The following is a 46621-nucleotide window of genomic DNA, read 5'->3' on the forward strand; positions in this document are numbered from 1 at the left end:
CGGGTAACCCGCTTCGCTGCGGCTTCATCACGCTGATGCGAGTGATCTGGCAGCAGGAGACCGGGAACGCGCTCGCGGGTCGACAAAGCATCGGGAGGGCCCTGAACCAGACCGCCCTGCGCGGCAACGAACTGCTAGGCCTGTTTCAACAGATGCATCAGCCACTGGTTCAGAATCAACAGAGCGAACGGCAGCCATGAAGGCCAGTGGCTATTTCCCGCAACCACGGGTGGCGCTGTTGTTCGCATTGCCGCAATTATTGGCGCTCGGTTTGTTTTTCTATTGGCCGGCACTTCAGGCCATCTGGTGGTCGTTCCACCTGGTATTGCCGTTTGGCGGGCACGAGGTGTTCGTAGGCCTGAGCAATTACTGGCGCGTGCTGAGAGATCCGGGCGTGCTCGCCTCTCTCGGCTCGACCCTGATATTCAGCCTGTCGAGCGTCGCGCTCTCAATGCTCATCGCCCTGACACTGGCGCTGTGCCTCGAACTGAAACTGCGCGGCAACGCGGTGTTTCGCAACCTGCTGATCTGGCCTTACGCGGTGTCCGGCGCCACCATCGGCATCGTCTTTCATGTGCTGGCCAACCCGGTCATGGGGATTCTGGCCTGGCTCAACGCGGTGGTGCCCGGAACCTGGGCGCCTTACGCCAACCCGCTGCAAGGCATGCTGCTGTTGATCGTGGCGTATGCCTGGTGTCTGGTGCCGTTCAACTTCGTCATGCTGGTGGCGAGCCTGAAATCCGTTCCGGACGATTACCTCGCAGCGGCAGCGTTGGACGGCGCAGGCCCTTGGCGGCGCATGATCGACATGCAACTGCCGTTGATTGCACCCTATCTGCTGTTCGTCTTCATCATCGACCTGCTGGAAAGCCTCTCCAACAGCTTCGGACTGATCGACACCCTCACCCAGGGCGGCCCCGGCGACACGACCCAAGTGCTGGCCTACAAGATTTACACCGACGGCTTTCGCGGACTGGATCTGGCAGGTTCTTCAACGTTGTCAGTGCTCATGCTGTCGGCAGTCGTGCTGCTGAGCATCGCGCAATTCAAGCTCATGTCGCGACTCAAACGACGTGGGGTGAAGGCATGATCCAGCACAACCGACTGCTCAATATCGGCGCTTACCTGCTGCTGACCCTGGGGCTGATTTTCGCGCTGGGCCCGCTCTATATCGCGGTCTGCTCGGCCACCGTGGACAATCCGCAACTGCTGGAACATGGCCTGGCAGTGGTCCCGGGCAATCAGCTGCTGGTGAACCTGCAGAAGGTTACTCAGCGTCTCGACCTGTTGCGCCTGTTGGGCAACAGCCTGATGGTTGCAATCATGGTGGTCATCGGCAAGCTCGCGCTCTCGGCGCTGACGGCTTTTGCGGTGGTGTACTTTCGCAGTCGCTACACCACCTGGATTTTCTTCGCGGTGCTGGGCGCGCTGTTGTTGCCGCTGGAGGTGCGCATCATCCCGACCTATGCCGTGGCGAGCGACCTGCTCGGCCCGCTGCGTGCGTTACTGCGCTGGCTGGGCATCGAGCGTGTGCCGGTGCCGACCCTCAATCTGCTCGACAGTTATACCGGCCTTGCCCTGCCACTGATTGCCTCGGCCACCGGCACGTTCCTGTTCAGACAGTTCTACCAGACGCTGCCCGCCGAACTGGTCGAAGCAGCGCGCATGGACGGTGCCGGGCCTTGGCGCTTCTTCATCGACATTCTGGTGCCGCTGTCGAAAACCAATTTCGCGGCGCTGGGCACGCTGGTGTTCATCGGCGCCTGGAAAGACTACTTGTGGCCACTGGTTGCGACCAACCGTGAAGACATGCGCACGCTGGTGCTGGGCGTCGCCAGCTTTCTGCCCACCGATGCCAGCCAGCTTCCCGAATGGAACCTGCTGATGGCCGCCGCCGTTGTCAGCATGCTGCCCCCCATCCTCGTCATTGCGCTCATGCAGCGATGGTTCGTCAAAGGCCTGATTGGAGTCGGCAAATGAACGCGCTTCTTCCTTTTACCGATTTCCCGGCTGCGCGTTCACCGCAGATAACCCTCAGGAATCTGCACAAGACACAGAGCTCGGGGCCACTTTTTCAAAGTCTGGATCTGGTGTTCAAGGCCGGTGAGCTGAACGTGATTCTGGGGCCGTCAGGCTGCGGAAAATCTACCCTGTTGCGCATGATCGCCGGGCTGGAGGACGTCACTCAGGGGCAGATTCTGATGGGCGAGCGTGACGTCACAAAGCTGCCGCCCAAGGAGCGCGGCTGCGCCATGGTGTTCCAGAACTATGCGCTCTACCCGCACATGAGCGTTGCCGACAATATTGGCTATCCGCTCAAGATGGAAGGCATCGCCTACAAACAGCGCGTGCTGCAAATCAAGGAGTGCGCCACCTCGCTGGGGCTGGAAACGCTTCTGGAGCGCAAGCCGGGCGAGCTGTCCGGAGGTCAGCGCCAGCGTGTCGCCATAGGGCGGGCGTTGATCCGCAAACCACCCGTGCTGCTGTTCGACGAACCGCTATGCAATCTGGACAGCGCGCTGCGCCATGAAATGCGTCTGCTGATCCGTCGCCTGCATCAACAGACCGGTGCAACGATTCTGTACGTCACCCACGATCAGACCGAGGCCATGACGCTTGCCGAGCACGTCGTGATCCTCAATCAGGGTCGCGTCGAACAGATCGGCACGCCGAGCGACATTTATGACCGGCCTGCCAGCACATTCGTCGCGGGTTTTATCGGCACACCGCCCATGAACCTGCTGCCGGTATATTGCCTGGAAGACAAGATCCTGACGCTGGCCGACGGTCAACGGCTCCCCCTCAAAGTGCATCTGTCTGGCAACAGCCCGGGCAAATGGCTCATGGGGTTGAGGCCCGAAGCGTTCAGCCTCAGCCAGGAAGGTGTCCGCGCTGTGGTGGAGTCCTCGGAAAATCTCGGCAGCCACAGCCTGCTCTACTGCCAGCTGGCCGGCATCCGTTGCGTTGTCAACCTTGCCGGCCGCCATCTGCTCGCCCCCGGCACTCAGGTCCGGCTGGCCCTCGGCCAACCGGCACTGCTGTTCGACCCCGAAAGCGGCCGCCATCAGCCCGCTTCTTTCTCCAACCCTGTGTAAGTGATCCCTGACATGTCCAACCGTGCTCCGCTCGTTCGCTCATCGCTGATTGCCCATCGCGGCGCTAAAGCCTATGTACCGGAAAACACCCTGCTCGCCCTGGAAACCGCCGCGCAGCATGGTGCCAAATGGGTTGAAATCGACGTGAAGCTGACCCGCGACGGTCGGCCCATCGTCATCCACGACGACCTGCTGGACCGCACCACCAACGGAAAAGGCGCGGTCGTGCTGCACACCTTTGAAGACATCCGCAAACTGGACGCCGGGAGCTGGTTCTCCCCCACATTCGCCGGTCTGCAGGTGCCGACCTTCGAAGAAGTGGTGGCCTGTGCCTTGCGTCTGAACCTCGGCTTGCAGGTCGAGCTCAAACCCACCATAGGCGACGATGTCGAAACCGCCGAGATCGTCATCCCAATCCTCAAGAGAATGTGGCCGGCCGGGTTGGGAGGCCTGTTTGTCTCGAGTTTCTCGGTACGTTCGCTTGTCCGCGCGCGCCAGTTATGGCCAGAAGTGCCACTGGCGATGGCGTCGCTGGTCGCCCCCGCCGACCCGGCTGCGTTGCTGGCCGAATATGGCTGCCGGATTCTGCATGTGCTGGACGACATGCTCGACGACCACCACCTTGAACGCCTGCGCCACAGCGGGGTCGAGTTCGCCGTGGCGACCATCAACAACCCCTACAGAGCGCGTTACCTGCTGGCGCGGGGGGCACAATCGATTCTCAGTGACTACCCTGACCTGCTCGACAAGCCCGACGAAGAGGATCTGCAATGAATGACCGGTTGAGCATTGCCCTGCGCTGTGTCGAACAGGCAAGCGCACTGGCCCTGGAGCACTTCAATAACCGCCACACACTGGACATCGCCACCAAAAGCCCTCAGGACCTGGTGTCCCAGGCGGACCTTGAAGTCGAACATCTGATACGGGCCAGGCTGAACGAGTACTTTCCGGATGAGCCGGTACTGGGCGAGGAACTGGGTGGCGAAGTCATTATCGATGGCTGGGCGCTGGACCCCATCGACGGCACCGGCAACTTCCTGCGCGGCTCGCCTTTGTGGGGCATCTCCCTCGCCTATCTTTCAGCGGGGCAGCCCGTGATCGGCGTCATCGCCTACCCGGCACTGGAGTACACCCTGTCAGCCAAGTCCGGCGAAGGTATTTGGCTGAATGGCGCCCCGTTTGCCCGCCCCGAACCGCCACAGAACCTGCGCATCGTAGGCATTGGTTCCAGTAACAACTGGGCTGCGGAGTCTCTGGGGCAACTGGAACTGAACCTGCGCCATAAAGGCTGGGGACTGGCAGGCTACCGCTGCGCCACCATTGGCCTGGGCTTCGCGGCGCTCGGGCAGATCGATGGTTACCTCGAACGGTTTACCAATTTGTGGGACATCGCTGCGGGCGCCGTCATCTGCCGAGAAGCCGGTTTGCTGTGCAGGATCGAGGGCAAACAAATACCGGCCGCCATGAGCGTAGCCGTGGGGAGCGAAGAGCTGATGGCAATCTTTGCAAGTTCACGCAGCGTTTGAACATCAGGGAAACGCATCCGTCATTGCGACGGATGCGTAACCGGCATCAGGCCGTGGCTTGGACCAGCGTCGGGTAATCGGTATACCCCTCTGCCCCGCCGCCATAGATTGTGGCCGGATTCATCGGCGTCAACGGTGCGCCCGTCTTCAAGCGTTCGGTCAGATCCGGGTTGCTGATGAAGGGACGACCGAACGCCACCAGATCAACACTGCCATCGACCAGCCGCGAAGTGGCCAGATCAAGGTCATAGCCGTTATTGGCCAGATAGGTCTGATGGAAGCGTTTGCGCAATTGCCCGTAATCGAATGGCACCGCATCACGCGGCCCACCGGTCGCCCCTTCGACGACATGCAGGTAAACGACGCCCAGCACATCCAGTTCTTCAACGATGTAGTTGTACTGCGGCTGAGGATCGCTGCTGCTGATCGCGCCAGCAGGAGATGCAGGTGAAATACGCACACCGGTGCGCTCGGCACCAATCTCGGCAACCACTGCAGCCGTCACTTCCAGCAACAGACGCGCACGATTCTCGACAGAGCCACCGTAATCGTCAGTCCTGGTGTTCGCACCGTCCTTGATGAACTGCTCCAGCAGATAGCCGTTCGCGCCATGCACTTCCACACCGTCAAAACCGGCCGCAATGGCATTCGCCGCCGCCTGACGGAAATCATTCACGATGCCAGGCAATTCACTCAGCTCCAGCGCCCGCGGCTCGGAAACATCGTGGAAACCATTGTTCACGAACGTCTTGGTTTCAGCACGAATCGCCGAAGGCGCAACCGGCGCAGCGCCACCCGGCTGCAAATCCACATGAGAAATACGCCCCACGTGCCACAACTGCACAAAAATACGCCCGCCTCTGGCATGCACCTCATCCGTCACCTTGCGCCAGCCATCGATCTGCGCCTGAGTGTAAATACCCGGTGTGTCCTGATACCCCTGCGCCTGCGGGGACACCTGAGTGGCCTCGGTGATCAGCAAACCGGCAGAAGCACGCTGACCGTAATAGGTCGCAGCCAACTCACTCGGCACCAGCCCCGCGCCAGCACGGTTGCGGGTCAACGGAGCCATGACGATACGATTGGAGAGAATGAGATTGCCGAGGCGATACGTGTCGAAGAGGTTTTTTTCAGTCATTTCAGGGCCTGTGATCTGAAGGGCTTTGGTCATCAGGATGAGCCTTGGACGCGAACCGGAGAACGCTCAGGGACATCGCGGGTGTAGAAGATGGAGTTATGATGATGAACAAAATCTAAATCGTCAACGACTTTGATGCTGAGTAACATCTATAGCGTGATGGCGTTATGCAGGCATAAAAAAAGCGAAGCCAGGTGAGTGGCTTCGCTTTGGGTGGTGCGGTTCTGAGGGAGATGCGATCAGAACGGAATATCGTCATCAAAACTATCAAAGTCGGCAGCCGGCTGCGGCGCTTGCTGCTGTGGCGCAGGGCGGGATTCGCGTTGCTGTGGAGGCTGCTGGTTGTAGTTCTGCTGTGGCGGAGCCGACTGCTGCGGGCGCGACTGCTGTGGACGAGGGGCGGACTGGTTGTAGTTGCCGCCACCCTGGCCTTGTTGTGCGTCGCCCTGTGGACGGCCGCCCAGCAATTGCATGGTGCCTTGCATGTCGACGACGATTTCGGTGGTGTAACGCTTGATACCGTCTTTTTCCCATTCGCGGGTCTGCAACTTGCCCTCGATGTAGACCTGTGAACCCTTGCGCAGGTATTCGCCAGCGATTTCGGCAACCTTGCCGAACATCGAAACACGGTGCCACTCGGTCTTCTCGACCTTCTGACCGGTCTGCTTGTCAGTCCACTGTTCGCTGGTTGCCAGACTCAGGTTGGTCACGGCGTTACCGTTAGGCAAGTAGCGAACTTCGGGATCCTGGCCGCATGTACCGACCAATATGACTTTGTTAACCCCACGGGCCATAACGTTCTCCTAGGCTTCGCACGCTTCTGATGCTGGATTGATCAGCTTTTCGAGAGAGGCACGATCCAATAATTTTGTATCCAGTTTGATATAGATGGCTGCCTCCTCGGCAACCACCACTGCATCCGTTACGCCGGTTACGGACTTTAAACGCTCTGCCAGGCCTGCATCACGCTGTGCCTCTGGCGACAACGGCAGACGTAGGCTTGTCACGTAAGGCGGTTCACGCATGGTCATTGCAAACGCAAGCCAGACGGCGGCCATGGCTGCACCGCCAAGGAACACCACATCGAGCCCGCCGTGCTGGAACAACCAGCCGCCCAGTATCCCACCTGCGGCCGATCCAAGAAACTGGCTGGTGGAATAAACCCCCATTGCCGTCCCTTTTCCGCCAGCCGGTGACACCTTGCTGATCAACGACGGCAAAGACGCCTCCAGCAGGTTGAACGCGGTGAAGAATACCACTGTCCCTATGACCAGTGTCCGCAACGTGTTACCAAATGCCCAGAAGTAAAGTTCGGACACCATCAGCACGGTCACGGCGCCGAGCAGAACGCGCTTCATCTGGCGCTTCTTCTCACCGTATATGATGAACGGGATCATCGCAAAGAACGAAATCAGCAGTGCGGTCAGGTAGACCCACCAGTGTTGTTCCTTGGGCAGACCGGCTTTTTCGACCAGCGCCAGCGGCAGTGCCACGAAGCTGGACATGAGCATGGCGTGCAATACGAAGATACCCAGATCCAGACGCAGCAGGTCCGGGTGACGCAGCGTCTGCCCAAGCGCCTGTTTGGCGACGCCAGACTCACGATGCAGCAGCGGGCCGTTCGCCTTGGGCACGATGAACGCGATGATCAGGATCCCCAACAGGGCCATGCCGCCAGTGGCCAGAAACAGCCCCGACAACCCGAACACGCCGGTGATGATCGGACCGACCACCATCGCGACCGCAAACGACAAACCGATGGTCATGCCGATCATGGCCATGGCCTTGGTGCGGTGTTGTTCACGGGTCAGGTCCGAGAGCAGCGCCATGACGGCGGCGGAAATCGCACCGGCACCCTGCAGGATGCGGCCGGCGATAATGCCCCAGATCGAATCGGCATTCGCCGCCACGACACTGCCGATGGCGAAGATGATCAGCCCCAGGTAGATGACGGGACGCCGACCGATGCGGTCGGAAATGATCCCGAACGGGATCTGCAGCACAGCCTGGGTCAGGCCGTATGCGCCGATGGCCAGGCCGATCAGCGCGGGGCTGGCGCCCGCCAGGTCCATGCCGTAAGTGGCCAGAACCGGAAGCACCATGAACATACCGAGCATGCGAAACGCGAAGACCAGCGCAAGACCGCCTGCGGCACGTGTCTCGCCGCTGCTCATTCGTTCGCTGTGGGGATCGTGCATGGAGAAACCTCGTGTGAACCGGCGGCGATTCTACCAGTCCCATCGATTGACGGGGTATATCGCGACGCTTTGACGCGTTTACATGACAGAGTATTCATCTCTGTCTGTAAAGCCGGTGGATAGTGTGTATCCATCCAGTATTTATCCGTATACTCCCATGTTTTCGACGCCCGCCGTGCGAGGCCATTTTGGACAAGATCCTGATTCGTGGGGCTCGAACCCACAACCTGAAAAATATTGACCTGACCCTTCCACGCGACAAGCTGATCGTTATCACCGGACTGTCCGGCTCTGGCAAATCATCCTTGGCTTTCGACACGCTCTACGCCGAAGGGCAGCGGCGTTATGTCGAGTCGCTGTCGGCCTACGCCCGGCAGTTCCTGTCGATGATGGAAAAGCCCGACGTCGATACCATCGAAGGTCTGTCGCCTGCGATTTCCATCGAACAGAAATCGACGTCTCACAACCCGCGCTCGACCGTGGGCACCATCACCGAAATCTACGACTACCTGCGCCTGCTGTATGCGCGAGTCGGCCAGCCTCGCTGCCCGGACCATGATATTCCGCTTGAAGCCCAGACTGTCAGCCAGATGGTCGACCTGGTCCTGGCTCAGCCGGAAGGCAGCAAGCTGATGTTGCTGGCACCGGTCATTCGCGAGCGAAAGGGCGAACACCTGTCGGTCTTCGAAGAGCTGCGTGCCCAGGGCTTCGTGCGTGCACGGGTCAACGGCAAGCTGTGCGAGCTGGATGAACTGCCGAAGCTCGACAAACAGAAGAAGCATTCCATCGATGTGGTCGTGGACCGCTTCAAGGTACGTGCGGACCTGCAACAGCGTCTGGCTGAATCCTTCGAAACGGCGCTCAAACTGGCAGACGGCATTGCGCTGGTTGCGCCAATGGACGATGAGCCGGGTGAAGAGACAATCTTCTCTGCGCGCTTCGCCTGCCCGATCTGTGGCCATGCGATCAGCGAGCTGGAGCCCAAGCTGTTCTCCTTCAACAACCCGGCTGGCGCCTGCCCGACCTGCGATGGCCTGGGTGTGAAGCAGTTCTTCGACATCAAGCGACTGGTGAATGCCGAACTGACGCTGGCGGAAGGCGCGATACGAGGCTGGGACAGACGAAACGTCTATTACTTCCAGATGCTCGGTTCGCTGTCCAAGCACTACGGCTTCAGTCTGGAAGTACCGTTCAAGGCATTGCCTGCCGATCAGCAAAAGATCCTGCTCAACGGCAGCGGCTCGCAGAACGTTGACTTCCGCTACCTGAATGACCGTGGCGACATCGTCAAACGCGCTCACCCGTTCGAAGGCATCGTGCCGAACCTGGAGCGTCGCTATCGCGAAACCGAATCGGCAACCGTCCGCGAAGAGCTGGCCAAGTTCCTCGGTACCCAACCCTGCCCCGACTGCCGCGGCACGCGTCTGCGTCGCGAAGCGCGTCATGTCTGGGTGGGCGAGAAAACGCTGCCAGCAGTGACCAATCTGCCGATTGGCGATGCCACTCACTACTTCGACACCCTGAAGCTGACGGGTCGCCGTGGCGAAATTGCTGACAAGATTCTCAAGGAAATCCGTGAGCGCCTGCAGTTTCTGGTGAACGTGGGTCTGGATTACCTGACGCTGGATCGCAGTGCGGACACTCTTTCCGGCGGCGAGGCGCAGCGTATTCGTCTGGCCAGCCAGATCGGTGCCGGCCTGGTCGGGGTGATGTACATCCTCGACGAACCGTCCATTGGCCTGCACCAGCGTGACAACGACCGCCTGCTAGGCACGCTCAAGCACCTGCGCGACATCGGCAACACGGTGATCGTGGTCGAGCATGACGAAGATGCAATTCGTCTGGCCGACTACGTGGTGGACATCGGCCCGGGAGCGGGTGTGCATGGCGGACATATCGTCGCCGAAGGCACACCAGATCAGGTCATGTCGCACCCCGACTCGCTGACAGGCAAGTACCTGTCAGGGCGCGTCAAGATCGAAGTCCCGGCCAAGCGCACGCCTCGCAACAAGAAGCTTTCGCTGACGCTCAAAGGCGCTCGCGGCAATAACCTGCAGAACGTGAACCTTGAGATCCCGATTGGTCTGCTGACCTGCGTGACGGGTGTTTCGGGATCGGGCAAATCGACACTGATCAACAACACGCTGTTCCCGCTCAGCGCCACTGCACTGAACGGCGCAACGACGCTGGAAGCCGCCACGCATGACAGCATCAACGGCCTGCAGCACCTGGACAAGGTCGTGGATATCGACCAGAGCCCGATCGGTCGCACACCCCGCTCCAACCCTGCGACCTACACCGGGCTGTTCACTCCCATCCGTGAACTGTTTGCCGGTGTGCCAGAGTCGCGCTCGCGTGGCTACGGGCCGGGCCGGTTCTCGTTCAACGTCAAGGGCGGACGCTGCGAAGCCTGTCAGGGCGATGGTCTGATCAAGGTGGAGATGCACTTTCTGCCGGACATCTACGTGCCGTGCGATGTGTGCAAGAGCAAGCGCTACAACCGCGAGACGCTGGAGATCAAGTACAAGGGCAAGAGCATCCACGAGGTGCTGGAGATGACCATCGAAGAGGCGCGTGAATTCTTCGATGCTGTTCCGGCCCTGGCGCGCAAGCTGCAGACCCTGATGGATGTGGGGCTTTCCTACATCAAGCTGGGTCAGTCGGCGACAACGTTGTCGGGTGGCGAGGCTCAGCGGGTCAAGCTGTCCCGCGAACTGTCCAAGCGTGACACCGGCAAGACGCTGTACATCCTCGACGAGCCGACGACAGGTCTGCACTTCGCGGATATTCAGCAACTGCTCGACGTCCTGCACCGCCTGCGCGATCACGGCAACACCGTGGTGGTGATCGAGCACAACCTGGACGTCATCAAGACGGCGGACTGGCTGGTCGATCTGGGTCCCGAAGGCGGTTCGCGCGGCGGACAGATTATCGCCACTGGCACGCCGGAACAGGTTGCCGAGATGAAGCAGTCTTACACCGGGCATTACCTCAAGCCGTTGTTGATACGCGACAAAGCCTGACGGGGATTAACCTGCCGGGTCCGGCTTCGGCCGGATCCGCTCAGGTCCATACCTTATGGTTGAATCGAAGACGAAAAAAAGCTCCTGTCACGCAAGTGCAGGAGCTTTTTTCGTTACAGCCGTCGCTGAATCAGAACTGCGATTGCAGGTAGTTCTGCAAACCGATGGACTTGATCAGCCCCATTTGCTGTTCCAGCCAATAGGTGTGGTCTTCCTCAGTATCAGCCAGTTGAACGCGAAGAATGTCACGGCTGATGTAATCCTTGTGCAGCTCGCAGAGCGCGATGCCCTTGCAGAGCGCAGCGCGGACCTTGTACTCGAGACGAAGATCGCTGGCGAGCATCTCGGGCACTGTGGTGCCGATGTCCAGATCGTCGGGACGCATGCGCGGCGTGCCTTCGAGCATCAGGATACGACGCATCAGCGCATCGGCGTGTTGCGCCTCTTCTTCCATCTCGTGATTGATGCGCTCGTAGAGCTTGGCGAAACCCCAATCTTCGTACATGCGCGAATGAATGAAATATTGGTCACGAGCCGCCAGTTCGCCAGTGAGCAATGTGTTCAGATAATCGATTACTTCTGGATGGCCTTGCATCGCACCAGATCTCCTGCTTCAAAGGCGATAGTTTGAACCAAGCGCCGCCGGAGGTCACTCGGAAAAACGCAATAATCCGATAAAAAGCGTCGAATTTACGCCATTCAGAAGCGAAAAACCGCCCAAATGAGGGCGGTTCTGTTTCTCACTTCGACTCAGCCCAGTTTCACACCCAGCGCATTGGCGATGCCTTCCCCATAAGCAACGTCAGCTTTGTAGAAGTGCTGCAACTGACGCTGCACGACATCACTGGATACGCCGCCCATTGCGCCGGCAATGTTATTGATCAACAACGCTTTCTGATCGGCGCTCATCAGGTTGAACAACTTCCCCGCCTGGCTGTAGTAATCATCATCCACACGATGATCATAACGATCGGCATTGCCGCTCAACGCGAGCGCGGGCTCGGCATAGCGAGGATTCTGCCTGGGCGCGTCCGAGTAGCTGTTTGGCTCATAGTTCGGCGCAGCACCACCGTTGGAGCCAAACGCCATCGAGCCGTCACGCTGGTAGCTGTAAACCGGGTTCTTCGGCGCGTTGATCGGCAGCTGCTGGTGATTGGTGCCGACGCGATAGCGATGAGCATCTGCATAGGCGAACACACGACCCTGCAGCATGCGGTCCGGAGAAAGCCCTACACCCGGCACCATATTGCTGGGGCCAAACGCCGCCTGCTCGACTTCAGCAAAGTAGTTCAGCGGATTGCGATTCAGCTCCATCTCGCCGACTTCAATCAATGGGTACTCTTTCTGCGACCAGGTTTTGGTGACGTCGAAAGGGTTTTCGTGATGGTTGTTGGCCTGAGCTTCGGTCATCAACTGAATGCAAACCTGCCACTTCGGGAAGTCGCCTTTTTCGATAGCAGTAAACAGATCGCGTTGAGCGTAATCAGGATCAGTCCCGGCGATGCGTGCGGCATCCTCGGGCGTGAGGTTCCTGATGCCCTGTCTGCTCTTGTAGTGCCACTTCACCCAGTGACGCTCGCCATTGGCGCTAATCAGGCTGTAGGTGTGGCTGCCGAAGCCGTGCATGTGGCGGTAGCCATCAGGAATACCGCGATCCGAAAACAGGATGGTGACCTGATGCAACGCTTCTGGCGAGTGCGACCAGAAATCCCACATCATTTGCGAGCTTTTGAGATTGGTCTGCGGCAAACGCTTCTGCGTATGAATGAAGTCAGGAAATTTCAGCGGGTCACGGATAAAGAACACCGGCGTGTTATTGCCCACGATGTCCCAGTTACCTTCCTGGGTGTAAAACTTCACCGCGAAACCACGCGGATCGCGTTCGGTATCAGCCGAGCCGCGCTCGCCACCTACTGTGGAAAACCGAATGAAGATGGGCGTCTGCTTACCCACAGCATTGAACAGGTCGGCGCTGGTGTATTGCGAGATGTCTTTGGTCACTGTGAATGTACCGTGAGCACCCGAGCCCTTGGCATGTACACGGCGCTCTGGAATGTTCTCGCGGTTGAAGTGGGCGAGCTTCTCGATCAGGTGGAAGTCGTCCAGAAGCAAAGGACCCCGTGGGCCTGCCGAGCGGGAATTCTGGTTATCGGCGACCGGCGCACCACTGGCGGTCGTAAGCGTCTTCAGGGTCATGCAATGTCTTCCTCAGGCTCTATAGAGCCGGCTAATCAGCTTGAGCGAGATTATTATTCGAAAGCATCACACGAGGAAATTTATTAATTGTTAAATGTTGATAGCTTTTATTAATTTAGGGCAACAAAAAACCGGGCACAGGGCCCGGTTTCTTGTTCAAACTGATGCCTTATTCAGCAGCTTCTACAGAGCCGCCGACAGGACGATCAACCAACTCGACGTACGCCATAGGCGCGTTGTCGCCAGCGCGGAAACCGCACTTGAGGATGCGCAGGTAGCCGCCCTGACGGGTTGCATAGCGCTTGCCCAGATCGTTGAACAGCTTGCCGACGATTTCTTTCGAACGAGTACGGTCGAAAGCCAGACGACGGTTAGCAACGCTGTCTTCCTTGGCCAGGGTGATCAGCGGCTCGGCAACGCGGCGCAGTTCCTTGGCTTTCGGCAGGGTAGTCTTGATCAGCTCGTGCTCGAACAGCGACACCGCCATGTTTTGAAACATGGCTTTGCGGTGAGAGCTGGTACGGCTCAGGTGACGTCCACTTTTACGATGACGCATGGTTCATTCCTTACCAAACTCGCGTTCGGTGATTACGACGATCAGGCCGTAGCCTTGTCGTCCTTCTTAAGACTTGCCGGCGGCCAGTTGTCGAGGCGCATGCCGAGGGACAGACCACGGGAGGCCAGAACATCTTTGATCTCAGTCAAAGACTTCTTCCCAAGGTTCGGAGTTTTCAACAGTTCTACTTCGGTGCGCTGAATCAGGTCACCAATGTAGTAAATGTTCTCCGCCTTAAGGCAGTTAGCCGAACGTACAGTCAGTTCCAAATCGTCAACCGGACGGAGCAGGATCGGATCGATCTCGTCTTCCTGTTCGATTACCACAGGTTCGCTGTCGCCTTTGAGGTCGACGAACGCAGCCAACTGCTGTTGCAGAATGGTTGCAGCGCGGCGGATAGCCTCTTCAGGATCCAGCGTACCATTGGTTTCCAGATCAATAACCAGCTTGTCCAGGTTGGTACGCTGTTCGACACGGGCGTTTTCCACCACGTATGCGATACGGCGAACCGGGCTGAACGAAGAGTCGAGCTGCAAGCGACCAATGCTGCGGCTTTCGTCTTCATCGCTTTGACGCGAGTCTGCCGGCTCATAACCACGACCACGAGCTACGGTGAGCTTCATGTTCAAGGCGCCGTTAGACGCCAGGTTAGCGATTACGTGATCGGGGTTAACGATCTCGACATCATGATCCAGCTGAATATCGGCAGCGGTAACCACCCCCGAACCCTTCTTCGACAAGGTCAGCGTAACTTCGTCTCGACCGTGCAGCTTGATAGCCAGACCTTTAAGGTTCAACAGGATTTCAATGACGTCTTCCTGTACACCTTCGATGGCGCTGTACTCATGGAGTACACCGTCAATCTCGGCCTCGACTACTGCACAGCCGGGCATGGAGGACAACAAAATGCGGCGAAGCGCGTTGCCCAGGGTATGGCCAAAACCACGCTCGAGAGGCTCGAGAGTGATCTTGGCGCGGGTTGGACTGACAACCTGCACATCAATATGGCGGGGTGTCAGGAACTCATTTACCGAAATCTGCATGGATGCACCTATTTTCTAGCCCTTACTTGGAGTAGAGCTCGACAATCAGGCTTTCGTTGATGTCGGCGGATAGATCACTGCGAGCTGGTACGTTCTTGAAAACGCCCGATTTCTTCTCAGTGTCTACTTCTACCCATTCTACGCGGCCACGTTGGGCACACAGATCGAGAGCCTGGACAATACGCAGTTGGTTCTTAGCCTTTTCGCGGATAGCAACAACGTCGCCAGCACGAACCTGATAAGAAGGAACGTTAACGGTTTTGCCGTTGACGCTAACAGACTTGTGCGAAACCAATTGACGGGATTCGGCACGAGTCGAGCCGAAGCCCATGCGGTATACAACGTTGTCCAGACGGCATTCGAGCAGCTGCAGCAGGTTCTCACCTGTTGCGCCTTTCTTGCCGGCGGCTTCTTTGTAGTAGCCGCTGAACTGACGCTCGAGAACGCCGTAGATACGACGGACTTTTTGCTTTTCACGCAGCTGAGTACCGTAATCGGACTGGCGACCGCGGCGCTGGCCGTGGATGCCTGGAGCTGCTTCGATGTTGCACTTGGATTCGATAGCGCGAACGCCGCTCTTCAGAAAGAGATCGGTGCCTTCACGACGAGCAAGTTTGCATTTTGGACCAATGTAACGAGCCATTTCTTACAGTCTCCTGGATTACACGCGGCGCTTCTTCGGCGGACGGCACCCGTTGTGCGGGATTGGCGTCACGTCGGTGATGCTGGCGATCTTATAGCCACAGCCGTTCAATGCACGGACAGCGGATTCACGACCTGGGCCTGGACCCTTGACATTGACGTCGAGGTTCTTCAGACCGTATTCCAGCGCAGCTTGACCAGCACGTTCAGCAGCTACCTGAGCAGCGAACGGCGTGGACTTGCGGGAACCACGGAAACCCGAACCGCCGGAGGTAGCCCACGAAAGAGCGTTACCTTGACGATCGGTAATGGTGACGATTGTGTTGTTAAACGACGCGTGGATGTGGGCGATGCCATCAACCACTGTCTTTTTAACTTTTTTACGAGGACGAGCAGCAGGTTTTGCCATGACTAAATTCCTGTCGTTGCGCTGGAGCGATTACTTGCGGATCGGCTTACGCGGACCTTTGCGAGTACGCGCGTTGGTCTTGGTACGCTGACCGCGTACTGGAAGACCACGACGATGACGCAGACCGCGATAGCAGCCCAGGTCCATCAAGCGCTTGATTTTCATGTTGATTTCGCGACGCAGGTCACCTTCAGTGGTGAACTTCGCCACTTCGCCACGCAGCTGTTCAATCTGCTCGTCGCTCAGATCTTTGATCTTCGCCGCCGGGTTAACCCCGGTGGTTGCACAAATTTTCTGTGCAGTGGTGCGACCAACACCATAGATGTAGGTCAGCGAGATAACAGTATGCTTGTTATCTGGAATGTTAACGCCTGCAATACGGGCCATTCAGTGGGACTCCAATTGACAGCTACCTACGCCCCGGAAGCCAAGAAATAGGGCGCGAGATAATATCGCTGTAGTAACAAATAATCAACCCAGCAGCGCACTAGCTGCTGGGCTTAAGCACAAATCACAATCAGCCTTGGCGCTGCTTATGACGTGGTTCCGCGCTGCAAATTACTCGAACAACACCTTCGCGGCGAATAATCTTGCAGTTACGGCACAGCTTTTTCACCGATGCACGAACTTTCATCACCAACTCCTCGAACCTTAGGGGTGCTTCAGCGCAGCATACCGCCGCTGCCACCGTAGCCCTTCAGGTTGGCTTTCTTCATCAGGGATTCATACTGGTGCGAAACGAGGTGAGATTGCACTTGGGACATGAAGTCCATCACAACCACGACCACGATCAGCAACGAGGTCCCGCCAAGGTAGAACGGTACGTTTGCCGCAACCACCAGAAACTGGGGGAGCAGACACACGGCCGTCATATAAAGAGCACCGAACATGGTCAAACGAGTCAAAACGCCATCAATGTAGCGCGCTGACTGCTCGCCTGGACGAATACCCGGAATAAAGGCACCGGACTTCTTCAGGTTTTCCGCTACGTCTTTCGGATTGAACATCAACGCCGTATAGAAGAAGCAGAAGAAAATAATCCCTGCACTAAACAGCAGAATATTCAACGGCTGACCAGGAGCGATCGACTGCGAGATGTCCTGCAGCCAGCCCAGACCTTCAGACTGACCAAACCAGGAACCCAGCGAAGCCGGGAACAGCAAAATGCTGCTCGCAAAAATGGCCGGAATCACACCAGCCATGTTCACTTTCAGCGGCAAGTGGCTTGTCTGCGCAGCGAAGACCTTGCGGCCCTGCTGACGCTTGGCGTAGTGAACAGCGATACGACGCTGACCACGCTCAATGAAGACCACGAAACCGATGATCGCTACTGCCAGCAAACCGATTGCGACCAGAGCGAAGATATTGATATCACCCTGACGTGCAGACTCGAAAGACTGCCCTATCGCTCTCGGAAGACCGGCGACGATACCTGCGAAAATCAACATCGAGATACCGTTGCCGACACCGCGCTCGGTAATCTGCTCGCCCAGCCACATCATGAACATCGCACCTGCCACGAAGGTGGTTACGGCCACAAAATGGAAACCCAGGTCCCCAGAAAACGCTACGCCCTGACTGGCCAGACCGACGGACATGCCGACAGCTTGAACCAGAGCCAGGACTACGGTGCCATAGCGGGTGTACTGGCTAATCTTGCGACGGCCAGCTTCACCTTCCTTCTTCAACTGCTCCAGTTGCGGGCTGACGGCGGTCATCAACTGCATGATGATCGATGCCGAAATGTACGGCATGATCCCCAGTGCAAAGATACTCATCCGCTCCAGCGCGCCACCGGAAAACATGTTGAACAAGCTAAGAATGGTCCCCTCATTCTGTCGAAACAGTTCTGCGAGTCGGTCCGGGTTGATACCTGGAACCGGGATGTGTGCGCCTATTCGGTAGACGATAATCGCCAGGAACAGAAAACGCAGACGAGCCCAGAGTTCAGACATACCGCCTTTGCCGAGCGCAGAGAGAGCACCTTGCTTAGCCATTTATTCCTCGAACTTGCCGCCAGCTGCTTCGATAGCCGCACGCGCACCTTTGGTGGCGGCGATACCTTTGATGGTGACAGCGCGAGTAACTTCGCCCGACAGCATGATTTTCACACGCTGTACGTTCTGGTTAATCACGTTGGCATCCTTCAGGGTCTGCACAGTTACGATGTCGCCTTCCACTTTGGCCAGCTCGGACAGACGCACTTCTGCGCGGTCCATGGCTTTCAGGGAAACGAAACCGAATTTTGGCAGGCGACGATGCAGCGGCTGTTGGCCGCCCTCAAAGCCCGGAGCAATGGTGCCACCGGAGCGGGAGGTCTGACCTTTGTGGCCGCGGCCACCAGTCTTACCCAAACCGCTACCGATACCACGGCCCGGACGATGCTTTTCGCGACGGGAACCCGGCGCTGGACTCAGATCATTGAGTTTCATCGATTAACCCTCGACTCGCAGCATGTAGTAAGCCTTGTTGATCATCCCGCGATTTTCGGGAGTATCCAGGACTTCTACAGTGTGACCGATGCGACGCAGACCCAAACCCTTAATGCACAATTTGTGATTAGGGATGCGGCCGGTCATGCTTTTGATCAGCGTTACTTTTACGGTAGCCATGATCAGATGATCTCCTCAACACGCTTGCCACGCTTGGCAGCGATGGACTCAGGAGACTGCATGCCCTTCAGACCCTTGAAAGTGGCGTGAACCACGTTTACAGGGTTAGTCGAGCCGTAGCACTTGGCCAACACGTTCTGGACACCAGCAACTTCCAGCACTGCGCGCATTGCGCCGCCAGCGATGATACCGGTACCTTCAGAAGCAGGCTGCATGTACACCTTCGAAGCGCCATGGGCGGACTTCATTGCGTACTGCAGTGTGGTGCCGTTCAGATCCACCTGGATCATGTTGCGGCGAGCAGCTTCCATCGCTTTCTGGATTGCAGCAGGCACTTCACGTGACTTGCCACGGCCGAAGCCAACACGCCCTTTACCATCACCCACTACGGTCAACGCAGTGAAAGTGAAGATACGGCCGCCTTTTACGGTTTTGGCCACGCGGTTAACTTGAACCAGCTTCTCGATGTAGCCTTCGTCGCGTTTTTGGTCGTTATTTGCCATAACTTAGAACTCCAGCCCGCCTTCACGAGCAGCATCAGCCAGCGCTTTGACACGGCCGTGGTACTTGAAGCCAGAACGGTCGAAAGCCACTTGCGATACGCCCGCGGCTTTTGCACGCTCGGCGACCAGCTTGCCAACCTTAGTGGCCGCGTCGATGTTGCCAGTGGCGCCATCACGCAGTTCTTTGTCCAAAGTCGAGGCGCTTGCCAGGACTTTGCTGCCGTCGGCCGAAATGACCTGGGCATAAATGTGCTGCGAAGAGCGGTGCACGCAGAGACGCACGACTTCTAGCTCGTGCATTTTCAGGCGTGCTTTGCGAGCGCGACGCAGTCGGGTAACTTTTTTGACGGTCATTTGCTATGCCCTACTTCTTCTTGGCTTCTTTACGGCGGACGACTTCGTCCGCGTAACGCACACCTTTGCCTTTGTAAGGCTCAGGACGGCGGAAGTCGCGGATCTCAGCGGCCACTTGACCAACCAACTGCTTATCGATACCGCGAATCAGGATATCGGTCTGGCTGGGGGTCTCAGCGGTGATGCCATTCGGCAATTCGTAATCCACCGGGTGCGAGAAGCCAAGTGCCAGGTTCAGGACCGTGCCTTTTGCTTGCGCTTTGTAACCAACACCGACCAGCTGGAGCTTGCGCTCGAAGCCTTGGCTTACGCCCTGGACCATGTTGTTAACCAGTGCACGAGTTGTGCCGGCCATTGCGCGGGTTTGTTGATCGCCATTGCGAGCAGCGAAACGCAGCTCACCAGCTTCTTCAACAATCTCAACAGACGAATGGACGTTCAGTTCTAGAGTGCCCTTGGCACCCTTCACCGAAAGCTGCTGGCCGACGAGTTTGACTTCGACGCCGGATGGCAGCTTAACGGGGTTCTTAGCTACGCGTGACATGCTTATCCCCCCTTAGAACACAGTGCAAAGCACTTCGCCACCGACACCGGCAGCGCGCGCAGCACGATCCGTCATCACACCTTTGTTGGTGGAGACGATAGACACACCGAGACCGCCACGAACTTTTGGCAGATCGTCGGAGGACTTGTACTGACGCAAGCCTGGGCGGCTGACGCGCTTAACTTCTTCGATGACCGGACGGCCTTCGAAGTACTTAAGCTCGATGGACAGCGATGGTTTAACTTCGCTGCTGATCTGATAACCCGCAATGTAGCCTTCGTCCTTCAGGACTTTTGCTACAGCAACCTTCAACGTGGAAGATGGCATGCTTACGACGGGCTTTTCAGCCATCTGGGCATTACGGATACGAGTTAGCATGTCCGCTAACGGGTCCTGCATACTCATGGGCTAGACGCTCCTAAAACAAAATAATTAGCCTTACGGCTACAGCTTATCGCCGAGATTTTCCGGGCAAGTAAAAACACGGGCTCAGGCGAGCCGGCAATTCTAGTCCTACCCCAGAAATGAATCAAGCCCCAAAAGGGGCTTGATTCAAATTCAGGCTTCATTCCAACCGACAACCTGCGCCGTCGATCGGATTGAAGCGAGAGTTGCGCCTTACCAGCTGGCTTTGACCAGACCTGGTACGTCGCCGCGCATGGCAGCTTCACGCAGCTTGTTACGGCCAAGGCCGAACTTGCGGTAAACGCCGTGTGGACGACCAGTGATGCGGCAACGGTTACGCATGCGCGAAGCGCTTGCGTCACGTGGTTGCTTCTGCAGAGCTACGGTAGCTTCCCAACGCGCTTCTGGACTTGCGTTCAGATCGACGATGACTGCTTTCAGCTCGGCACGCTTCTTGGCGTACTTGGCAACAGTGAGCTGACGCTTCAGCTCACGGTTTTTCATGCTCTTCTTGGCCATTTTCCTACTCCAATCAGTTGCGGAACGGGAATTTGAAAGCACGCAGCAATGCGCGGCCTTCATCATCGTTCTTGGCAGTGGTGGTCAGGGTGATGTCCAGACCGCGGAGAGCATCGATCTTGTCGTAGTCGATTTCCGGGAAAATGATCTGCTCTTTCACGCCCATGCTGTAGTTACCACGACCATCGAAGGACTTGGCATTCAGGCCGCGGAAGTCGCGAACCCGAGGCAGGGAGATCGACAGCAGACGATCCAGGAATTCGTACATACGATCGCGGCGCAGAGTCACTTTGACGCCGATCGGCCATCCTTCACGGACTTTAAAGCCAGCGATGGATTTCCGAGCGTAAGTCACAACGACTTTTTGACCGGTGATCTTTTCCAGGTCAGCAACAGCGTGCTCGATGACTTTCTTGTCGCCGATCGCTTCGCCCAAACCCATGTTCAGGGTGATTTTGGTAACGCGCGGAACTTCCATCACGTTCGCGAGCTTAAGTTCTTCCTTAAGCTTCGGAGCGATTTCCTTCCGGTAAATCTCTTTTAGTCGTGCCATGGTCTTCTACCTAGCAGTGTTCAAGCATCAACCGCTTTTTGGGTCGACTTGAAGACACGAATTTTCTTGCCGTCTTCAACTTTGAAACCAACGCGGTCAGCCTTGTTGGTTGCGCCGTTGAAAATGGCGACGTTGGAAGCGTGCAGTGGCGCTTCTTTCTCGACGATACCGCCCTGTACGCCCGACATCGGGTTAGGCTTGGTATGACGCTTCACCAGGTTGATCCCACCAACGACCAGACGGTCGTCAGCGAGAACCTTGAGCACCTTACCGCGCTTACCTTTGTCTTTGCCGGCGATCACGATGATCTCGTCGTCACGACGAATCTTTTGCATGTCGGATCTCCTTACAGAACTTCTGGGGCGAGCGAGACGATCTTCATGAACTTCTCAGTACGAAGTTCACGGGTCACTGGCCCAAAGATACGGGTACCGATCGGCTCCTGCTTGTTGTTCAACAGAACAGCAGCATTGCCATCGAAGCGGATGATGGAGCCGTCTGCACGACGAACGCCATGGCGAGTGCGGACTACAACAGCAGTCATCACTTGACCTTTTTTCACCTTGCCGCGCGGAATTGCTTCCTTCACGGTTACTTTGATGATGTCACCGATACCAGCGTAACGACGATGGGAGCCACCCAGCACCTTGATGCACATAACGCGGCGTGCGCCGCTGTTATCGGCCACATCGAGCATGGATTGAGTCTGAATCATATAATTTCTCCGACCCTTAGCCCTTAGACTTCCACAGCGCGTTCGAGGATATCAACCAATGCCCAAGACTTGGTCTTGGCTACCGGACGAGTTTCACGAATCGTGACCTTGTCGCCGATATGGCACTGGTTGGTTTCGTCGTGCGCGTGCAGCTTAGTCGAACGCTTAACGTATTTACCGTAGATTGGGTGCTTTACGCGACGCTCAATCAGAACGGTGATGGTCTTGTCCATCTTGTCGCTGACGACACGGCCAGTCAGCGTACGGACGGTTTTTTCGGCTTCAGCCATGATTACTTACCTGCCTGCTGGTTGAGCACAGTCTTCACGCGAGCGATGTCACGCTTAACTTGCGAGAGCAGGTGAGACTGCCCCAACTGGCCAGTTGCTTTCTGCATACGCAGATTGAACTGGTCGCGCAGCAGGCCGAGCAGTTGCTCGTTCAGCTGCTGTGCTGATTTTTCACGAAGTTCATTCGCTTTCATCACATCACCGTCCGCTTAACAAAGGAGGTGGCGAGTGGCAGCTTTGCAGCAGCCAGGGCGAAAGCCTCACGCGCCAGCTCTTCAGTAACACCCTCGATTTCATACAGGACTTTGCCTGGCTGAATCTGGGCAACCCAGTACTCGACGTTACCCTTACCTTTACCCATCCGAACTTCGAGTGGCTTCTTGGTGACAGGCTTGTCCGGGAATACACGGATCCAGATCTTGCCGCCACGTTTTACGTGACGGGTCAGAGCACGACGCGCTGACTCGATCTGACGAGCGGTGAGACGACCACGAGCAACAGACTTCAGCGCGAACTCGCCGAAGCTGACTTTGCTACCGCGCAGTGCCAGACCACGGTTGTGGCCGGTCATCTGCTTGCGGAACTTCGTACGCTTTGGTTGCAACATTTGGCGTACCCCTTACTTAGCAGCTTTTTTACGAGGCGCTGGTGCTTGTGGTTTCAGTTCTTCTTGGCGACCACCAATTACTTCGCCTTTGAAGATCCAAACCTTTACACCGATCACACCATAAGTGGTGTGAGCTTCGTAGTTGGCATAGTCGATGTCGGCACGCAGGGTGTGCAATGGCACACGACCTTCGCGATACCATTCAGTACGTGCGATTTCAGCACCGCCGAGACGACCGCTCACTTGGATTTTGATGCCTTTGGCACCAATGCGCATTGCGTTCTGTACAGCGCGCTTCATAGCGCGACGGAACATTACGCGACGCTCCAGCTGCTGAGCTACGCTCTGCGCAACCAACATACCGTCCAGCTCCGGCTTGCGGATCTCTTCGATATTGATGTGCACAGGCACACCCATTTGCTTGGTCAGGTCCTGACGCAGTTTCTCAACATCTTCACCTTTCTTGCCGATCACGATGCCGGGACGAGCGGTGTGGATGGTGATACGTGCTGTCTGAGCCGGACGATGGATATCGATACGGCTTACGGACGCGCTTTTTAGTTTGTCTTGGAGATACTCTCGCACCTTCAGATCAGCGAACAAATAGTCCGCATAAGTCCGACCGTCGGCGTACCAGACGGAGGTGTGCTCCTTGACGATTCCCAGGCGAATGCCAATGGGATGTACTTTCTGACCCATCTCTTCGACTCCGTTACTTGTCAGCAACCTTGACAGTGATATGGCAAGACCGCTTGACGATGCGATCAGCACGGCCTTTGGCACGTGGCATGATTCGCTTCAGCGAACGCCCTTCGTTGACGAAAACGGTGGAGACCTTGAGGTCATCAACGTCTGCGCCTTCGTTATGCTCGGCGTTGGCTACAGCCGACTCCAGCACTTTCTTCAGGATCTCGGCGGCTTTCTTACTGCTGAAAGCCAACAGGTTGAGCGCTTCGCCCACCTTCTTCCCGCGGATCTGGTCGGCGACCAAGCGGGCTTTCTGGGCGGAGATTCGAGCGCCCGACAACTTAGCGGCTACTTCCATCGTTCCTTACCCCTTAACGCTTGGCTTTCTTGTCTGCCACGTGCCCACGATATGTGCGGGTACCGGCAAACTCGCCTAGTTTATGGCCGACCATGTCTTCGCTCACGAGAACGGGAACATGCTGACGACCGTTATGCACTGCAATGGTCAAACCGACCATTTGTGGCAGGATCATCGAACGGCGCGACCAGGTTTTAACTGGTTTGCGATCGTTCTTTTCCGCCGCCACTTCGATCTTCTTCAGTAGGTGAAGATCAATAAAAGGACCTTTTTTCAGAGAACGTGGCACTGTCGTATCCCTCTATTTACTTGCGACGACGGACGATCATTTTGTCGGTACGCTTATTACCACGAGTCTTCGCGCCCTTAGTCGGGAAGCCCCACGGCGATACCGGATGACGACCACCAGAGGTACGACCTTCACCACCACCATGTGGGTGGTCAACCGGGTTCATGGCAACACCACGAACGGTTGGGCGAACGCCACGCCAGCGTTTGGCACCAGCTTTACCCAGCGAACGCAGGCTGTGCTCGGAGTTCGAGACTTCGCCAAGCGTTGCACGGCATTCAGCCAATACTTTACGCATTTCACCGGAGCGAAGACGCAGGGTTACGTACACACCTTCACGAGCGATCAGCTGTGCGGAAGCACCAGCGGAACGTGCGATCTGTGCGCCTTTACCTGGCTTCAATTCGATGCCGTGTACGGTGCTACCAACTGGAATGTTGCGCAGTTGAAGAGCGTTGCCCGGCTTGATTGGTGCCAGAGCACCCGCAATCAGCTGGTCGCCAGCACTCACGCCTTTAGGGGCGATGATGTAGCGGCGTTCGCCGTCTGCGTAAAGCAGCAGAGCAATGTGAGCAGTACGGTTTGGATCGTATTCGATACGCTCGACAGTGGCAGCGATGCCATCTTTGTCGTTGCGACGGAAGTCGACCAGACGATAATGCTGCTTATGACCACCACCCACGTGACGTGTAGTGATACGGCCATTATTGTTACGACCACCAGACTTCGATTTTTTCTCGAGCAGCGGTGCGTGAGGAGCGCCTTTATGCAGCTCCTGGTTGACCACCTTGACCACAAAACGGCGGCCAGGGGAAGTCGGTTTGCATTTAACGATTGCCATGATGCACCCCTTCCTTACTCAGCACTGCTGCTGAAATCGAGATCTTGGCCTGGCTGAAGGGAGATAACTGCCTTCTTCCAGTCATTACGCTTGCCCAGACCGCGAGCAGTGCGCTTGCTCTTACCCAGAACATTCAGGGTAGTAACACGCTCTACTTTCACGCTGAACAGGCTTTCGACGGCCTTCTTGATTTCCAGCTTGGTTGCGTCAGTTGCAACCTTGAAAACGAACTGGCCTTTCTTGTCAGCCAGAACCGTGGCCTTTTCGGAAACGTGCGGGCCAAGTAGAACTTTAAATACGCGTTCCTGGTTCATCCCAGCAGCTCCTCGAATTTCTTCACGGCCGACACGGTGATCAACACCTTGTCGTATGCGATCAGACTAACTGGATCGGAACCCTGTACGTCACGAACATCAACGTGCGGCAGGTTACGAGCAGCCAGGTACAGATTCTGGTCAACAGCGTCAGACACGATCAAGACATCAGTCAGACCCATGCCATTCAGCTTGCTCAGCAAGTCTTTGGTTTTCGGTGCTTCAACAGCGAAGTCCTGAACCACGACCAGACGATCAGTACGAACCAGTTCAGCAAGGATGGAGCGCAGTGCTGCGCGATACATCTTCTTGTTGAGCTTCTGAGAGTGGTCCTGTGGACGAGCTGCGAAAGTGGTACCGCCGCCACGCCAGATTGGGCTACGGATAGTACCGGCACGAGCGCGGCCAGTACCCTTTTGACGCCATGGACGCTTACCGCCACCGGATACGTCAGAACGGGTCTTTTGCTGCTTGCTACCCTGACGACCGCCAGCCATGTAGGCCACGACTGCCTGGTGAACCAGCGTCTCGTTGAATTCGCCGCCAAATGTCAGTTCGGAAACTTCGATTGCTTGAGCGTCATTTACATTTAATTGCATGTCAGCTTCCCCTTAACCGCGAGCCTTGGCTGCCGGACGTACAACCAGGTTGCCGCCAGTAGCGCCAGGAACAGCACCCTTGACCAACAACAGATTGCGTTCAGCGTCCACGCGCACTACTTCCAGGGACTGCACGGTCACGCGCTCAGCGCCCATATGACCGGACATTTTTTTGCCCTTGAATACACGACCAGGAGTCTGGCACTGGCCGATAGAGCCCGGGACGCGGTGGGAGACGGAGTTACCGTGGGTGTTATCCTGACCACGGAAATTCCAGCGCTTGATCGTACCCTGGAAGCCTTTACCTTTGGACTGACCGGTTACATCAACCAGTTGACCTGCAGCGAAGATTTCAGCGTTGATCAGATCGCCAGCCTGGTAGTCGCCTTCTTCAAGACGGAACTCCATGATGGTACGACCGGCAGCTACGTTCGCCTTGGCGAAGTGGCCAGCCTGAGCGGCTGTAACACGCGAAGCGCGACGCTCGCCGACAGTGACTTGCACTGCACGATAGCCATCGGTTTCTTCGGTTTTGAACTGAGTGACGCGATTCGGCTCGATCTCAATGACCGTGACCGGAATGGAGACACCTTCTTCGGTGAAAATACGGGTCATACCGCATTTACGACCGACTACACCAATAGTCATGTTGTAAACCTCATGAGTGTACGGGGCTTTCACCCGCTATGGCCGCCCATTTCAGAGCGTTACACGACTAAGACCCGAGTCTTAGCCGAGGCTGATCTGAACTTCCACACCGGCCGCAAGATCGAGCTTCATAAGAGCGTCAACGGTTTTATCCGTTGGCTGGACGATGTCCAGAACGCGCTTGTGAGTACGGATCTCATACTGGTCGCGCGCGTCTTTGTTGACGTGCGGAGAAACCAGAACGGTGAACCGCTCTTTACGAGTCGGCAGTGGAATCGGACCACGCACCTGTGCACCAGTACGTTTCGCGGTTTCCACGATTTCCTGGGTTGATTGGTCGATCAGGCGATGGTCAAAAGCCTTCAACCTGATACGGATTTGCTGGTTTTGCATTGGATTCAGACTCCAGATTGCTGTTCCCACCGAGCGCAATACGCCCGTTAAAAGGAGGCGCAATTCTATAGACGAGCTGACAGGGTGTCAACCCAATAAAAAAGCCCCCGCAAGGCGGGGGCTCTTTCAAGGCATCAACGCTTAGGCGATGATTTTGGCTACGACGCCAGCGCCGACGGTACGACCGCCTTCACGGATAGCGAAACGCAGACCGTCTTCCATTGCGATAGGCTTGATCAGGGTAACGGAAACTTTCACGTTATCACCTGGCATAACCATTTCGGTGCCTTCCGGCAGTTCGCAGCTACCAGTTACGTCGGTAGTACGGAAGTAGAACTGTGGACGATAGCCCTTGAAGAACGGAGTGTGACGACCGCCTTCTTCTTTGCTCAGAACGTAGATTTCAGCTTCGAACTGAGTGTGCGGCTTGACGGTGCCTGGCTTGACCAGAACCTGGCCACGCTCAACGTCGTCACGCTTGGTGCCACGCAGCAGAACGCCGCAGTTCTCACCAGCACGACCTTCGTCCAGCAGCTTGCGGAACATCTCGACGCCAGTGCAAGTAGTCTTGGTAGTGTCACGCAGACCTACGATTTCCACTTCTTCCTGGATCTTGATGATGCCACGCTCAACACGACCGGTTACAACAGTACCGCGACCGGAGATGGAGAAAACGTCTTCGATTGGCATCAGGAACGGCTTGTCGATAGCACGAACTGGTTCTGGGATGTAGCTGTCCAGAGTTTCAACCAGCTTCTTGACAGCCGAAGTACCCATCTCGTTGTCGTCCTGGCCGTTCAGAGCCATCAGAGCCGAACCGATGATGATCGGAGTGTCGTCACCTGGGAAATCGTAAGTGCTGAGCAGGTCACGCACTTCCATTTCAACCAGTTCCAGCAGCTCAGCGTCGTCAACCATGTCAGCCTTGTTCAGGAAGACAACGATGTACGGAACGCCAACCTGACGGGACAGCAGGATGTGCTCGCGAGTCTGAGGCATCGGGCCGTCAGCAGCGGAGCAAACCAGGATAGCGCCGTCCATCTGCGCAGCACCGGTGATCATGTTTTTTACGTAGTCGGCGTGACCTGGGCAGTCAACGTGCGCGTAGTGGCGAACGGACGAATCGTATTCAACGTGAGCGGTGTTGATGGTGATACCACGAGCCTTCTCTTCCGGGGCGCTGTCGATCTTGTCGAAGTCAACCTTGGCGGAACCGAAAACTTCGGAGCAAACACGAGTCAGAGCTGCGGTCAGCGTGGTTTTACCATGGTCAACGTGACCGATGGTGCCAACGTTGACGTGCGGTTTGTTACGTTCAAATTTTTCTTTAGCCACGACAAATAACTCCTAGCCTAAAGGCGCTGAATCAGCCTTGTTTTTTGGTTACAGTTTCGACGATGTGCGACGGCGCTGTATTGTATTTTTTGAATTCCATAGAGTAGCTTGCGCGACCCTGAGACATGGAGCGAACGTCGGTCGCATAACCGAACATCTCACCCAACGGAACCTCGGCGCGGATAACCTTGCCGGAAACCGTATCTTCCATACCCAGAATCATGCCGCGACGACGGTTAAGGTCGCCCATCACGTCACCCATATAGTCTTCAGGCGTAACAACCTCTACCGCCATGATCGGCTCAAGCAACTCACCACCGCCCTTCTGGGCCAGTTGCTTGGTCGCCATGGAGGCAGCCACCTTAAACGCCATCTCGTTAGAGTCGACGTCGTGGTAAGAACCATCAAACACGGTAGCCTTCAGGCCGATCAGCGGATAGCCGGCAACAACGCCGTTCTTCATCTGCTCTTCGATACCCTTCTGGATAGCCGGGATGTATTCCTTAGGAACAACACCACCCACCACTTCGTTCACGAATTGCAGACCTTCCTGACCTTCGTCAGCAGGCGCAAAACGGATCCAGCAGTGACCGAACTGGCCACGACCGCCGGATTGACGAACGAACTTGCCTTCGATTTCGCAGTTCTTCGTGATGCGCTCACGATAGGAAACCTGAGGCTTGCCGATGTTGGCTTCGACGTTGAACTCACGGCGCATCCGGTCAACCAGGATGTCCAGGTGCAACTCGCCCATGCCAGAGATGATCGTCTGACCAGTCTCTTCATCAGTTTTTACGCGGAAAGAAGGGTCTTCCTGAGCAAGCTTGCCCAGTGCGATACCCATTTTTTCCTGGTCATCCTTGGTCTTTGGCTCAACGGCAACCGAAATAACCGGCTCCGGGAAGTCCATGCGAACCAGGATGATTGGCTTGTCAGCGTTGCACAAGGTTTCACCAGTGGTGACGTCCTTCATGCCGATCAGGGCCGCGATGTCGCCAGCGCGCACTTCCTTGATCTCTTCGCGGGCGTTTGCGTGCATCTGCACCATACGACCCACGCGCTCTTTCTTGCCCTTGACCGAGTTGATCACGCCGTCGCCGGATGCCAACACGCCCGAGTAAACGCGGACGAAGGTCAGGGTGCCCACGAATGGGTCGGTAGCGATCTTGAACGCCAGTGCCGAGAACGGCTCGTTATCGTCTGCATGACGCTCCATCTCTTCTTCCTCGTTATCAGGGTTGGAACCCTTGATAGCAGGAATGTCGGTTGGAGCCGGCAGGTAGTCGATCACGGCGTCGAGAACCAGGGGAACACCCTTGTTCTTGAACGAAGAACCGCAAACAGCCAGAACGATTTCGCCGGAAATGGTGCGCTGACGCAGAGCGGCCTTGATTTCGTCGTTGGTGAGTTCTTCACCTTCGAGGTACTTGTTCATCAGCTCTTCGCTGGCTTCGGCCGCAGCCTCGACCATGTTGCTGCGCCACTCGTCAGCCAGTTCCTGAAGCTCTTCAGGAATAGGCTTGCGAACAGGAACCATACCCTTGTCGGAATCATTCCAGTAAACAGCTTCCATGGACATCAGATCGATCTGACCCTGGAAGTTGTCTTCGGAACCGATAGCCAACTGGATTGGAACCGGAGTGTGGCCCAGACGCTGCTTGATCTGCGCGATAACGCGCAGGAAGTTAGCACCGGCACGGTCCATCTTGTTCACGTAAACGATACGTGGAACACCGTATTTGTTGGCTTGACGCCATACGGTTTCGGACTGCGGCTCTACGCCGGAAGTACCACAGAACACAACGACCGCGCCGTCGAGTACACGCAGGGAACGTTCAACTTCAATGGTGAAGTCAACGTGGCCAGGTGTATCGATGACGTTGAAGCGGTACTGGTCTTTATGCTGCTTTTCCGAACCCTGCCAGAAGGCAGTGATGGCAGCAGAAGTAATGGTAATACCACGCTCCTGCTCTTGAACCATCCAGTCCGTGGTCGCGGCGCCATCATGCACCTCGCCCATCTTGTGACTTTTGCCGGTGTAAAAAAGGACGCGCTCGGTGGTGGTGGTTTTACCAGCATCCACGTGAGCGACGATACCAATGTTACGGTAACGGCCAATCGGTGTAGTACGAGCCATAAAGCCCTCGCAAAATTAGTGACGCTGAAATTAGAAGCGGTAGTGCGAGAAAGCCTTGTTGGCCTCAGCCATACGGTGCACATCTTCACGCTTCTTGACCGCAGCACCTTTACCTTCGGCGGCGTCCAACAGTTCGCCAGCCAAACGCAGAGCCATAGACTTCTCGCCGCGCTTGCGCGCGAAGTCTACCAGCCAACGCATTGCCAGAGCATTACGACGGGACGGACGAACTTCGACAGGAACCTGGTAAGTAGCACCGCCTACACGGCGCGACTTTACTTCGACCAGCGGAGCGATGGCGTCGAGAGCTTTCTCGAAGATTTCCAGGGGATCGCTGTTCTTACGCTCTTTAACCTTTTCCAGCGCGCCATAAACGATACGCTCGGCAACGGCTTTCTTACCGCTTTCCATCACGTGGTTCATGAACTTCGCCAGAATCTGGCTTCCGTATTTTGGATCGTCAAGCACTTCGCGCTTGGCTGCTACGCGTCTTCTTGGCATGGATAAGCCCTCAAACGGTCTTCAGGTTAGCTCGGGACCACCACCCTGAAAAGGATGCGCCCGACCTTACTCTTATCGACTCAGAAAAATAGAAATCTGCAATTTTAATCAGAAACCAAATACTACTTAGGCTTCTTGGTACCGTATTTCGAGCGACCCTGGTTACGGCCTTTAACGCCGGAGGTATCCAGAGAACCACGAACGGTGTGATAACGAACACCTGGCAAGTCTTTTACACGACCGCCACGGATCAGTACCACGCTGTGCTCTTGCAGGTTGTGACCTTCACCACCGATGTACGAGGAAACCTCGAAACCGTTGGTCAGGCGCACACGGCAGACTTTACGCAATGCCGAGTTAGGTTTTTTCGGCGTGGTGGTATACACACGAGTGCACACACCGCGACGCTGCGGGCAGTTCTGCAGCGCAGGCACGTCGGATTTCTCGACGATACGCTTACGCGGCTGACGTACCAGCTGGTTGATAGTTGCCATCTACTAGCTCCACTGTTGTCTTGCGACGCTATTGTCTTACAAGAAAAGCAAATGACAGGGCACAAGCCCCGCCAAATTTAGGGGTACAAGAGTCTAAAGAGGATCCTGCCCCCAGTCAAGACAAAGCCCCGACGTCCACATCAGGCGAACAGCACGAATGCTGTGCGACTGATGCGAGTGCCGAGGCTTTACTCTCAGTTACCGCTCGAGTTCAACGCTTCAGTCAGAGCGGCTTCTACCTCGCTCGCGCTGACACGCAACGGCTTGTCGATATCACGACGACGCTTGCGCTCGCTGTGATACGCCAGACCGGTACCGGCCGGGATCAGACGACCCACGACCACGTTTTCCTTCAGGCCGCGCAGGTAGTCGCGCTTGCCAGTCACAGCTGCTTCGGTCAGTACGCGAGTTGTCTCCTGGAAGGAGGCCGCGGAAATGAACGACTCAGTGGACAGCGATGCCTTGGTGATACCCAGCAGGACGCGTGTGAACTTGGAGACAAACTTGTCTTCCGTGCTCAGACGCTCGTTCTCTACCAGTACGTGAGTCAACTCCATCTGGTCGCCCTTGATGAAGCTGGAATCGCCAGACTCGGCAATTTCAACTTTACGCAGCATCTGACGCAGAATGGTCTCGATGTGCTTGTCGTTGATCTTCACGCCCTGCAGACGGTAAACGTCCTGGATCTCGTTGACGATGTACTTGGCCAGCGCGCTCACACCCAGCAGACGCAGGATGTCGTGCGGATCGCTCGGGCCGTCGGAGATAACCTCGCCGCGGTTCACCTGTTCGCCTTCGAAGACGTTCAGGTGACGCCACTTCGGAATCAGCTCTTCGTACGGATCGCTACCGTCGTTCGGGGTAATAACCAGACGGCGCTTGCCCTTGGTCTCTTTACCGAACGCGATGGTACCGCTGACTTCTGCAAGGATCGACGCCTCTTTCGGACGACGGGCTTCGAACAGGTCGGCAACACGCGGCAGACCACCGGTGATGTCACGGGTCTTCGAAGTTTCCTGCGGAATACGAGCGATAACATCACCGATCGCGATCTGTGCACCGTCCGCAACACCGACGAGGGCGTTTGCAGGCAGGAAGTACTGGGCAGGTACGTCAGTACCCGGCAGCAGCAGATCCTTGCCATCCAGACCCACCATCTTAACGGCCGGACGGATGTCCTTGCCGGCAGCTGGACGGTCTTTGGCATCAAGCACTTCAATGTTGGTCATACCGGTCAATTCGTCAGTCTGACGCTTGATCGTGATGCCCTCTTCCATGCCGACGTAGGTAACAGTACCTTTCATCTCGGTGACGATTGGGTGAGTGTGCGGATCCCACTTGGCCACGATAGAGCCAGCGTCGACCTTGTCGCCTTCCTTCACCGAAATCACTGCACCGTATGGCAGCTTGTAGCGCTCACGCTCACGACCGAAGTCATCAGCGATTGCCAGCTCACCGGAGCGGGATACCGCAACCAGGTGACCGTCAACACGTTCAACGTGCTTCAGGTTGTGAAGACGGACAGTACCGCCATTCTTCACCTGAACGCTGTCCGCTGCGGAGGTCCGGCTAGCCGCACCACCGATGTGGAACGTACGCATTGTCAGCTGGGTACCCGGCTCACCGATGGACTGTGCAGCGATAACGCCGACCGCTTCACCGATGTTGACCTGATGACCACGAGCCAGGTCGCGACCGTAGCACTTGGCGCAGATACCGTAGCGGGTTTCACAGCTGATCGGCGAGCGAACGATCACTTCGTCGATGCTGTTCAGCTCGATGAACTCGACCCACTTCTCGTCTACCAGTGTACCGGCAGGCACGATGACGTCTTCGGTGCCCGGCTTGAATACGTCACGGGCGATAACTCGACCCAGTACGCGTTCACCCAGAGGCTCGACAACATCACCGCCTTCAATGTGCGGCGTCATCAGCAAGCCGTGTTCGGTGCCGCAATCGACTTCGGTAACCACCAGATCCTGCGCAACGTCTACCAGACGACGAGTCAGATAACCGGAGTTAGCGGTTTTCAGTGCGGTATCCGCAAGACCCTTACGAGCACCGTGAGTCGAGATGAAGTACTGAAGTACGCTCAAACCTTCACGGAAGTTCGCAGTGATCGGCGTTTCAATGATGGAGCCGTCCGGCTTGGCCATCAGACCACGCATACCGGCCAGCTGACGGATCTGGGCAGCAGAACCACGCGCACCCGAGTCGGCCATCATGTACATCGAGTTGAAGGATTCCTGGTCGACTTCGACACCGTGGCGATCGATGACCTTCTCTTTCGAGAGGTTCGACATCATCGCCTTGGACACTTCGTCGTTCGCCTTGGACCAGAGGTCGATCACCTTGTTGTACTTCTCGCCCTGAGTAACCAGGCCCGAGGCGTACTGACTTTCGATCTCTTTAACTTCTTCGGTGGCCGCGTCGATGATGCGAGCCTTCTCGTCCGGGATAACGAAGTCGTTAACGCCGATCGAAACACCCGAGATAGTCGAGTAGGCAAAACCGGTGTACATCAACTGGTCGGCGAAAATGACAGTCTCTTTCAGACCAACCACGCGGTAGCACTGGTTGATCAGTTTGGAGATCGCCTTCTTCTTCATCGGCTGGTTGACGACGTCGTAGGACAGGCCGGCCGGAACCACCTGGAACAACAGCGCACGGCCGACAGTGGTGTCGACGATACGGGTGTTCTTGACGCTGCCACCATCACGATCGTTGACCGTTTCGTGGATGCGAACCTTGACCTTGGCGTGCAGCGCAGCTTCGCCGGCGCGGAATACGCGGTCGACTTCCTGCAGGTCTGCAAACACACGGCCTTCGCCTTTGGCGTTGATCGCTTCACGGGTCATGTAGTACAGACCCAGTACAACGTCCTGCGACGGAACGATGATTGGCTCACCGTTGGCTGGCGACAGAATGTTATTGGTCGACATCATGAGCGCACGCGCTTCGAGCTGGGCTTCCAGCGTCAAAGGAACGTGAACGGCCATTTGGTCGCCGTCGAAGTCGGCGTTGTACGCAGCACAGACCAGAGGGTGCAGCTGGATAGCCTTACCTTCGATCAGTACGGGTTCAAATGCCTGGATACCCAGACGGTGAAGCGTCGGCGCACGGTTCAGAAGCACTGGGTGTTCGCGAATCACTTCAGCGAGAACGTCCCAAACTTCCGGCAGCTCGCGCTCGACCATTTTCTTGGCAGCTTTGATCGTCGTGGCCAGGCCACGCATTTCCAGCTTGCCGAAAATGAACGGCTTGAACAGCTCGAGAGCCATTTTCTTGGGCAGACCGCACTGATGCAGACGCAGGGTCGGGCCTACGGTAATAACCGAACGACCGGAGTAGTCAACGCGCTTACCGAGCAGGTTCTGACGGAAACGACCTTGCTTACCCTTGATCATGTCAGCCAGGGATTTCAGAGGACGCTTGTTGGAACCGGTGATTGCGCGACCACGACGACCGTTATCCAGCAGTGCATCGACCGCTTCCTGCAGCATGCGCTTTTCGTTACGCACGATGATGTCAGGAGCGGACAGATCCAGCAGACGCTTCAAGCGGTTGTTACGGTTGATCACTCGACGATACAGATCGTTGAGGTCGGACGTTGCGAAACGGCCGCCGTCCAATGGAACCAGAGGACGCAGATCTGGCGGCAGAACCGGCAGAACGGTCAGCACCATCCACTCAGGAAGGTTGCCGGAACCCTGGAAGGCTTCCATCAGCTTCAGACGCTTGGACAGCTTCTTGATCTTGGTCTCGGAATTGGTTTGCGGAATCTCTTCACGCAGACGGCCAATTTCGTGCTCCAGATCGATAGCGTGCAGGAGTTCACGGACAGCTTCGGCACCCATGCGGGCGTCGAAATCGTCACCGAATTCTTCCAGCGCTTCGAAATACTGCTCGTCGTTCAGCAACTGACCCTTTTCAAGGGTGGTCATGCCTGGATCGATAACGACATAGCTCTCGAAGTAGAGAACGCGTTCGATATCACGCAGGGTCATGTCCATCAGCAGGCCGATACGGGACGGCAGGGACTTCAGGAACCAGATGTGAGCGACTGGCGAAGCCAGTTCGATGTGAGCCATGCGCTCGCGACGAACCTTGGCCAGAGCCACTTCAACACCGCATTTTTCGCAGATGACACCGCGGTGCTTCAGGCGCTTGTACTTACCGCACAAGCACTCGTAATCTTTTACCGGGCCAAATATCTTGGCGCAGAACAGACCGTCGCGCTCAGGCTTGAACGTACGGTAGTTGATGGTTTCCGGCTTTTTAACTTCACCGAACGACCACGAGCGGATCATCTCAGGCGACGCGAGGCCGATGCGGATAGCATCGAACTCTTCGACTTGACCCTGGTTTTTCAGCAAATTCAGTAGGTCTTTCAAGGCCTTTCCTCCTGGCGGAGCAGGGAGCAGGGATTTACGCCCTGCTCCCGATTCACGTCACGTGTTATTCGGTTTCCAGATCGATATCGATACCGAGCGAACGGATTTCTTTGATCAACACGTTGAAAGACTCGGGCATGCCCGGCTCCATACGGTGATCGCCGTCCACGATGTTTTTGTACATCTTGGTACGACCGTTCACATCGTCCGACTTGACTGTGAGCATTTCCTGCAGAGTGTACGCCGCGCCGTATGCTTCCAGCGCCCACACTTCCATCTCCCCGAAACGCTGACCACCGAACTGTGCCTTACCACCCAGCGGCTGCTGGGTAACCAGGCTGTAAGAACCAGTGGAACGCGCGTGCATCTTGTCGTCCACCAAGTGGTTCAGCTTCAGCATGTACATGTAGCCAACTGTTACGGCGCGCTCAAACTTGTTGCCGGTGCGGCCGTCGAACAGTTGCATCTGGCCGCTCTCTGGCATGTCAGCCAGCTTGAGCATTGCCTTGATTTCGCTTTCCTTGGCGCCGTCGAATACCGGGGTAGCCATCGGAACGCCGTTACGCAGGTTCTTCGCCAGATCCAGAACTTCCTGGTCGGTGAATTCGTCCAGATTTTCCTGACGGCCGCCGATCTCGTTGTAGATCTCGGTAAGGAACTTGCGCAGCTCTACCACTTTACGCTGCTCTTCGAGCATGCGGTTGATCTTCTCGCCCAGACCCTTGGCCGCGAGGCCCAGGTGGGTTTCAAGGATCTGACCGACGTTCATACGCGAAGGTACGCCCAGTGGGTTGAGTACGATGTCTACCGGAGTACCGTTGGCATCGTGCGGCATGTCTTCAACCGGCATGATCACGGAGACCACACCCTTGTTACCGTGACGACCGGCCATTTTGTCGCCCGGCTGGATGCGACGACGGATTGCCAGGTAGACCTTGACGATCTTCAGTACGCCCGGTGCCAGGTCATCGCCCTGTTGCAGCTTGCGCTTCTTGTCTTCGAACTTGTCGTCCAGCAGACGGCGACGATCGACGATGTAGGCCTGAGCCTTCTCGAGCTGCTCATTCAGAGCATCTTCAGCCATGCGCAGTTTGAACCACTGACCATGTTCGAGACCGTCGAGAACTTCGTCGGTGATTTCCTGACCTTTCTTCAGGCCAGCACCACCTTCTGCAACACGACCGACCAGCGCGGAGCGCAGACGCTCGAATGTAGCGCCTTCAACGATACGGAACTCTTCGTTCAGATCCTTGCGGATCTCGTCGAGTTGCGACTTCTCGATGGATAGTGCACGCGCATCACGCTCGACACCGTCGCGAGTGAAGACCTGAACGTCGATGACAGTGCCCTTGGTACCAGTCGGCACACGCAGGGAAGTGTCTTTAACGTCGCTGGCCTTCTCGCCGAAGATCGCGCGCAGCAGTTTTTCTTCCGGAGTCAGCTGGGTCTCGCCTTTCGGAGTGACCTTGCCGACCAGGATGTCGCCGGCGCCGACTTCGGCACCTACGTAAACGATACCGGCTTCGTCCAGCTTGTTCAGCGCCGCTTCACCCACGTTCGGGATGTCGGCAGTGATTTCCTCCGGGCCAAGCTTGGTGTCACGGGCCACACAGGTCAGTTCCTGAATGTGGATCGTGGTAAAGCGATCTTCCTGAACAACACGCTCGGACAGGCAGATGGAGTCTTCGAAGTTGAAACCGTTCCAGGCCATGAACGCGATGCGCATGTTCTGACCCAGTGCCAGCTCACCCATGTCGGTGGACGGACCATCGGCCATGATGTCGCTGCGCTGAACGCGATCACCCTTGCTCACCAGCGGACGCTGGTTGATGCAGGTGTTCTGGTTGGAACGGGTGTATTTGGTCAGGTTGTAGATATCTACACCGGCCTCACCTGTTTCAACTTCGTCATCAGCAACACGAACCACGATACGGCTGGCGTCAACCGAGTCGATCACACCGCCACGACGAGCCACGACGCAAACGCCGGAGTCACGCGCAACGTTGCGCTCCATGCCGGTACCCACCAGCGGCTTGTCAGCACGCAGAGTAGGTACAGCCTGACGCTGCATGTTCGAACCCATCAACGCACGGTTGGCGTCGTCGTGCTCAAGGAACGGGATGAGGGACGCTGCTACCGATACAACCTGCTTGGGCGAAACGTCCATCAGGGTAACGTCGGCAGGTGCCTTGACCGTAAATTCGTTGAGGTGACGTACCGCAACCAGCTCGTCGATCAGCTCTTGCTTGTCGTTCATTGCGGCCGAAGCCTGTGCAATGACGTGATCCGCTTCTTCGATTGCCGACAGGAAAACGATCTCTTCGGTAACCAGGCCTTCTTTCACAACGCGGTACGGGCTCTCGAGGAAACCGTACTGGTTGGTGCGAGCATAGGCTGCCAGCGAGTTGATCAGACCGATGTTCGGACCTTCCGGCGTTTCAATCGGGCACACGCGGCCGTAGTGAGTCGGGTGAACGTCTCGAACTTCAAAGCCGGCGCGCTCACGAGTCAGACCGCCAGGGCCGAGTGCAGAGACACGACGCTTGTGGGTGATCTCGGACAGCGGGTTGTTCTGGTCCATGAACTGGGAAAGCTGGCTGGAACCGAAGAACTCTTTCACCGCCGCAGCCACTGGCTTGGCGTTGATCAGGTCCTGAGGCATCAGGCCTTCGCTCTCTGCCATCGACAGACGCTCTTTGACCGCGCGCTCTACACGCACCAGACCTACACGGAACTGGTTTTCGGCCATCTCGCCGACGCAGCGAACACGACGGTTACCGAGGTGGTCGATGTCATCGACGATGCCCTTGCCGTTACGGATATCAACGAGGGTCTTGAGGACCGCAACGATGTCTTCCTTGCACAGCACGCCCGAACCTTCGATCTCGGTACGACCGATACGACGGTTGAACTTCATGCGGCCTACAGCGGACAGGTCGTAGCGCTCAGGGCTGAAGAACAGGTTGTTGAACAGCGTTTCGGCAGCATCTTTGGTCGGTGGCTCGCCAGGACGCATCATGCGATAGATCTCGACCAGCGCTTCCAGTTGGTTGCTGGTGGAATCGATCTTCAATGTGTCGGAGACGAACGGACCGCAGTCGATATCGTTGGTGTACAACGTCTCGATGCGAACGACCTGAGCCTTGGCGATCTTGGCCAGGATTTCAGTGTTCAGCTCGGTGTTGCACTCGGCAATGATTTCGCCGGTAGCCGGATGCACGATGACCTTGGCTGTCGTGCGGCCCAGGACGTAGTCCAGCGGCACTTCGAGCTCTTTGATCCCGGCCTTTTCCAGCTGGTTGATGTGACGAGCAGTGATACGGCGACCCTGCTCGACAATGACCTTGCCTTTGTCGTCCAGGATGTCCAGGACAGCAATCTCACCGCGCAGGCGCTGAGGCACCAGCTCCAGGCTCAGGTTTTCACCGCGAACATGGAATACGTTGGTGGTATAGAAAGCATCGAGCACTTGCTCGGTGGTGTAACCCAGTGCGCGCAGCAGTACGGACGCAGGCAGCTTGCGACGACGGTCGATACGGACGAATACGCAGTCTTTCGGATCGAACTCGAAGTCCAGCCACGAACCGCGGTAAGGAATGATACGAGCGGAGTACAGCAGCTTACCGGAGCTGTGCGTCTTGCCACGGTCGTGGTCGAAGAATACGCCAGGCGAACGGTGCAGCTGAGACACGATAACGCGCTCGGTACCGTTGATTACGAAGGTACCGTTCTCAGTCATCAGGGGGATTTCACCCATGTAGACTTCTTGCTCTTTGATGTCCTTGATCGCTTTGTTCGACGACTCTTTGTCGAAGATGATCAGACGAACCTTGACTCGCAGAGGTACAGCGTAAGTCACACCGCGCAGCACGCATTCCTTGACATCAAATGCCGGTTCGCCCAAGCGATAACCTACATACTCCAGCGCAGCATTGCCGGAGTAGCTGATGATCGGGAAAACGGATTTGAAGGCTGCATGCAGACCGACGTCGCGGAACTGATCTTTGGTCGCTCCCGCCTGCAGGAATTCGCGATACGAATCCAGCTGGATGGCCAAGAGATACGGCACATCCATTACGTCCGGCAACTTGCTAAAGTCCTTGCGGATACGTTTTTTCTCAGTATATGAGTAAGCCATCAGCGTTCCCCAGCTTGGTCACCTGCTTGTTTGGCTCCCTCCCGACGGAAGCAGCCAGAAAATCGTGCAAACCCCTTGGTTTGCGCCACCGTCATCGGTGGATCCTGCACGTTACAGACGTTGACCGTGCCAATCGTCTATAACGGAAAAAGGCCGGTGGCAAAAGCCACCAGCCATCAGCCGTTCGCTAGATGCGTGGGCTGGACACTCAAATCGATGCTTATTTCAGCTCGACTTTAGCGCCTGCTTCTTCCAGAGTAGCTTTGGCTTTGTCAGCTGCGTCTTTGGCAACAGCTTCCAGAACCATTGCTGGGGCGCCGTCAACGACTGCCTTGGCTTCTTTCAGGCCCAGACCGGTCAGTTCACGAACTGCCTTGATGACGTTAACTTTCTTCTCGCCAGCTTCCAGCAGCATGACGTTGAATTCAGTTTGCTCTTCAACAACAGCAGCAGCAACAGCTGGACCAGCCGAAGCAGCGGCAGCAGTAACGCCGAATTTTTCTTCGAAAGCTTTGATCAGCTCAACAACTTCCATTACGGACATGTTGCCAACGGCTTCGAGGATATCGTTTTGAGAGATAGACATGACTCTAATTCCTGATTTGGGGACGGCCTACGCGACCATCGAAAAAAACAAAAAACGCGAGAAGCGGCGAACCCTTAGGCTGCAGCTGCTTCTTTCTGGTCGCGAACAGCCGCCAGAGTACGAGCCAACTTGCTGGTAGCGCCTTGAATCACGCTCATCAGCTGAGAAATTGCTTCGTCACGGGTCGGCAGGGTTGCCAGTACATCGATCTGATTAGCTGCGAGGAACTTGCCCTCGAACGCAGCTGCCTTGATCTCGAACTTGTCCTGACCTTTTGCGAATTCCTTGAACAGACGAGCAGCAGCGCCCGGGTGTTCGTTGGAGAATGCGATCAAGGTCGGGCCTGTGAACACGTCGTTGAGGACACTGAAATCAGTGTCGGCAACAGCGCGCTTGAGCAGGGTGTTACGTACAACACGTACGTAAACGCCAGCTTCACGAGCCTCTTTACGGAGTCCGGTCATAGCGCCGACTGTCACGCCGCGGGCATCAGCCACGACTGCGGACAGACCAGCTTTGGCAGCCTCGTTGACTTCAGCGACGATGGCCTTCTTGTCTTCGAGTTTAATTGCCACGGGTTTAACTCCTGCTTGTTACCGTTTCACCTGGCCGAAGCCTGATGTCGTTTTGGTGTCTGATTCGGTAAGGAACCGGGAGCACCATCTGCGTAGGCTTGAGTTTTAAGACTTGCGTCGCCTACGGTCTTGGATAGCCCCCGCCAGGCAGGGACCCCAATTTTTCGGCGGCACGTCAGACGTGCCGCCTTTGTCTTACGCGTCCAGCGAGCCCTGATCGATCACCAGGCCTGGGCCCATAGTGGTGCTCAAAGTAACGCGCTTGACGTAGATACCTTTCGAGGAAGCCGGCTTGATACGCTTGAGATCAGCGATCAGCGCTTCAACGTTTTCCTTCAGCTTGACGGCGTCGAAGCCGACCTTGCCAACGGAAGTGTGGATGATGCCGTTCTTGTCGGTGCGATAACGAACCTGACCAGCCTTGGCATTCTTGACGGCGTTAGCAACGTCAGGAGTAACAGTACCGACCTTCGGGTTAGGCATCAGGCCACGAGGACCCAGAACCTGACCCAACTGACCAACAACACGCATTGCGTCCGGGGAAGCAATAACCACGTCGTAGTTCAGGTCGCCGGCTTTCATTTCGGCAGCCAGGTCGTCCATACCAACGCGATCAGCGCCAGCAGCCAGAGCGGCTTCAGCAGCAGGACCCTGGGTGAAAACTGCAACGCGTACAGTTTTGCCAGTGCCGTGCGGCAGAACGGTAGCGCTACGAACTACCTGGTCGGATTTACGAGGATCAACACCCAGGTTTACAGCGACGTCCACGGACTCGCTGAACTTGACAGTCGACAGCTCGGTCAGCAGAGCAGCTGCGTCTACAAAGTTGTAGGCCTTGCCAGCTTCGATCTTGCCAGCGATTGCCTTTTGACGCTTGGTCAGCTTAGCCATTACACACCCTCCACGTTAAGGCCCATGCTACGAGCGGAACCGGCGATGGTACGCACGGCCGCATCCATGTCAGCAGCAGTCAGATCCGCATTTTTTGCTTTTGCGATTTCTTCCAGCTGAGCACGGGTCACGGTGCCAACTTTAACGGTGTTCGGGCGAGCCGAGCCGCTGGTCAGACCTGCAGCTTTCTTCAGCAGAACCGACGCAGGGGTACTTTTTGTTTCGAAAGTGAAGCTACGATCGCTGTATACAGTGATGATCACTGGAGTCGGCAAGCCTGGCTCGATACCCTGAGTACGGGCGTTGAACGCTTTGCAGAATTCCATGATGTTCACACCGTGCTGACCCAGAGCCGGGCCTACTGGCGGGCTTGGGTTAGCCTGAGCGGCTTTCACTTGCAGCTTGATGTATGCACTAATCTTCTTGGCCATGAGGCACTCCAATTACGGGTTCAAGCGCCAATAAAGGCTCCCCGGTTGCTTACGCGTATATCCCAGTGACGAAAAAACCCCACAGCCTTAGGCTGCGGGGTATGGGATTCCAGCTCAGTTATGCCTTTTCGACCTGACTGAACTCCAACTCTACCGGAGTAGAGCGTCCGAAAATGAGCACCGCCACCTGGATACGGCTCTTTTCGTAGTTAACTTCTTCGACCGTGCCGTTGAAATCGGCAAACGGACCGTCGGTAACACGAACAACCTCGCCCGGCTCGAACAGAGTCTTCGGCTTCGGCTTGTCGCTACCGTCGGCGACACGACGCAGAATCGCTTCTGCCTCTTTGTCTGTGATAGGTGCAGGCTTGTCAGCGGTACCGCCGATGAAGCCCATGACACGCGGGGTATCCTTGACCAAGTGCCAAGTACCCTCATTCATGTCCATCTGAACCAGCACGTAACCAGGGAAGAACTTGCGTTCGCTTTTGCGTTTCTGGCCATTACGCATCTCAACCACTTCTTCAGTGGGAACCAGAATTTCGCCGAAGCCATCTTCCATGCCTGCGAGCTTCACACGCTCGATCAACGAGCGCATGACATGCTTCTCGTAACCCGAGTAAGCATGCACTACGTACCAACGCTTAGCCACGGGACACCCTTAGCCAACAATCAAGGAAACAAGCCAGCCGAGCAGGGAATCAAGCCCCCACAACAGCAACGCCATAACCAGAACAACAGCCACAACAATCAGCGTGGTCTGCGTGGTTTCTTGGCGAGTAGGCCAAACGACTTTACGGATCTCGGCACGCGCTTCCTTCGCCAGAACGAAAAAAGACTTGCCCTTGCCAGTCTGCAGAGCGACGAACGCAGCTGCAGCAGCGATAACAAGGAGAGCGAGAACACGGTACAGGATCGGCTCAGCAGAATAGTACTGATTACCGACAACACCCACGACGACCAAAACGACTACGAGGAGCCACTTCAGCATATCAAAGCGAGAGTCTGATGCTTCAGCCTTGGGATTCATCTACGGAGATCCTGTGAAAAGAAAGCCAGATTACATCTAGGAAATCTGGCAGGTCAGGAGGGAATCGAACCCCCAACCTACGGTTTTGGAGACCGTCGCTCTGCCAATTGAGCTACTGACCTAAAAGCAAAATCAGGCCGACCATTATGCGGACCTGACAACAGTATTTCAACACCTTATTCAAATCTCACCAACCAATGGCACCGACTTGAACAGCTCCAGGTAAATGGCGCACTGCGCACCTACCTAAAACAAAGGCAGATATTTTCATATCTGCCTTTAGCAATGGAGCTCTTGAGCGGATTCGAACCGCTGACCTCACCCTTACCAAGGGTGTGCTCTACCAACTGAGCTACAAGAGCAATACAATCTGCATAAGCTGCAAACATGGAGCGGGTAGCGGGAATCGAACCCGCATCATCAGCTTGGAAGGCTGAGGTTCTACCACTAAACTATACCCGCGCAATTTGCAGCTCGCGCTAAATCTGGTGGAGGGGGAAGGATTCGAACCTTCGAAGTCGTAGACGTCAGATTTACAGTCTGATCCCTTTGGCCGCTCGGGAACCCCTCCTGAGCAGGGCAGCATTCTCAACTCATGCCACCCTTCTGTCAACCTTTTTCTCAGTAAAAACCTGAGGTTACATGCGTTGACGCTTTCTGCTTCGTTTGCAAGACTTTCACCTCACTGCGAAGCGGGCGCCATTCTATGCAAACTATTCAGCAGTTGCAATGCCCTCGCATGACATTATTTTGTTTTTTAGCTGAGGGAAGTCCTGAGCCAGCTGATTGATCACTCCCGACTCGACAAGGCGCCGACTTTCGGGCGCGATCCTCAACCAGTAACCCGTACCAGCGGCTGGCTGCAGTGCCTGGAACTGTGACTGAATGTCCAGGCTGTTGAGTCGCTGCTCCACCGCACGAGCATCTTCCGGACGCGAGAAACCGCCCAGGTAAAGGCAATTCGAATCGACATCTCGTGGCAAATGCGCGGGGTCCGACTCGCTGAGCAGGCGTATGTCCTGTTGCGGAGCGCGATGCAATGACAACGGAAGCACTTCCTTCGCCCGCAGAGGCGCCTCTTGCTGATGCCAGATGTAGTAAAAGCCATTCAACATCAATAGAAGGAGAAACAACCAACGCATAGAAACCTCAGGGCAGCGGGCAAGCCAGGGCCAGACCGACAAAAACCAGATCAGGGACAATACGCGCGCCCGGGAGGACATCCGCGATCAGACTCGCATCCCCTCCGGTGACAAACACGGCAAATTCCCCCCCCCAGTACGCCCTCGCTATCTCCAGCTGCGTCAATGCAAACCCCCGGATCATAAGAGAGCAACCTCGCTCTACCGCTTCAGCAGTCGAACGACCAGGAACAAGGTCTGTCAGGGCTCGCCGGGCCGTTGCATCGTCATACCTTATACGACGCGTGTGAGTACGCAATTGATCACGCATCAGGGGCATGCCGGGGCATATGAACCCACCCAGGTGCCCGCCATCAGAAGCCACGAAGTCAGACGTGACAGCAGTACCAAGATCGATGACCAGACAGGCCTTTTGAACGCCATGGTAGGCACCCACAAAGGCCAGCCAGCGATCAAGCCCAAGCCGCTCGAATTCCTCGTAGCCATTCACAACGCCTGCCAGCTCACGCGCCGGCAAGGCACAGACTGGTCTTACGCCGAAAACACTGGAGAGAACAGACACCAGCGCATCTGTCTCTGCAGCATTGCGTACACTCACCAGGCGACAATGACTCAACGTCAGATCAGGCAGCCTCTGAAGGCTGTCCAGCAACGCACCGTCCGAATCGACGACGCCACCGGCCAGCACCACAGCATCGCTTCGCCCGATTACACGCCACTTGATGAAGCTGTTGCCGCAGTCAAGTTCAAGAATCATCGCGCAACCTCAGGCTGAGCTCACCACCACTAAAGCTTTTTTCCACGCCACCCACTTCCAAACGCAATGCGCCGAGCGCATCAATACCCAAGACAATGCCGTTCACAGGTTCAACGCCCGAGAGCAACGTAACTGCCGATCCCTGCCACAGATGACCACGCTCCCACTCATCACGAAATGCCTCGAATCCCTTTTGGCGGTGCTCAACCAGATACGACTCGATCTTCAGACTCATTCGAGCAGCCAGCTCATTGCGATCCACAAACGTACCGGTTTCGAGACGAATGGATGTCCAGGACTGATCGACCTCGGCGGAAAGCTGCATGTTCACATTGACACCCACGCCGATTATCACATGACAAACGTCAGCAGGATCTCCAATCAACTCAAGCAATATTCCGGCGATCTTCTTTCTACCTACCAGAACGTCGTTGGGCCATTTCAGACCCGCTCCCTCAACACCGATGTCACGAAGGACATTCATGACCGCCAGGCCTATGAGCAGACTGAGACCTTCCAGCTGGCGCATACCGCCGTCGATGCGAAGCACCAGGCTGTAATACATGTTTGCCGCAAAAGGGCTCACCCATTTACGACCACGCCGCCCTCTTCCCGAGGTTTGCCGCTCAGCCAGAACGAGAGCAGGCATGCTGCAATCACGGGAGATAAGCCGCGCTGCTTCGGCATTGGTGGAATCAACAGAGTCGCAGATATGAAACGACCAGCCATCCGGAAGAGCGAGATGCGACAACACGTCGCCATCCAGCAGAGAAATAGGCGTGGCGAGCTTATAACCTCGTCCACGCACTTTATGAATTTCGATACCCAGATCCGTCTCGAGCAGTTGAAGCTGTTTCCAGACGGCGCTTCGGCTGATTCCGAGGGCATCTCCCAAGACCTGTCCTGAATGAAAGGCCCCATCAGCAATAAGCTTCAACAACGTCAGCATGTAAGGATCGCCTTGCAATAAGGCACGCATGATAGCCACGCAGAAGCACAATGCATAGAAACGAACGGGCGATTTTTGAAACGCGAAAAAGACAAAACCCCTCACCGCGCAAGCGATGAGGGGTTTCGGAATTGAATCTTGACGATGACCTACTCTCACATGGGGAAACCCCACACTACCATCGGCGATGCATCGTTTCACTGC

The 46621-nt window shown here is 56.3% G+C and carries 55 protein-coding genes and 4 tRNA genes (1 of these 59 running past the window's edge); 7 read left to right on the plus strand and 52 right to left on the minus strand.

Annotation, left to right across the window (positions count from 1 at the left end; all coding sequences use genetic code 11):
• The 6 genes in view from JTJ32_RS21445 to JTJ32_RS21470 are tightly spaced (at most 12 nt apart) and all read left to right on the plus strand, a layout consistent with a single transcriptional unit that may run on beyond the window.
• A protein-coding gene (locus JTJ32_RS21445; RefSeq protein ID WP_210043228.1) for an extracellular solute-binding protein crosses the window boundary here: on the plus strand, positions 1–200 show its end. It extends 1111 nt beyond the left edge of the window; the window shows 200 of its 1311 coding nt (coding positions 1112–1311); its start codon lies beyond the left edge, outside the window; it ends in the stop codon at positions 198–200.
• Positions 197–1090 carry a carbohydrate ABC transporter permease gene (locus tag JTJ32_RS21450; RefSeq protein ID WP_210043229.1) on the plus strand — a complete coding sequence of 298 codons (894 nt, stop codon included), beginning with the start codon at positions 197–199 and terminating at the stop codon, positions 1088–1090. The genes JTJ32_RS21445 and JTJ32_RS21450 overlap by 4 nt, the downstream gene beginning before the upstream one ends.
• Positions 1087–1980 (plus strand): ABC transporter permease subunit, encoded by an 894-nt coding sequence (locus JTJ32_RS21455; RefSeq protein ID WP_184323563.1) that lies wholly within the window; start codon positions 1087–1089, stop codon positions 1978–1980. Before JTJ32_RS21450 ends, JTJ32_RS21455 begins: the two co-directional genes overlap by 4 nt.
• Positions 1977–3095 (plus strand): ABC transporter ATP-binding protein, encoded by a 1119-nt coding sequence (locus JTJ32_RS21460; RefSeq protein ID WP_184323564.1) that lies wholly within the window; start codon positions 1977–1979, stop codon positions 3093–3095. Before JTJ32_RS21455 ends, JTJ32_RS21460 begins: the two co-directional genes overlap by 4 nt.
• A 12-nt stretch (positions 3096–3107) precedes the next feature.
• Entirely contained in the window at positions 3108–3869 is a 762-nt protein-coding gene (locus tag JTJ32_RS21465) for a glycerophosphodiester phosphodiesterase family protein (RefSeq protein ID WP_099227150.1), read from the plus strand.
• Positions 3866–4621, plus strand: coding sequence for an inositol monophosphatase family protein (locus JTJ32_RS21470; RefSeq protein WP_099227151.1), 756 nt, complete (start codon positions 3866–3868; stop codon positions 4619–4621). Before JTJ32_RS21465 ends, JTJ32_RS21470 begins: the two co-directional genes overlap by 4 nt.
• A gap of 46 nt (positions 4622–4667) precedes the next feature.
• On the opposite strand, the gene JTJ32_RS21475 is transcribed toward JTJ32_RS21470, so the two are convergent.
• From JTJ32_RS21475 to JTJ32_RS21485, 3 genes are all read right to left on the minus strand, one after another.
• On the minus strand, positions 4668–5759 hold the full coding sequence (locus JTJ32_RS21475) for an alkene reductase (RefSeq protein ID WP_210043242.1): 1092 nt from the start codon (positions 5757–5759) through the stop codon (positions 4668–4670).
• A 239-nt stretch (positions 5760–5998) separates the two neighbouring features.
• Positions 5999–6553 (minus strand): single-stranded DNA-binding protein, encoded by a 555-nt coding sequence (locus JTJ32_RS21480; RefSeq protein WP_004883704.1) that lies wholly within the window; start codon positions 6551–6553, stop codon positions 5999–6001.
• Positions 6554–6562: 9 nt separating this feature from the next.
• A complete protein-coding gene (locus JTJ32_RS21485; protein WP_210043230.1) occupies positions 6563–7957 on the minus strand; it encodes an MFS transporter in 1395 nt (464 codons plus the stop codon).
• Positions 7958–8145: 188 nt separating this feature from the next.
• Here JTJ32_RS21485 and uvrA point away from each other — a divergent pair, with 188 nt between their 5' ends.
• Complete coding sequence (gene uvrA, locus JTJ32_RS21490) at positions 8146–10980, plus strand: excinuclease ABC subunit UvrA (RefSeq protein ID WP_099227154.1); 2835 nt, start codon at positions 8146–8148, stop codon at positions 10978–10980.
• Between the two features lie 130 nt (positions 10981–11110).
• Here the strand turns inward: uvrA and bfr are convergent, their stop codons facing one another.
• The 49 genes from bfr to birA all read right to left on the minus strand — a co-directional run bounded on the left by bfr (position 11111) and on the right by birA (position 46417).
• Entirely contained in the window at positions 11111–11575 is a 465-nt protein-coding gene (bfr, locus tag JTJ32_RS21495; protein ID WP_004883697.1) for a bacterioferritin, read from the minus strand.
• Positions 11576–11730: 155 nt separating this feature from the next.
• Complete coding sequence (locus JTJ32_RS21500; RefSeq protein WP_210043231.1) at positions 11731–13176, minus strand: catalase; 1446 nt, start codon at positions 13174–13176, stop codon at positions 11731–11733.
• A 169-nt stretch (positions 13177–13345) separates the two neighbouring features.
• Positions 13346–13732 carry a 50S ribosomal protein L17 gene (gene rplQ / locus JTJ32_RS21505; RefSeq protein WP_002555463.1) on the minus strand — a complete coding sequence of 129 codons (387 nt, stop codon included), beginning with the start codon at positions 13730–13732 and terminating at the stop codon, positions 13346–13348.
• Positions 13733–13773: 41 nt separating this feature from the next.
• Positions 13774–14775, minus strand: a complete 1002-nt coding sequence (locus JTJ32_RS21510; RefSeq protein WP_003176403.1) for a DNA-directed RNA polymerase subunit alpha — start codon at positions 14773–14775, stop codon at positions 13774–13776.
• Positions 14776–14797: 22 nt separating this feature from the next.
• Positions 14798–15418, minus strand: a complete 621-nt coding sequence (gene rpsD / locus JTJ32_RS21515; RefSeq protein WP_002555465.1) for a 30S ribosomal protein S4 — start codon at positions 15416–15418, stop codon at positions 14798–14800.
• 18 nt (positions 15419–15436) lie between these two features.
• On the minus strand, positions 15437–15826 hold the full coding sequence (gene rpsK / locus JTJ32_RS21520) for a 30S ribosomal protein S11 (RefSeq protein WP_002555466.1): 390 nt from the start codon (positions 15824–15826) through the stop codon (positions 15437–15439).
• Between the two features lie 30 nt (positions 15827–15856).
• The gene (gene rpsM / locus JTJ32_RS21525) at positions 15857–16213 is read right to left on the minus strand and encodes a 30S ribosomal protein S13 (protein WP_004883692.1); all 357 of its coding nucleotides are present in this window, start codon (positions 16211–16213) and stop codon (positions 15857–15859) included.
• 130 nt (positions 16214–16343) lie between these two features.
• On the minus strand, positions 16344–16460 hold the full coding sequence (gene rpmJ, locus JTJ32_RS21530; RefSeq protein WP_002555468.1) for a 50S ribosomal protein L36: 117 nt from the start codon (positions 16458–16460) through the stop codon (positions 16344–16346).
• A 28-nt stretch (positions 16461–16488) separates the two neighbouring features.
• Entirely contained in the window at positions 16489–17823 is a 1335-nt protein-coding gene (gene secY / locus JTJ32_RS21535; RefSeq protein WP_004883689.1) for a preprotein translocase subunit SecY, read from the minus strand.
• Positions 17824–18258: a 50S ribosomal protein L15 gene (rplO, locus tag JTJ32_RS21540; RefSeq protein ID WP_004883688.1), complete on the minus strand. Its 435-nt coding sequence runs from the start codon at positions 18256–18258 to the stop codon at positions 17824–17826.
• Between the two features lie 3 nt (positions 18259–18261).
• Positions 18262–18438, minus strand: coding sequence for a 50S ribosomal protein L30 (gene rpmD / locus JTJ32_RS21545; RefSeq protein WP_003444363.1), 177 nt, complete (start codon positions 18436–18438; stop codon positions 18262–18264).
• Between the two features lie 2 nt (positions 18439–18440).
• On the minus strand, positions 18441–18941 hold the full coding sequence (gene rpsE / locus JTJ32_RS21550; protein WP_024687031.1) for a 30S ribosomal protein S5: 501 nt from the start codon (positions 18939–18941) through the stop codon (positions 18441–18443).
• 3 nt (positions 18942–18944) lie between these two features.
• Positions 18945–19295 carry a 50S ribosomal protein L18 gene (rplR, locus tag JTJ32_RS21555; protein ID WP_002555473.1) on the minus strand — a complete coding sequence of 117 codons (351 nt, stop codon included), beginning with the start codon at positions 19293–19295 and terminating at the stop codon, positions 18945–18947.
• A gap of 10 nt (positions 19296–19305) precedes the next feature.
• Positions 19306–19839 (minus strand): 50S ribosomal protein L6, encoded by a 534-nt coding sequence (gene rplF / locus JTJ32_RS21560; protein WP_004883684.1) that lies wholly within the window; start codon positions 19837–19839, stop codon positions 19306–19308.
• Positions 19840–19851: 12 nt separating this feature from the next.
• Complete coding sequence (rpsH, locus tag JTJ32_RS21565) at positions 19852–20244, minus strand: 30S ribosomal protein S8 (RefSeq protein ID WP_004883681.1); 393 nt, start codon at positions 20242–20244, stop codon at positions 19852–19854.
• A gap of 213 nt (positions 20245–20457) precedes the next feature.
• Positions 20458–20763, minus strand: a complete 306-nt coding sequence (gene rpsN / locus JTJ32_RS21570) for a 30S ribosomal protein S14 (protein ID WP_020290699.1) — start codon at positions 20761–20763, stop codon at positions 20458–20460.
• Positions 20764–20776: 13 nt separating this feature from the next.
• Positions 20777–21316 carry a 50S ribosomal protein L5 gene (rplE, locus tag JTJ32_RS21575; RefSeq protein WP_004883677.1) on the minus strand — a complete coding sequence of 180 codons (540 nt, stop codon included), beginning with the start codon at positions 21314–21316 and terminating at the stop codon, positions 20777–20779.
• A 20-nt stretch (positions 21317–21336) separates the two neighbouring features.
• Positions 21337–21651 carry a 50S ribosomal protein L24 gene (gene rplX, locus JTJ32_RS21580; protein ID WP_002555478.1) on the minus strand — a complete coding sequence of 105 codons (315 nt, stop codon included), beginning with the start codon at positions 21649–21651 and terminating at the stop codon, positions 21337–21339.
• Between the two features lie 11 nt (positions 21652–21662).
• Positions 21663–22031 (minus strand): 50S ribosomal protein L14, encoded by a 369-nt coding sequence (gene rplN / locus JTJ32_RS21585; protein WP_002555479.1) that lies wholly within the window; start codon positions 22029–22031, stop codon positions 21663–21665.
• Positions 22032–22054: 23 nt separating this feature from the next.
• Positions 22055–22321 carry a 30S ribosomal protein S17 gene (gene rpsQ, locus JTJ32_RS21590; RefSeq protein ID WP_002555480.1) on the minus strand — a complete coding sequence of 89 codons (267 nt, stop codon included), beginning with the start codon at positions 22319–22321 and terminating at the stop codon, positions 22055–22057.
• A gap of 2 nt (positions 22322–22323) precedes the next feature.
• Positions 22324–22515: a 50S ribosomal protein L29 gene (gene rpmC, locus JTJ32_RS21595; protein WP_002555481.1), complete on the minus strand. Its 192-nt coding sequence runs from the start codon at positions 22513–22515 to the stop codon at positions 22324–22326.
• Complete coding sequence (gene rplP / locus JTJ32_RS21600) at positions 22515–22928, minus strand: 50S ribosomal protein L16 (RefSeq protein ID WP_002555482.1); 414 nt, start codon at positions 22926–22928, stop codon at positions 22515–22517. The genes rpmC and rplP overlap by 1 nt, the downstream gene beginning before the upstream one ends.
• Positions 22929–22940: 12 nt before the next feature.
• Positions 22941–23627, minus strand: coding sequence for a 30S ribosomal protein S3 (gene rpsC / locus JTJ32_RS21605; protein WP_003176422.1), 687 nt, complete (start codon positions 23625–23627; stop codon positions 22941–22943).
• Positions 23628–23640: 13 nt separating this feature from the next.
• Entirely contained in the window at positions 23641–23973 is a 333-nt protein-coding gene (rplV, locus tag JTJ32_RS21610; RefSeq protein WP_002555485.1) for a 50S ribosomal protein L22, read from the minus strand.
• Positions 23974–23986: 13 nt separating this feature from the next.
• Positions 23987–24262, minus strand: coding sequence for a 30S ribosomal protein S19 (gene rpsS, locus JTJ32_RS21615; protein WP_004883670.1), 276 nt, complete (start codon positions 24260–24262; stop codon positions 23987–23989).
• Positions 24263–24278: 16 nt separating this feature from the next.
• Complete coding sequence (rplB, locus tag JTJ32_RS21620) at positions 24279–25103, minus strand: 50S ribosomal protein L2 (RefSeq protein ID WP_007924198.1); 825 nt, start codon at positions 25101–25103, stop codon at positions 24279–24281.
• 14 nt (positions 25104–25117) lie between these two features.
• The gene (gene rplW, locus JTJ32_RS21625; RefSeq protein WP_002555488.1) at positions 25118–25417 is read right to left on the minus strand and encodes a 50S ribosomal protein L23; all 300 of its coding nucleotides are present in this window, start codon (positions 25415–25417) and stop codon (positions 25118–25120) included.
• Positions 25414–26016 (minus strand): 50S ribosomal protein L4, encoded by a 603-nt coding sequence (rplD, locus tag JTJ32_RS21630; RefSeq protein ID WP_004883668.1) that lies wholly within the window; start codon positions 26014–26016, stop codon positions 25414–25416. The genes rplW and rplD overlap by 4 nt, the downstream gene beginning before the upstream one ends.
• A 12-nt stretch (positions 26017–26028) precedes the next feature.
• Positions 26029–26664, minus strand: a complete 636-nt coding sequence (rplC, locus tag JTJ32_RS21635; RefSeq protein WP_024687032.1) for a 50S ribosomal protein L3 — start codon at positions 26662–26664, stop codon at positions 26029–26031.
• Positions 26665–26745: 81 nt separating this feature from the next.
• Complete coding sequence (gene rpsJ, locus JTJ32_RS21640) at positions 26746–27057, minus strand: 30S ribosomal protein S10 (protein ID WP_003186070.1); 312 nt, start codon at positions 27055–27057, stop codon at positions 26746–26748.
• A 141-nt stretch (positions 27058–27198) separates the two neighbouring features.
• Positions 27199–28392, minus strand: coding sequence for an elongation factor Tu (gene tuf / locus JTJ32_RS21645; RefSeq protein WP_099227156.1), 1194 nt, complete (start codon positions 28390–28392; stop codon positions 27199–27201).
• 31 nt (positions 28393–28423) lie between these two features.
• On the minus strand, positions 28424–30529 hold the full coding sequence (gene fusA, locus JTJ32_RS21650) for an elongation factor G (RefSeq protein WP_099227157.1): 2106 nt from the start codon (positions 30527–30529) through the stop codon (positions 28424–28426).
• 30 nt (positions 30530–30559) lie between these two features.
• Positions 30560–31030: a 30S ribosomal protein S7 gene (rpsG, locus tag JTJ32_RS21655; RefSeq protein WP_002555493.1), complete on the minus strand. Its 471-nt coding sequence runs from the start codon at positions 31028–31030 to the stop codon at positions 30560–30562.
• A gap of 122 nt (positions 31031–31152) precedes the next feature.
• Positions 31153–31524: a 30S ribosomal protein S12 gene (rpsL, locus tag JTJ32_RS21660; protein ID WP_002555494.1), complete on the minus strand. Its 372-nt coding sequence runs from the start codon at positions 31522–31524 to the stop codon at positions 31153–31155.
• A 194-nt stretch (positions 31525–31718) separates the two neighbouring features.
• Positions 31719–35918, minus strand: coding sequence for a DNA-directed RNA polymerase subunit beta' (gene rpoC, locus JTJ32_RS21665; protein WP_099227158.1), 4200 nt, complete (start codon positions 35916–35918; stop codon positions 31719–31721).
• Positions 35919–35982: 64 nt separating this feature from the next.
• Positions 35983–40056 carry a DNA-directed RNA polymerase subunit beta gene (gene rpoB / locus JTJ32_RS21670; RefSeq protein ID WP_099227159.1) on the minus strand — a complete coding sequence of 1358 codons (4074 nt, stop codon included), beginning with the start codon at positions 40054–40056 and terminating at the stop codon, positions 35983–35985.
• 220 nt (positions 40057–40276) lie between these two features.
• A complete protein-coding gene (gene rplL, locus JTJ32_RS21675; protein WP_004883656.1) occupies positions 40277–40642 on the minus strand; it encodes a 50S ribosomal protein L7/L12 in 366 nt (121 codons plus the stop codon).
• Between the two features lie 74 nt (positions 40643–40716).
• Complete coding sequence (gene rplJ, locus JTJ32_RS21680; RefSeq protein ID WP_099227160.1) at positions 40717–41217, minus strand: 50S ribosomal protein L10; 501 nt, start codon at positions 41215–41217, stop codon at positions 40717–40719.
• Between the two features lie 195 nt (positions 41218–41412).
• Positions 41413–42108 (minus strand): 50S ribosomal protein L1, encoded by a 696-nt coding sequence (rplA, locus tag JTJ32_RS21685; protein ID WP_099227161.1) that lies wholly within the window; start codon positions 42106–42108, stop codon positions 41413–41415.
• Entirely contained in the window at positions 42108–42539 is a 432-nt protein-coding gene (gene rplK, locus JTJ32_RS21690) for a 50S ribosomal protein L11 (protein WP_004883650.1), read from the minus strand. The genes rplA and rplK overlap by 1 nt, the downstream gene beginning before the upstream one ends.
• A 118-nt stretch (positions 42540–42657) precedes the next feature.
• Positions 42658–43191: a transcription termination/antitermination protein NusG gene (nusG, locus tag JTJ32_RS21695; protein ID WP_002555501.1), complete on the minus strand. Its 534-nt coding sequence runs from the start codon at positions 43189–43191 to the stop codon at positions 42658–42660.
• Between the two features lie 9 nt (positions 43192–43200).
• Complete coding sequence (gene secE / locus JTJ32_RS21700; protein ID WP_004883646.1) at positions 43201–43569, minus strand: preprotein translocase subunit SecE; 369 nt, start codon at positions 43567–43569, stop codon at positions 43201–43203.
• Between the two features lie 46 nt (positions 43570–43615).
• A tRNA-Trp gene (locus tag JTJ32_RS21705) sits at positions 43616–43691 on the minus strand.
• A 164-nt stretch (positions 43692–43855) separates the two neighbouring features.
• Positions 43856–43931: transfer RNA gene (locus JTJ32_RS21710), tRNA-Thr, on the minus strand.
• Positions 43932–43957: 26 nt separating this feature from the next.
• Positions 43958–44031, minus strand: a tRNA-Gly gene (locus tag JTJ32_RS21715).
• 24 nt (positions 44032–44055) lie between these two features.
• Positions 44056–44140 (minus strand) — tRNA-Tyr (locus tag JTJ32_RS21720).
• A gap of 142 nt (positions 44141–44282) precedes the next feature.
• Positions 44283–44711 (minus strand): SPOR domain-containing protein, encoded by a 429-nt coding sequence (locus tag JTJ32_RS21725; RefSeq protein ID WP_184323568.1) that lies wholly within the window; start codon positions 44709–44711, stop codon positions 44283–44285.
• Positions 44712–44718: 7 nt separating this feature from the next.
• Positions 44719–45468 carry a pantothenate kinase gene (locus JTJ32_RS21730; protein ID WP_210043232.1) on the minus strand — a complete coding sequence of 250 codons (750 nt, stop codon included), beginning with the start codon at positions 45466–45468 and terminating at the stop codon, positions 44719–44721.
• Positions 45458–46417, minus strand: a complete 960-nt coding sequence (birA, locus tag JTJ32_RS21735; protein WP_210043244.1) for a bifunctional biotin--[acetyl-CoA-carboxylase] ligase/biotin operon repressor BirA — start codon at positions 46415–46417, stop codon at positions 45458–45460. The genes JTJ32_RS21730 and birA overlap by 11 nt, the downstream gene beginning before the upstream one ends.
• Between the last annotated feature and the right edge of the window lie 204 nt (positions 46418–46621).

The sequence above is a fragment of the Pseudomonas alliivorans genome, from assembly GCF_017826695.1.
GTDB classification, from domain to species: domain Bacteria; phylum Pseudomonadota; class Gammaproteobacteria; order Pseudomonadales; family Pseudomonadaceae; genus Aquipseudomonas; species Aquipseudomonas alliivorans.

Bases quoted from the DNA above. Each gene is read 5' to 3' on its own strand.
- JTJ32_RS21475 (WP_210043242.1), bottom strand. From the start codon at position 5,759: ATGACTGAAAAAAACCTCTTCGACACGTATCGCCTCGGCAATCTCATT.
- JTJ32_RS21480 (WP_004883704.1), bottom strand. From the start codon at position 6,553: ATGGCCCGTGGGGTTAACAAAGTCATATTGGTCGGTACATGCGGCCAG.
- fusA (WP_099227157.1), bottom strand. From the start codon at position 30,529: ATGGCTCGTACTACACCGATTGGCCGTTACCGTAACATTGGTATCGTC.
- rplA (WP_099227161.1), bottom strand. From the start codon at position 42,108: ATGGCTAAGCTGACCAAGCGTCAAAAGGCAATCGCTGGCAAGATCGAA.
- rpsM (WP_004883692.1), bottom strand. From the start codon at position 16,213: ATGGCCCGTATTGCAGGCGTTAACATTCCAGATAACAAGCATACTGTT.
- secE (WP_004883646.1), bottom strand. From the start codon at position 43,569: ATGAATCCCAAGGCTGAAGCATCAGACTCTCGCTTTGATATGCTGAAG.
- rpsC (WP_003176422.1), bottom strand. From the start codon at position 23,627: ATGGGTCAGAAAGTACATCCCATTGGCATTCGCCTGGGAATCGTCAAG.
- rpsJ (WP_003186070.1), bottom strand. From the start codon at position 27,057: ATGCAAAACCAGCAAATCCGTATCAGGTTGAAGGCTTTTGACCATCGC.
- rpmC (WP_002555481.1), bottom strand. From the start codon at position 22,515: ATGAAAGCGAATGAACTTCGTGAAAAATCAGCACAGCAGCTGAACGAG.
- JTJ32_RS21500 (WP_210043231.1), bottom strand. From the start codon at position 13,176: ATGACCCTGAAGACGCTTACGACCGCCAGTGGTGCGCCGGTCGCCGAT.
- rplW (WP_002555488.1), bottom strand. From the start codon at position 25,417: ATGAACCAGGAACGCGTATTTAAAGTTCTACTTGGCCCGCACGTTTCC.
- rplN (WP_002555479.1), bottom strand. From the start codon at position 22,031: ATGATTCAGACTCAATCCATGCTCGATGTGGCCGATAACAGCGGCGCA.
- rpsE (WP_024687031.1), bottom strand. From the start codon at position 18,941: ATGGCAAATAACGACCAAAAACGCGACGAAGGCTACATCGAGAAGCTG.
- rplX (WP_002555478.1), bottom strand. From the start codon at position 21,651: ATGCAAAAGATTCGTCGTGACGACGAGATCATCGTGATCGCCGGCAAA.
- rpmD (WP_003444363.1), bottom strand. From the start codon at position 18,438: ATGGCTACCGTAAAAGTAACGCTGATCAAAAGCATGACCGGCCGCATC.
- JTJ32_RS21460 (WP_184323564.1), top strand. From the start codon at position 1,977: ATGAACGCGCTTCTTCCTTTTACCGATTTCCCGGCTGCGCGTTCACCG.
- JTJ32_RS21455 (WP_184323563.1), top strand. From the start codon at position 1,087: ATGATCCAGCACAACCGACTGCTCAATATCGGCGCTTACCTGCTGCTG.
- rpsN (WP_020290699.1), bottom strand. From the start codon at position 20,763: ATGGCCAAGAAGAGCATGAAAAACCGTGAGCTGAAGCGTCAGCTCACT.
- rpsG (WP_002555493.1), bottom strand. From the start codon at position 31,030: ATGCCAAGAAGACGCGTAGCAGCCAAGCGCGAAGTGCTTGACGATCCA.
- rpoB (WP_099227159.1), bottom strand. From the start codon at position 40,056: ATGGCTTACTCATATACTGAGAAAAAACGTATCCGCAAGGACTTTAGC.
- rplD (WP_004883668.1), bottom strand. From the start codon at position 26,016: ATGCAATTAAATGTAAATGACGCTCAAGCAATCGAAGTTTCCGAACTG.
- rplE (WP_004883677.1), bottom strand. From the start codon at position 21,316: ATGGCACGACTAAAAGAGATTTACCGGAAGGAAATCGCTCCGAAGCTT.
- JTJ32_RS21510 (WP_003176403.1), bottom strand. From the start codon at position 14,775: ATGCAGATTTCGGTAAATGAGTTCCTGACACCCCGCCATATTGATGTG.
- secY (WP_004883689.1), bottom strand. From the start codon at position 17,823: ATGGCTAAGCAAGGTGCTCTCTCTGCGCTCGGCAAAGGCGGTATGTCT.
- rplF (WP_004883684.1), bottom strand. From the start codon at position 19,839: ATGTCACGCGTAGCTAAGAACCCCGTTAAGCTGCCATCCGGCGTCGAA.
- rplQ (WP_002555463.1), bottom strand. From the start codon at position 13,732: ATGCGTCATCGTAAAAGTGGACGTCACCTGAGCCGTACCAGCTCTCAC.
- JTJ32_RS21725 (WP_184323568.1), bottom strand. From the start codon at position 44,711: ATGCGTTGGTTGTTTCTCCTTCTATTGATGTTGAATGGCTTTTACTAC.
- JTJ32_RS21485 (WP_210043230.1), bottom strand. From the start codon at position 7,957: ATGCACGATCCCCACAGCGAACGAATGAGCAGCGGCGAGACACGTGCC.
- rplB (WP_007924198.1), bottom strand. From the start codon at position 25,103: ATGGCAATCGTTAAATGCAAACCGACTTCCCCTGGCCGCCGTTTTGTG.
- bfr (WP_004883697.1), bottom strand. From the start codon at position 11,575: ATGCAAGGCCATCCAGAAGTAATCGATTATCTGAACACATTGCTCACT.
- rplP (WP_002555482.1), bottom strand. From the start codon at position 22,928: ATGTTGCAACCAAAGCGTACGAAGTTCCGCAAGCAGATGACCGGCCAC.
- JTJ32_RS21730 (WP_210043232.1), bottom strand. From the start codon at position 45,468: ATGATTCTTGAACTTGACTGCGGCAACAGCTTCATCAAGTGGCGTGTA.
- rplC (WP_024687032.1), bottom strand. From the start codon at position 26,664: ATGACTATTGGTGTAGTCGGTCGTAAATGCGGTATGACCCGTATTTTC.
- rplR (WP_002555473.1), bottom strand. From the start codon at position 19,295: ATGACCGTCAAAAAAGTTACCCGACTGCGTCGCGCTCGCAAAGCACGC.
- rpsH (WP_004883681.1), bottom strand. From the start codon at position 20,244: ATGAGTATGCAGGACCCGTTAGCGGACATGCTAACTCGTATCCGTAAT.
- rpsL (WP_002555494.1), bottom strand. From the start codon at position 31,524: ATGGCAACTATCAACCAGCTGGTACGTCAGCCGCGTAAGCGTATCGTC.
- rpsK (WP_002555466.1), bottom strand. From the start codon at position 15,826: ATGGCAAAACCTGCTGCTCGTCCTCGTAAAAAAGTTAAAAAGACAGTG.
- rpmJ (WP_002555468.1), bottom strand. From the start codon at position 16,460: ATGAAAGTTCGTGCATCGGTGAAAAAGCTGTGCCGTAACTGCAAGATT.
- JTJ32_RS21450 (WP_210043229.1), top strand. From the start codon at position 197: ATGAAGGCCAGTGGCTATTTCCCGCAACCACGGGTGGCGCTGTTGTTC.
- JTJ32_RS21470 (WP_099227151.1), top strand. From the start codon at position 3,866: ATGAATGACCGGTTGAGCATTGCCCTGCGCTGTGTCGAACAGGCAAGC.
- rplK (WP_004883650.1), bottom strand. From the start codon at position 42,539: ATGGCCAAGAAGATTAGTGCATACATCAAGCTGCAAGTGAAAGCCGCT.
- JTJ32_RS21465 (WP_099227150.1), top strand. From the start codon at position 3,108: ATGTCCAACCGTGCTCCGCTCGTTCGCTCATCGCTGATTGCCCATCGC.
- birA (WP_210043244.1), bottom strand. From the start codon at position 46,417: ATGCTGACGTTGTTGAAGCTTATTGCTGATGGGGCCTTTCATTCAGGA.
- rplO (WP_004883688.1), bottom strand. From the start codon at position 18,258: ATGAAACTCAATGATCTGAGTCCAGCGCCGGGTTCCCGTCGCGAAAAG.
- rpsQ (WP_002555480.1), bottom strand. From the start codon at position 22,321: ATGGCTGAAGCCGAAAAAACCGTCCGTACGCTGACTGGCCGTGTCGTC.
- rpsD (WP_002555465.1), bottom strand. From the start codon at position 15,418: ATGGCTCGTTACATTGGTCCAAAATGCAAACTTGCTCGTCGTGAAGGC.
- rplL (WP_004883656.1), bottom strand. From the start codon at position 40,642: ATGTCTATCTCTCAAAACGATATCCTCGAAGCCGTTGGCAACATGTCC.
- rplV (WP_002555485.1), bottom strand. From the start codon at position 23,973: ATGGAAGTAGCCGCTAAGTTGTCGGGCGCTCGAATCTCCGCCCAGAAA.